This is a genomic window from Niveispirillum fermenti (assembly GCF_048066175.1).
GTDB lineage: Bacteria > Pseudomonadota > Alphaproteobacteria > Azospirillales > Azospirillaceae > Niveispirillum > Niveispirillum fermenti.
The window spans coordinates 56,571-112,439 of record NZ_JBLTXA010000013.1 but is presented as its reverse complement, the minus strand read 5'-3'; the positions used below and the strand labels follow the sequence as shown (position 1 = coordinate 112,439).

50 protein-coding genes, 1 tRNA gene and 1 pseudogene (2 of these 52 running past the window's edge) are annotated in these 55,869 nt (G+C 66.8%); 20 read left to right on the top strand and 32 right to left on the bottom strand.

All coding sequences use genetic code 11. From position 1 onward, the window contains the following. The 3 genes from ACM9LZ_RS14830 to ACM9LZ_RS14820 form a co-directional block, all read left to right on the top strand. A protein-coding gene (locus tag ACM9LZ_RS14830; RefSeq protein ID WP_416620264.1) for an RNA polymerase sigma factor crosses the window boundary here: on the top strand, positions 1–102 show its final stretch. It extends 1,182 nt beyond the left edge of the window; only the last 102 of its 1,284 coding nucleotides appear in the window; the start codon falls outside the window, past its left edge; the stop codon is at positions 100–102. Between the two features lie 106 nt (positions 103–208). Next, on the top strand, positions 209–643 hold the full coding sequence (locus ACM9LZ_RS14825; RefSeq protein WP_416620263.1) for a CBS domain-containing protein: 435 nt from the start codon (positions 209–211) through the stop codon (positions 641–643). Positions 644–715: 72 nt separating this feature from the next. Continuing rightward, positions 716–1,279, top strand: a complete 564-nt coding sequence (locus ACM9LZ_RS14820) for a universal stress protein (RefSeq protein ID WP_416620262.1) — start codon at positions 716–718, stop codon at positions 1,277–1,279. A gap of 21 nt (positions 1,280–1,300) precedes the next feature. Here ACM9LZ_RS14820 and ACM9LZ_RS14815 read toward each other — a convergent pair whose 3' ends face one another. Continuing rightward, the gene (locus tag ACM9LZ_RS14815; RefSeq protein ID WP_416620261.1) at positions 1,301–2,011 is read right to left on the bottom strand and encodes a fused DSP-PTPase phosphatase/NAD kinase-like protein; all 711 of its coding nucleotides are present in this window, start codon (positions 2,009–2,011) and stop codon (positions 1,301–1,303) included. A 212-nt stretch (positions 2,012–2,223) separates the two neighbouring features. Here ACM9LZ_RS14815 and ACM9LZ_RS14810 point away from each other — a divergent pair, with 212 nt between their 5' ends. The 4 genes from ACM9LZ_RS14810 (at position 2,224) to ACM9LZ_RS14795 (ending at position 6,930) form a co-directional block, all read left to right on the top strand. Further along, a complete protein-coding gene (locus ACM9LZ_RS14810; protein ID WP_416620260.1) occupies positions 2,224–3,414 on the top strand; it encodes a trans-sulfuration enzyme family protein in 1,191 nt (396 codons plus the stop codon). 134 nt (positions 3,415–3,548) lie between these two features. Next, positions 3,549–4,895: a hypothetical protein gene (locus tag ACM9LZ_RS14805; RefSeq protein ID WP_416620259.1), complete on the top strand. Its 1,347-nt coding sequence runs from the start codon at positions 3,549–3,551 to the stop codon at positions 4,893–4,895. A gap of 249 nt (positions 4,896–5,144) precedes the next feature. Further along, positions 5,145–6,158, top strand: coding sequence for a retroviral-like aspartic protease family protein (locus ACM9LZ_RS14800; protein ID WP_416620258.1), 1,014 nt, complete (start codon positions 5,145–5,147; stop codon positions 6,156–6,158). 139 nt (positions 6,159–6,297) lie between these two features. After that, positions 6,298–6,930: an outer membrane protein gene (locus ACM9LZ_RS14795; protein WP_416620257.1), complete on the top strand. Its 633-nt coding sequence runs from the start codon at positions 6,298–6,300 to the stop codon at positions 6,928–6,930. 109 nt (positions 6,931–7,039) lie between these two features. Here ACM9LZ_RS14795 and ACM9LZ_RS14790 read toward each other — a convergent pair whose 3' ends face one another. After that, positions 7,040–8,374 carry a DNA polymerase IV gene (locus tag ACM9LZ_RS14790; RefSeq protein WP_416620256.1) on the bottom strand — a complete coding sequence of 445 codons (1,335 nt, stop codon included), beginning with the start codon at positions 8,372–8,374 and terminating at the stop codon, positions 7,040–7,042. 170 nt (positions 8,375–8,544) lie between these two features. Between ACM9LZ_RS14790 and ACM9LZ_RS14785 the strand changes: the two genes are divergently transcribed. Further along, positions 8,545–8,913: a response regulator gene (locus ACM9LZ_RS14785; protein WP_416620255.1), complete on the top strand. Its 369-nt coding sequence runs from the start codon at positions 8,545–8,547 to the stop codon at positions 8,911–8,913. A 34-nt stretch (positions 8,914–8,947) separates the two neighbouring features. Next, complete coding sequence (locus ACM9LZ_RS14780) at positions 8,948–10,348, top strand: PleD family two-component system response regulator (protein WP_416620254.1); 1,401 nt, start codon at positions 8,948–8,950, stop codon at positions 10,346–10,348. Positions 10,349–10,442: 94 nt separating this feature from the next. On the opposite strand, the gene ACM9LZ_RS14775 is transcribed toward ACM9LZ_RS14780, so the two are convergent. The 3 genes from ACM9LZ_RS14775 to ACM9LZ_RS14765 form a co-directional block, all read right to left on the bottom strand. Beyond that, positions 10,443–12,134, bottom strand: a complete 1,692-nt coding sequence (locus ACM9LZ_RS14775) for a thiamine pyrophosphate-binding protein (RefSeq protein WP_416620253.1) — start codon at positions 12,132–12,134, stop codon at positions 10,443–10,445. A 175-nt stretch (positions 12,135–12,309) separates the two neighbouring features. Then, the gene (locus ACM9LZ_RS14770) at positions 12,310–12,837 is read right to left on the bottom strand and encodes a protease complex subunit PrcB family protein (protein WP_416620252.1); all 528 of its coding nucleotides are present in this window, start codon (positions 12,835–12,837) and stop codon (positions 12,310–12,312) included. A 2-nt stretch (positions 12,838–12,839) separates the two neighbouring features. Beyond that, positions 12,840–14,021, bottom strand: coding sequence for a M20 aminoacylase family protein (locus tag ACM9LZ_RS14765; RefSeq protein ID WP_416620251.1), 1,182 nt, complete (start codon positions 14,019–14,021; stop codon positions 12,840–12,842). A 292-nt stretch (positions 14,022–14,313) separates the two neighbouring features. On the opposite strand from ACM9LZ_RS14765, the gene ACM9LZ_RS14760 reads away from it, so the two are divergent. Then, complete coding sequence (locus ACM9LZ_RS14760) at positions 14,314–15,144, top strand: MipA/OmpV family protein (RefSeq protein ID WP_416620250.1); 831 nt, start codon at positions 14,314–14,316, stop codon at positions 15,142–15,144. 93 nt (positions 15,145–15,237) lie between these two features. Here ACM9LZ_RS14760 and ACM9LZ_RS14755 read toward each other — a convergent pair whose 3' ends face one another. Continuing rightward, the gene (locus ACM9LZ_RS14755; protein ID WP_416620249.1) at positions 15,238–16,563 is read right to left on the bottom strand and encodes an ATP-binding protein; all 1,326 of its coding nucleotides are present in this window, start codon (positions 16,561–16,563) and stop codon (positions 15,238–15,240) included. Then, positions 16,560–17,279: a response regulator gene (locus ACM9LZ_RS14750; RefSeq protein ID WP_416620248.1), complete on the bottom strand. Its 720-nt coding sequence runs from the start codon at positions 17,277–17,279 to the stop codon at positions 16,560–16,562. Before ACM9LZ_RS14750 ends, ACM9LZ_RS14755 begins: the two co-directional genes overlap by 4 nt. Positions 17,280–17,473: 194 nt before the next feature. Between ACM9LZ_RS14750 and ACM9LZ_RS14745 the strand changes: the two genes are divergently transcribed. Together ACM9LZ_RS14745 and pdxR are read left to right on the top strand one after the other, a co-directional pair. Further along, the gene (locus tag ACM9LZ_RS14745; protein ID WP_416620247.1) at positions 17,474–17,776 is read left to right on the top strand and encodes a hypothetical protein; all 303 of its coding nucleotides are present in this window, start codon (positions 17,474–17,476) and stop codon (positions 17,774–17,776) included. A 216-nt stretch (positions 17,777–17,992) separates the two neighbouring features. Continuing rightward, positions 17,993–19,510, top strand: coding sequence for a MocR-like pyridoxine biosynthesis transcription factor PdxR (pdxR, locus tag ACM9LZ_RS14740; RefSeq protein WP_416620246.1), 1,518 nt, complete (start codon positions 17,993–17,995; stop codon positions 19,508–19,510). 87 nt (positions 19,511–19,597) lie between these two features. Here pdxR and ACM9LZ_RS14735 read toward each other — a convergent pair whose 3' ends face one another. Beyond that, positions 19,598–22,687, bottom strand: coding sequence for an efflux RND transporter permease subunit (locus tag ACM9LZ_RS14735; protein ID WP_416620245.1), 3,090 nt, complete (start codon positions 22,685–22,687; stop codon positions 19,598–19,600). Next, on the bottom strand, positions 22,684–23,793 hold the full coding sequence (locus tag ACM9LZ_RS14730; RefSeq protein WP_416620244.1) for an efflux RND transporter periplasmic adaptor subunit: 1,110 nt from the start codon (positions 23,791–23,793) through the stop codon (positions 22,684–22,686). Before ACM9LZ_RS14730 ends, ACM9LZ_RS14735 begins: the two co-directional genes overlap by 4 nt. A 150-nt stretch (positions 23,794–23,943) precedes the next feature. On the opposite strand from ACM9LZ_RS14730, the gene ACM9LZ_RS14725 reads away from it, so the two are divergent. Continuing rightward, complete coding sequence (locus ACM9LZ_RS14725; RefSeq protein WP_416620243.1) at positions 23,944–24,582, top strand: TetR/AcrR family transcriptional regulator; 639 nt, start codon at positions 23,944–23,946, stop codon at positions 24,580–24,582. Here the strand turns inward: ACM9LZ_RS14725 and ACM9LZ_RS14720 are convergent. Continuing rightward, complete coding sequence (locus ACM9LZ_RS14720; protein WP_416620242.1) at positions 24,577–24,786, bottom strand: hypothetical protein; 210 nt, start codon at positions 24,784–24,786, stop codon at positions 24,577–24,579. The genes ACM9LZ_RS14725 and ACM9LZ_RS14720 overlap by 6 nt on opposite strands. A 361-nt stretch (positions 24,787–25,147) precedes the next feature. Between ACM9LZ_RS14720 and pyk the strand changes: the two genes are divergently transcribed. Then, the gene (gene pyk / locus ACM9LZ_RS14715) at positions 25,148–26,560 is read left to right on the top strand and encodes a pyruvate kinase (RefSeq protein ID WP_416620241.1); all 1,413 of its coding nucleotides are present in this window, start codon (positions 25,148–25,150) and stop codon (positions 26,558–26,560) included. A 64-nt stretch (positions 26,561–26,624) separates the two neighbouring features. On the opposite strand, the gene ACM9LZ_RS14710 is transcribed toward pyk, so the two are convergent. Next, complete coding sequence (locus ACM9LZ_RS14710; protein WP_416620240.1) at positions 26,625–27,029, bottom strand: hypothetical protein; 405 nt, start codon at positions 27,027–27,029, stop codon at positions 26,625–26,627. Between the two features lie 420 nt (positions 27,030–27,449). On the opposite strand from ACM9LZ_RS14710, the gene ACM9LZ_RS14705 reads away from it, so the two are divergent. Then, positions 27,450–28,583 carry a methyl-accepting chemotaxis protein gene (locus tag ACM9LZ_RS14705; protein ID WP_416620239.1) on the top strand — a complete coding sequence of 378 codons (1,134 nt, stop codon included), beginning with the start codon at positions 27,450–27,452 and terminating at the stop codon, positions 28,581–28,583. 43 nt (positions 28,584–28,626) lie between these two features. Here ACM9LZ_RS14705 and ACM9LZ_RS14700 read toward each other — a convergent pair whose 3' ends face one another. The 4 genes from ACM9LZ_RS14700 to ACM9LZ_RS14685 are packed head-to-tail and all read right to left on the bottom strand — an operon-like array spanning position 28,627 to position 33,345. Next, positions 28,627–29,598, bottom strand: a complete 972-nt coding sequence (locus ACM9LZ_RS14700; protein WP_416620238.1) for an ABC transporter permease — start codon at positions 29,596–29,598, stop codon at positions 28,627–28,629. Positions 29,599–29,602: 4 nt separating this feature from the next. Continuing rightward, complete coding sequence (locus ACM9LZ_RS14695; RefSeq protein ID WP_416620237.1) at positions 29,603–30,730, bottom strand: ABC transporter permease; 1,128 nt, start codon at positions 30,728–30,730, stop codon at positions 29,603–29,605. Then, entirely contained in the window at positions 30,727–32,298 is a 1,572-nt protein-coding gene (locus ACM9LZ_RS14690; protein ID WP_416620236.1) for an ABC transporter ATP-binding protein, read from the bottom strand. Before ACM9LZ_RS14690 ends, ACM9LZ_RS14695 begins: the two co-directional genes overlap by 4 nt. A gap of 39 nt (positions 32,299–32,337) precedes the next feature. Further along, the gene (locus ACM9LZ_RS14685; RefSeq protein ID WP_416620235.1) at positions 32,338–33,345 is read right to left on the bottom strand and encodes a BMP family lipoprotein; all 1,008 of its coding nucleotides are present in this window, start codon (positions 33,343–33,345) and stop codon (positions 32,338–32,340) included. Positions 33,346–33,672: 327 nt separating this feature from the next. Here ACM9LZ_RS14685 and ACM9LZ_RS14680 point away from each other — a divergent pair, with 327 nt between their 5' ends. Further along, positions 33,673–35,724: a PhoX family protein gene (locus tag ACM9LZ_RS14680; protein ID WP_416620234.1), complete on the top strand. Its 2,052-nt coding sequence runs from the start codon at positions 33,673–33,675 to the stop codon at positions 35,722–35,724. 213 nt (positions 35,725–35,937) lie between these two features. After that, positions 35,938–37,542 (top strand): alkaline phosphatase D family protein, encoded by a 1,605-nt coding sequence (locus ACM9LZ_RS14675; protein WP_416620233.1) that lies wholly within the window; start codon positions 35,938–35,940, stop codon positions 37,540–37,542. 129 nt (positions 37,543–37,671) lie between these two features. On the opposite strand, the gene ACM9LZ_RS14670 is transcribed toward ACM9LZ_RS14675, so the two are convergent. The 12 genes and pseudogenes from ACM9LZ_RS14670 to ACM9LZ_RS14615 form a co-directional block, all read right to left on the bottom strand. Further along, positions 37,672–38,334: a response regulator gene (locus tag ACM9LZ_RS14670; protein ID WP_416620232.1), complete on the bottom strand. Its 663-nt coding sequence runs from the start codon at positions 38,332–38,334 to the stop codon at positions 37,672–37,674. 180 nt (positions 38,335–38,514) lie between these two features. Further along, positions 38,515–40,236, bottom strand: a complete 1,722-nt coding sequence (locus ACM9LZ_RS14665; protein ID WP_416620231.1) for an MFS transporter — start codon at positions 40,234–40,236, stop codon at positions 38,515–38,517. 217 nt (positions 40,237–40,453) lie between these two features. Further along, on the bottom strand, positions 40,454–40,963 hold the full coding sequence (locus tag ACM9LZ_RS14660; RefSeq protein WP_416620230.1) for a GAF domain-containing protein: 510 nt from the start codon (positions 40,961–40,963) through the stop codon (positions 40,454–40,456). A 120-nt stretch (positions 40,964–41,083) separates the two neighbouring features. Continuing rightward, positions 41,084–41,893: a ParB/RepB/Spo0J family partition protein gene (locus ACM9LZ_RS14655; protein WP_416620229.1), complete on the bottom strand. Its 810-nt coding sequence runs from the start codon at positions 41,891–41,893 to the stop codon at positions 41,084–41,086. A gap of 95 nt (positions 41,894–41,988) precedes the next feature. Next, a complete protein-coding gene (locus ACM9LZ_RS14650; protein WP_416620228.1) occupies positions 41,989–42,585 on the bottom strand; it encodes a helix-turn-helix domain-containing protein in 597 nt (198 codons plus the stop codon). Positions 42,586–42,817: 232 nt separating this feature from the next. Next, positions 42,818–43,015, bottom strand: a complete 198-nt coding sequence (locus ACM9LZ_RS14645) for a hypothetical protein (RefSeq protein ID WP_416620227.1) — start codon at positions 43,013–43,015, stop codon at positions 42,818–42,820. Then, a complete protein-coding gene (ccoS, locus tag ACM9LZ_RS14640) occupies positions 43,008–43,202 on the bottom strand; it encodes a cbb3-type cytochrome oxidase assembly protein CcoS (protein WP_416620226.1) in 195 nt (64 codons plus the stop codon). The genes ACM9LZ_RS14645 and ccoS overlap by 8 nt, the downstream gene beginning before the upstream one ends. Then, the gene (locus tag ACM9LZ_RS14635) at positions 43,199–45,577 is read right to left on the bottom strand and encodes a heavy metal translocating P-type ATPase (RefSeq protein ID WP_416620225.1); all 2,379 of its coding nucleotides are present in this window, start codon (positions 45,575–45,577) and stop codon (positions 43,199–43,201) included. Before ACM9LZ_RS14635 ends, ccoS begins: the two co-directional genes overlap by 4 nt. After that, positions 45,574–46,050, bottom strand: coding sequence for a FixH family protein (locus ACM9LZ_RS14630; RefSeq protein WP_416620224.1), 477 nt, complete (start codon positions 46,048–46,050; stop codon positions 45,574–45,576). Before ACM9LZ_RS14630 ends, ACM9LZ_RS14635 begins: the two co-directional genes overlap by 4 nt. A gap of 10 nt (positions 46,051–46,060) precedes the next feature. After that, the gene (gene ccoG / locus ACM9LZ_RS14625; protein ID WP_416620223.1) at positions 46,061–47,668 is read right to left on the bottom strand and encodes a cytochrome c oxidase accessory protein CcoG; all 1,608 of its coding nucleotides are present in this window, start codon (positions 47,666–47,668) and stop codon (positions 46,061–46,063) included. Between the two features lie 60 nt (positions 47,669–47,728). Continuing rightward, positions 47,729–48,265 (bottom strand): annotated as a pseudogene (locus ACM9LZ_RS14620) (IS66 family transposase). Next, a tRNA-Ser gene (locus tag ACM9LZ_RS14615) sits at positions 48,265–48,356 on the bottom strand. Before ACM9LZ_RS14615 ends, ACM9LZ_RS14620 begins: the two are co-directional and overlap by 1 nt. A gap of 264 nt (positions 48,357–48,620) precedes the next feature. On the opposite strand from ACM9LZ_RS14615, the gene ACM9LZ_RS14610 reads away from it, so the two are divergent. Next, the gene (locus ACM9LZ_RS14610; RefSeq protein WP_416620222.1) at positions 48,621–49,286 is read left to right on the top strand and encodes a DUF3313 family protein; all 666 of its coding nucleotides are present in this window, start codon (positions 48,621–48,623) and stop codon (positions 49,284–49,286) included. A gap of 278 nt (positions 49,287–49,564) precedes the next feature. Here ACM9LZ_RS14610 and gatB read toward each other — a convergent pair whose 3' ends face one another. The 4 genes from gatB to ACM9LZ_RS14590 all read right to left on the bottom strand — a co-directional run bounded on the left by gatB (position 49,565) and on the right by ACM9LZ_RS14590 (position 53,286). Further along, positions 49,565–51,019, bottom strand: coding sequence for an Asp-tRNA(Asn)/Glu-tRNA(Gln) amidotransferase subunit GatB (gene gatB, locus ACM9LZ_RS14605; RefSeq protein ID WP_416620221.1), 1,455 nt, complete (start codon positions 51,017–51,019; stop codon positions 49,565–49,567). A 226-nt stretch (positions 51,020–51,245) separates the two neighbouring features. Then, positions 51,246–52,217, bottom strand: coding sequence for a hypothetical protein (locus ACM9LZ_RS14600; RefSeq protein ID WP_416620220.1), 972 nt, complete (start codon positions 52,215–52,217; stop codon positions 51,246–51,248). 255 nt (positions 52,218–52,472) lie between these two features. Further along, a complete protein-coding gene (locus tag ACM9LZ_RS14595) occupies positions 52,473–52,928 on the bottom strand; it encodes a hypothetical protein (protein ID WP_416620219.1) in 456 nt (151 codons plus the stop codon). Between the two features lie 4 nt (positions 52,929–52,932). Then, positions 52,933–53,286 (bottom strand): ElaB/YgaM/YqjD family protein, encoded by a 354-nt coding sequence (locus tag ACM9LZ_RS14590; RefSeq protein ID WP_416620218.1) that lies wholly within the window; start codon positions 53,284–53,286, stop codon positions 52,933–52,935. Positions 53,287–54,371: 1,085 nt separating this feature from the next. On the opposite strand from ACM9LZ_RS14590, the gene ACM9LZ_RS14585 reads away from it, so the two are divergent. Next, positions 54,372–54,551, top strand: a complete 180-nt coding sequence (locus ACM9LZ_RS14585; protein WP_416620217.1) for a hypothetical protein — start codon at positions 54,372–54,374, stop codon at positions 54,549–54,551. 35 nt (positions 54,552–54,586) lie between these two features. Here the strand turns inward: ACM9LZ_RS14585 and ACM9LZ_RS14580 are convergent, their stop codons facing one another. Then, positions 54,587–55,276 carry a tRNA-uridine aminocarboxypropyltransferase gene (locus ACM9LZ_RS14580; protein ID WP_416620216.1) on the bottom strand — a complete coding sequence of 230 codons (690 nt, stop codon included), beginning with the start codon at positions 55,274–55,276 and terminating at the stop codon, positions 54,587–54,589. Positions 55,277–55,489: 213 nt separating this feature from the next. Between ACM9LZ_RS14580 and map the strand changes: the two genes are divergently transcribed. Next, positions 55,490–55,869, top strand: the 5' end (the start) of a protein-coding gene (map, locus tag ACM9LZ_RS14575; protein WP_416620215.1) for a type I methionyl aminopeptidase. The gene runs 442 nt beyond the window's last position; the window shows 380 of its 822 coding nt (coding positions 1–380); it begins with the start codon at positions 55,490–55,492; its stop codon lies off the right edge, out of view.

Below are 55,869 nucleotides of genomic sequence, written 5' to 3'. Positions count from 1 at the left end.
GTGATGGCATTGCGCCAAGCCTTGACCCTGGCCGAACGGATAGGGCTGAACCACCCCGAAAGGCGATTACTGCGAGCCCGGCTGGACAGATTGTCGGAATAGGCTTGCGCGTGCGGCGCAACATCGCGTTCCCTTAACCATATCTTAAATACGCTGGCAGCCGCTTGCATGGCCGCCCGCCGCCTGGATAGGAAGGGGAGGACCGCCCATGCATGTGTCAGCCATCCTCAAGAACAAGGGCAGCACGATCATCAGCACGCGGCCGGACGAGAATGTCGCCGCCGTCGCCCATGTGCTGCATGCCAATCGTATCGGTGCCATCCTGGTCCTGAACGAGGCGGGCGGAATTGCCGGCATCCTGTCGGAACGCGACATCGTGCGGGGGCTGGCGCTGCATGGCGCCAGTGTCATGGACAAGCCGGTATCGGCGCTGATGACGGCGCGCGTCGTATCCTGCGCACCAACGGATTCGGTGGCCTCCGTCATGTCGCGCATGACGGAGGGGCGGTTTCGCCATATGCCGGTGATGGAGGAAGGACGGGTGGCCGGCGTCGTCTCCATCGGCGATATCGTGAAATACCGGCTGGCCGAGTACACGCACGAGGTGGAAAGCCTGCGGGATTACGTGGCCGGCCGGGTCTGAACCCGGCCCGCCTTCCCCACGCGACACCCCGGACGCGCATCCCCTGCCCTTGCCAAGACAGGAGATCGACCGATGTTCACATCCATATCCGGCACATCCTGGTCCCCCCGTGGCGAAGTGCCTGCGGTGATGCCATTGTCAGCGGCGGGGCTCGTCCCCGTGGCAGAGCCTTGCGAGCGGTTCAAGTTTCTGGTCTGTGTCGATGACAGTCCGCAATCCCGCGCGGCCTTACGCTTCGCGGCATTGCGGGCCCGCAACACGGACAGTTTGCTGGCCCTGCTGCATGTCTGCGAACCCATCGATTGCCATGAATGGATGAGCATCGCCGCCGCGGCAGAGGCCGAGCAGCGGGAAGAGGCAGAGATTTTGTTGAACGGCCTGGCCGGCGAGGTCCAGATGCTCACGGGCATCCGGCCGGAGCTGTTGCTGCGCACGGGCAGTATCGGCGCGGAAATCCTGGCCGCTGTGCAGGAAGACGGGGATATCCATGCCCTGGTGGTGGGTGCCGCCCCGCCGACACAGCGCAAGGGACAGCTCATCTCCTGGCTGGCGGGCGAACTGGCAGGTGCGCTTGAAATCCCGCTGCTGATCGTGCCAGGCAACCTGTCGCCGGAGCGCATAGACAGGCTGGCTTGAGCCGACCTGAGACGGGCCGGCCTATTCGCGGACCAGCATGCGGTCGGTGACCAGATTGGCCCAGGACCGCGACCTGTACGCCGCCTTCATGCCCACGGGGTCGTAATCATGTTCGACCCATTGATAGAAATCTGTGACGCTGGTCCCGCCGCTGGCCAGAAAGCTTTCGAAGAAATGATCCAGGATGCCAGTCTTCGACTGGCGCAGATGGCCATAGCGCCAGGAAAGCTGCCCCAGCGCCTGTGGCAGCGGCAGACCCAGACCCGTGAACTGGTACAGCACGCTCATCAGCCCGACACGATCGGCGCCGGCCTTGCAATGCATGACCGTCGGGCCCTCCAGCCGCCGCCAGAGATCCTGGACGGCGAACAGATCCTCCTTGCGGGGAACATCGCGCGAGCGCACCGGGAAATCGATCAGGTCGATGCCGAGGCGGGCACAGGCCCGCACCTCGAAGAAATAGGAGCCGCAGGTGGGGCGGCGACCACGCAGATTGATGATGGTGCGCACGCCCATATCGGCCAGCAGGCGCATCTGCCCCGGCGTCGGCTGGCTGGACCGGTACATATCCGGCCCGATGGGATGGAAATTCCGATAAGCCATGCGGATGAAGGCATGGTCATTGACCATCAGGTCGGCGAACCGGCGGGTCAATGCCCACCAGCAATCCGAACGGGCCCAGTCCGGCAGGACGATGCCCGAGTGAGGTAAACGCGGCTCTTCATAACGCATGGCCGTTCCTTCGCCCCCCGCCGGATATGGACCGCCCCCCGGTACCACCCGACGTTGGAATTGATACGACAGGGGCCCGAAGGGGGCGAGCCCAAATTTGTGCGAAATCGGTTATGTTTCGTTGACGTCGCCGCCGTGCCGGCACCGCATGTCGCCATGCCGGATTTTCTGCGCTATGGCTTGTCCATCGCGATGCATGGGGAACAAGGGCCATGGAAGACGAACAGGGACTGTCGGCAGAGACCTGGCTGGCCCGGGCACTGGGGCGGCATGACGGGGCCACGGGCGGCGTGGTGCCCGCCATCCATCCCGCGACCACCTTTCTGCGGGCCGGCGATCTCTCCTATCCCGGCGGGCTGGTCTATGCCCGGCCCGACAATCCCGGATTCGCGGCGGCGGAAGCGCTGCTGTCCCGGTTGGAGGGGGCGGCGGAAAGCCTGTTGTTCGCATCGGGCATGGCGGCGGCCACCGCCCTGTTCCAGGCATTGTCGCCGGGCGACCATGTGGTGGCGCCCAAGGTCATGTACTGGGCCTTGCGCGGCTGGCTGAAGCGGTTCGCGGCACAATGGGCCCTCGAAATCGACCTGGTCGACATGACGGACACCGCAGCCCTGGCCGCGGCGCTGCGCCCCGGCCGGACAAAGCTGGTCTGGGTGGAAACGCCGTGCAACCCGACCTGGGACCTGACCGATATATCGGCCGTGGCCGGGCTGACCCATGGGGCGGGGGCCTTGCTGGCCGTGGACGGCACGGCGGCCACGCCGATCCTGACCCGGCCGCTGGAGCTGGGGGCGGATATCGTCATGCATTCGGCCACCAAGTACCTGAACGGTCATTCCGACGTGCTGTGCGGCACGCTGTCCTGTGCCCGAAAGGATGCGTTCTGGGAGCGCGTGGCAGGGGTTCGCCGTGACCAGGGCGGCATTCCCGGCCCGTTCGAGGCGTGGCTGCTGCTGCGCGGCATGCGCACGCTGGCCCTGCGGGTGGAACGCGCCTCGGCCAATGCCATGGCCGTGGCCCGCCATTTCTCCGCTCACCCGCGTGTGGCGGCCGCCCTCTATCCGGGGCTGGAGAGCCACCCGCAGCACGCGCTGGCCCGGCGGCAGATGCAGGGCGGCTTCGGGGGCATGCTGTCGCTGCGGGTGGCTGGCGGCGAACGTGCCGCCATCGCCACGGCAGCAGCGCTGAAGCTGTGGACGCGCGCCACCTCGCTGGGCGGGGTGGAAAGCCTGGTGGAGCATCGGGCATCGGTGGAAGGACCGGACAGCCCCTGCCCTCCCGACCTGCTGCGCCTTTCCTGTGGGATCGAGGCGGCATCCGACCTGATCGCCGACCTGGAACAGGCCCTGGAAAGGGCCGGGGCCGGGGTGGGCGCCGGGGTGGGGGCCGGGGTGGGGAAGTGAGCGCCGTTCAATCAGCGGATGCGCGGCGCATTTCCTCGCCCATTTGCGCGTTCTTCGGCACTCACATGCCCCCTTGCCTTGCGCCTTCAACAAGCCTAGGGTCCCCTCGCCAATGTGCAGAGGGGTTGATTTCCGTGGTCCCGAGCCTGTCCCGTACCGTTTCGCGCAGCCTTTCGCATCTGTTGCTGGCCGGCGCTGCTTTTCTGTGCCTGACCGGCGTTGCCGCCGCGCAGTCGGGCGGTGACAACCAGCCGCCCCCCGCGGGCGGTGGCCTGATCCTGCCCGGCACCGTGCAGACCGCGCCGCAGGGCGGCAGCCCCGCGGCGGGAACCATCGGCGGCCCTGCGGCCGGGACGATCGGCGGCCCGGCCGCAGGCACCATCGGACAGCCGCAGCCGCAGGCCCCGGCGGCCGGCACCGTCGGTGCGGCGGCCCAGGGCCAGGCCGGCGCCGCCGCGCCCGCACGCCCGGCTACCCCGCCCAAGCCCGGCGTGCCCCGCGGCGAATGGCGGGTCGAACCGCAGGTCTTCACCGATGGCAGCTTCAAGATGTGCGCCGCCGCGGTGGAGTTCGACAACAATCTGCATCTGCTGCTGCTGCGCAATCCGGCCAAGCGGGTGCAGATGGTGCTGGGCATTCCCGGTGCCCAGATGCCGCCGGGCCAGCGCACGGCCGTGCGCCTGTCCATCGACGGGAAGATCAACCGCGAGCTGGGCGCCATCGTCAACCAGCCCAATGCCCTGGCCATCGGCCTGGGCGACGATGCAGAAATTCTGAAGGGTCTGGGTTCGGGCAATGTCATGACGCTGGAGGTGCCGGGCGACGTCGCGGCCTTCCAGTTGAAGGGCACGACCAAGGCCATGAACGAACTGACGACCTGCGTCGATCAGGGCGTGGCTGGCACCCTGAAGCTGCCGCCGCCGTCGGAGCCGGTCATCGCGCCCACCCTGGCACAGTTGCTGGTCGATGCCGGGCTGTCGTCCGCCCGCGCCATTCCCATCGACAAGATCCCACCGCAGCAGCGGCCGGGCGATTACGCCTGGCAGATCGGCGACAAGGTGCTGGGCGCCGTGCGCAGCTTCCCCATGGGCGAGGCGGCCGGTGACTTCAACAAGGTCGCCGACACCTATCTGACCCAGTTGAAGCAAAGCTGCGAGGGCACCTTCAACCAGTCGATGAAGGCGGCCGAGAAGCTGCCGGCCTACCATCTTCGTTCCGGGTCCGTAACGTGCGATGCAAGCGGGTCGAAGATCCATGTCGCCATTGTCATGCAGCTCATTGAGCTTCCGAAACAACAGGGCCAGACCGAGGCGATCCGCGTCCTGAACATCTTCTCCCACGAGGCGGCGGACGCCGACAAGGCACAGGCCGACAATGCCGCCGCCAGCATCCTGAAGGTGTTGAAGGAAAAGGGGCAGCAGCCGCTGACCATGCCGACCGCCGGTGCGGCTCCCGCAGCGGGCGGCGGGCGCGGTCAGTAGCCGCCCCCCCGCCTTCCCCACCCCGCCTTCCCCATCCCGGCTTCCCAAGGGATGCCGCTTCACAAAGGGCCGGACAGTCGATGTCCGGCCCTTTTCCATGCCGCCCGTTGGTCCGCAGCCCCGGCGGGAAAGCGGACCTTTCCCCTGCAAGCCATGAATTCATGATGGGTCGGTTACCCCGGTATTCCAGGTTACACTGTCATCAGTCACGGCAGTCACGAAGAAACGCCGGTCGCAGGGGAGATGGCCATGAAGCGCCTTTTGATGACCCAGGTGATGGCGGCATTGCTGGGTGCCGTACCCGCCCTGGCGGAAATGCCGGCCCCGGTGGCGCCGGAACCGATCTATGCCATTCCCACCCGTCCGGACCGTGCGGGCCGCGTGCTGGCCCCGGTCGTGGTCGACGGATACGGGCCCGTCCGCTTCCTGGTCGATACGGGGTGCAGCGGCACGATGGTGGGGTTGCACATCGCCCGCGCGCTGGGCTTCAACCCGCCCCCCGCTCCCGATGGCACCGCCCTGCCAGCCGATGTCACGGTGAACAACAATCTCATGCGGGTGCATGATGTGCTGGGGCCCGTCATCATGCCCACCATGCGGGTGGGACGCATCGACATGGGACGTTTTGCGGCAACCGACATGGTGGCACCCGTGCTGTCCCTGGGCGATCAATCCGGGGCCGGCGGCGTGCTGGGCACCAACAGCCTGATGGACCGGCGGCTGTCGGTGAATTTCCGCCGCGACGAGATCAGGATCGAGAATTCGCGCCGCACCGCCCCCCTGGGTCACGATACCGTTCGCGGCAGCGTGCATGAGGCGGGGCTGGTCATCGTGCCCATCGAAATCGGCGGCGTCCGGGCCAAGGCCCTAGTCGATACGGGGGCGGAACGATCCATGTTCAACCCCAGCCTGCTGGACAAGCTGACGGCGCGCGGCCGGCAGACGGAACTGATGGGCCGGATCGAGATCGTCAACCTGGCCGGTGAGCGCCGGCTGGCGGAAGTGCATATGCTGCCGGGCATCCGCCTCGGCCCGATCACGGTCTCCAACCTTTATGCCACCCTGATCGACGCCCACGCCTTCACGGCCCTGGGGCTGGAGGATGAGCCGGCCTTCATCCTGGGCATGGACCTGCTGGGGATGAGCGACGGATTCGCGCTCGATTTCGGCACGGGCGACCTGCATCTGCGTGTCCGGACCCGGACCCCCGCACGCTGGTCGGCCGGATCGCGCGTGCAGAATGTGGATGCCCGGCCCGGCTGAGCCCGCCACCGGGAATAAAATTCCGTGTCAACCCTGACACACATGGCAGCCTATCCGCAGCCGGAACGGCCGTCATCCGACTGGGTGCATGACTCTGTTGTTCTTTTGGACTATGTAAAGAACATTCGGAGCAGAGGTCATGAAGACGCTGAAGATCGCCCTGTCCCTTCTTTGTTTCGGTTCCGCCGCCCTTTGCGCCTCGGCGCAGGATGCGGCCGTTACCGATTCAGAGCTGCCGGGCGCCTATCTTCAGGGTTTGTCGGGCCGCTATCTCGGGGCCGGTGCCGGTAACAGCGCTACATATGGCCTTGGCGCGGGCACTGCGGCGCTGCAGCCCGGGTCCGACTGGCATCCGATGGAAAGCTTCCGCCTGGAACTGGAATATGCCTATAAGGAGCGGGAGCCGGCATTGCTGACCTCCCCCGCCGCGGAGGCGTCCGGCGCCCCTCGTGGCGGCATCGCCAATGCCCGCGTGAATATGCGGGTCAATGACTGGCTTACCCCCTATGTCGGGCTTGGCGTAGGCTGGACCCGGACAGAGGCGGAGCGGCTGGCCATGGGCTATCCCGACCTTCGTGGCACCGACAGTTTCGCCTACCAGGGCATCGTCGGCCTGACCGTGCCGTTCAGCGACGGGCTTTCCTTCTTCGCCGACGGACGCTATCTGCGCGGCGGGGAAGCGGCCTTCACCGCCACGGATGATTTCGCCACGCACGGCACGGCCCAGACCTGGAGTGCGCTGGCCGGCGTGCGCTTCACATTCGGCAAGTGATGTCATGGCGCGGTTATCGTAGCCGGCCCCCGTTCTCCAGCGCCGGCGCCCCCAGGCGGTTGCCTGGCGACGATGAGCATGCGGCGGCGCGCCACTCTATTACGCCACCCTATCGCTCCACCGGATCACGTCCGGGCTTGCCGCCCGCCGCCAGCAATCCACGCCCCTTGGCAATGGCCTGCCCGCCCAGCTTGGCCCGCACGGCATCGATGGCCCGTTCGACGCGGGCCCGTTGTTGCTGCGCGGGATCGGCCAGATCGGGCGGGTCCGCATCGCGCGGGTCCACCAGATCGTGGCAACCGATGCCCAGCAGGCGGAACCGGCGGCCGTCGCATTCCGCGCGCAACAGGTCCCGCCCCGTTCGGAAGATACGGTCGGCCAGTTGCGTGGGCGAGGAGAGCCGCTGGTTGCGGGTGATCAGCTTGAAATCCGGTGTCTTCAGCTTCAGCGTCACGGTCAGCCCGGCATGGCCGCCGGCCTTCATGCGCCGCGAGACGGTCTCGGCCAGCGGCCACAATTCACGTTCCAGATCGACCAGGGCCGACAGGTCGCTGTTGAAGGTGGTTTCCGCCGACACACTCTTTGTGGGGCTGTGGGGGGAGACACGGCGGTCATCCTGGCCACGGCTGAAATGGTAGAGCCGCATGCCCATGGCGCCATAGCGCTGGGCGAGCACCTTCATTTCCACTTCCCGCAACTGACCGATGGTGCGCAGCCCGTCGGCCTCCAGCCTGGCGCGCAGCGCCTTGCCGACGCCCCAGATCATGCCCACGGGCCGGGGCGCCAGGAAGGGCAGCGTCTCCGCCCGGCCGATGATGGCGAAGCCGCGTGGCTTGTCCAGGTCGCTGGCCACTTTTGCCAGGAACTTGTTGTGCGACAGGCCGATGGAGGCTGTGACCCCGATCTCCGTCTCGATGCGCCGCACCAGCCGGACCAGGGTGCGGGCCGGGCTGCCGCCATGCAGCAGTTCGGTGCCCGTCAGGTCCAGAAAGGCCTCGTCGATGGAAATCGGCTCCACCAGCGGGGTCACCGCCTCCATCAGGGCGCGAATCTGCCGCCCCACGGTGGCATATTTGCGCATGTCGGGCTTGATGACCACGGCGCCGGGGCAAAGCTGCTGCGCCTTGAACATCGGCATGGCCGAGCGCACGCCATAGAGCCGCGCGATATAGCAGCAGGCAGAGACCACACCGCGATGACCGCCGCCCACGATGACGGGCTGATCGGCCAGTTCCGGCCGGTCGCGCTTCTCCACGCTGGCATAGAAGGCGTCACAGTCGATATGGGCGATGGACAGGCTGTGCAACTCAGCATGGGACACCATCCGTGCCGACCCGCACGGCACGCACCGGCGCGCCGCCCCCTGCGCCTGGCCGCAATCACGGCACAGCGCCTCGGCATGCCCCTGACCGGGGGGTGGGGAAACGGGCGGATGCTGCTGCATGATGGGTGCTGAGGTAACGAATGGTTAAGGTTTGAAGCCGTCTAATATGGTAAGGTTCCGGGGCAGGTTGCAGGCGGGGGCCGCCCCCTGCCCCACGGGACGGCAATACGACGAGAATGGCGGAGTGGCACGTAATGGTTCCCGATAGCGCACAGGATGCCGACACGTCCATGCCGAAGCCCCGCCGCGTGCTGATCGTGGAGGATAATGAGCTGAACATGAAGCTCTTCCACGATCTGCTGGAGGCGCACGGCTATGCGACACTGCAGACCCGCGACGGGATGGAGGCGCTGCGCTTGGCACGGGAGCATCGGCCCGACCTTATCCTTATGGATATCCAGCTCCCGGAGGTATCAGGGCTTGAGGTTACCAAGTGGTTGAAGGAAGATGATGATCTGCGGACGATACCCGTGGTCGCCGTGACGGCTTTCGCGATGAAGGGGGATGAGGAAAAGATTCGCGAAGGTGGTTGCGAGGACTACATCGCCAAGCCGATTTCGGTGGCGAAGTTTCTGCAGACGGTGCAACGTTTCCTCTGAAGGCCCGGATTGCCGGGTCGGTGGGTAGAGAACAATGTCGGCTCGGGTCCTTGTCGTCGATGACGTATTGCCCAATGTGAAACTGCTCGCGGCCAAGTTGACGCGGGAATATTTCGATGTCGTAACCGCCAATTCCGGGCCGGAGGCCTTGGAACGGATCAAAGCGCAGCACCCCGATATCGTTCTTCTGGACGTGATGATGCCCGGCATGGACGGGTTCGAGGTCTGCGAGAAGATCCGCGCCGATCCGGCCACCATGCACATACCGGTCGTCATGGTCACCGCCCTGTCCGATGCGTCGGACCGCGTGCGCGGGCTGGAGGCCGGGGCCGACGATTTCCTGACCAAGCCGGTCAATGACGTGGCCCTGTTCGCCCGTGTGCGGTCCCTGGTCCGCCTGAAGATGATGACGGACGAATGGCGGCTGCGCGAAAGCACCTCGGGCCAGCTCGGCATGCTGGTTTCCACCGACTCGGTCCATACCCAGACGGCGGAAGGTGCCCGTGTCCTGGTGGTGGAGGACAGCGCCATCGATCTGGACAAGATCACCGAGACGCTGGCCCGCGACCGGGACGAGGTGACGGACACCGACAGTTGCGCCGGCGGCCTGGAACTGGCGCTGGCGGAGGAGTTCGAGCTGATCGTCATCTCGCTGACGCTGATGCGGGAGGATGGGCTGCGCCTGTGCTCCCAATTGCGCAGCCATGAGAAGACCCGCCAGATCCCCGTCCTGCTGCTGGCCGACGAGACGGACATGGACCGTGTCGCCAAGGGGCTGGAGCTGGGTGCCAACGACTATCTGATCAAGCCGATCGACCGGAATGAACTGCTGGCCCGCACCCGCACGCAGGTCCGCCGCAAGCGTTACCAGGACAAGCTGCGCGCCAATTACGAGGCCAGCCTGTCCATGGCGCTGACCGACAGCCTGACGGGCCTGTTCAACCGCCGCTATCTGTCGGCCCATCTTCCCCGGCTGCTGGACCGCTCGGGCGGCAACAACAAGCCCGTGTCCGCCCTGCTGTTCGATATCGACCATTTCAAGGTGGTCAACGACACATGGGGCCATGGTGTCGGGGATGAGGTGCTGAAGGAGGTGGCGCAGCGCGCCAGCCGCAACCTGCGCAATTTCGACCTCGTGGCCCGGCTGGGCGGGGAGGAATTCGTCGTCATCATGCCCGATACGGACGGGGTCCAGGCCATGGCCGTTGCGGAACGGCTGCGCCGCCGCATTGCGGAGGAGCCGTTCGCCGTGACCGCCCCGGTGGGCCGGATCGATGTGACGATCAGCATCGGTGTGGCCCTGGCCGATGGCGCATTGGATGCCGATGGTAATCCTGAATCGGGCGATGCCCTGCTGCGCCGGGCAGACACGGCGCTTTACCAGGCCAAGCGCAGCGGCCGTAACCGCGTGGTGGCCGACGGGGCGGGTGAGTAGGGCCGACCCCGTCTGGTTCCCTTGTTCCCGTCCGGCTGCGGCCGGTCCCCATCCGGAAGCGACTGGCCGGCCGGCGAAGGCGGGAGCCGATCCCTCAGGACGATGCGGATTTCCCGCGCTCCAGGGCCGCGGCCCGCATGGCGCTCAGCGTCGTGCGGGTCGTAATCATTTCCGGGTCCATGCGCAATTCGATCACGGCGGCCGTGCCGCTGTCGATGGCCGCCTGGAAGGCGGGCACGAAATCCTCCGTCCGTTCCACGACGGCGCCAAAGGCGCCATAGGCACGGGCCAGCGCGGCGAAATCCGGGTTGGTCAGGCTGGTGGCGCTGACCCGGCCGGGGAATCGCTGTTCCTGGTGCATGCGGATGGTGCCGTACATGCCATTGTTGAAGACCAAGGCGATGGGCGCGGCGCCGCACTGGATGGCGGAGGCCAGTTCCTGACCCGTCATCAGAAACCCGCCATCACCGGACATGGACAGGCACAGCCGCTGCGGGCTGGCCAGCTTGGCCGACAGGGCCGCCGGAAAGGCATAGCCCATGGCCCCGTTGGCCGGCGCCAACTGCCGCCCCGGCCGGCCATAGCGCAGGAACCGGTGGCCCCAGCCGGAGAAATTGCCGGCATCATTGGTGATGATGGCATCATCGGGCAGGTTGTCGCGCAGCCATAGCATGATGGCGCCCAGGTCCAGCGTGCCATTGCAGGGGGCCGGCACCTGCCATGCCTCGTAATCCGCCCGCCCGCCGGCTGTCCAGTCGGCCCACCGGCAATCACCGGGCGCCCTCAGATCGGCCAGGGTGCGGGTGGCGGCGGCCGGCGTGGCCTGCACCCCCAGGTCCGGCTGATAGACCCGGCCCAGCTCGCCCGCATCCGCATGGATGTGGATCAGCGGCACGGACAGGCGCGGCGGCGTCAGCAGCGTGTAACCCTGGGTCATCGTCTCACCCAGCCGGGTGCCGATGGCCAGGATCATGTCCGCCTGCTTCACCCGTTCGACCAGCGTCGGTGCCGCGCCGGTGCCCAGGTCGCCGATATAGCAGGGGCTGTCATTCTCCATGATGTCCTGCCGGCGAAAGGCGCAGACCACGGGCAGGTTCCACCCCTCCACGAAGCGTTTCAGGTCGGCACTGGCATCATCGCTCCAATGGCCGCCACCGACCATGACCAGCGGCCGCCGGGCGGTGCGCAGCATGACGGCCACCTTGTCGGCCGTGTCGGCGTCCGGTGCGGCATCAGCGAAATCGCATGCCGTGGCGGGATCGGCCACTGCCGCCTTGTCGCGCAGCACATCCTCCGGCAGGGCCAGGACGACGGGACCCGGCCGGCCAGCCGTGGCGACGCGGAACGCCCGGGCCATATATTCGGGAATACGCTCCACCCGGTCGATCTGTCCGACCCATTTGGCCACCGGGCCGAACATCTGGCGATAGTCGATCTCCTGGAACGCTTCCCGGTCCAGGTGGCCGCGGGCCACATGGCCGATCAGCACCACCATGGGGCTGCTGTCCTGGAAGGCCGTGTGGATGCCGATGGCGGCATTGCAGGCACCTGGACCGCGCGTCACCATGCAGACACCCGGCCGGCCCGTCAGCTTGCCCCAGGCTTCCGCCATGAAGGCCGCCCCGCCTTCCTGGCGGCAGGTGATCAGGCGCAGTTCCGGCCGATCGGTCGCGGCGTCCAGCACCTCCAGATAGCTTTCGCCGGCCACGCAGAAGGCAGTATCGGCGCCCAGCGCCACCAGCGAATCGACCAGGATGCGGCCACCGGTACGGGTCGGGTTCGTCATGTCCGGATGCTCCCCCTGTTATTGTTAACACCAGTGCCCGGTGATCGATGCGATCACCGGGACACGGTATCAGGCCTGTTTTATAACACCCCAGGCAGGAAAAGGTCCTTCGCGCCCATCGCTTTCCGGCTGGGACGGCCGGCATCCCCGACCCGGGGCCCCAGCGGAAGGCGGTTCAGGGCATACGGTTGTAGCGCACGATGGCTTCGCTGCGATCGACCAGGATGATGGCATAGGGGCTGGTCAGGATCTGTGCCGTCATCATGCCGTCCGGCGGTGATATCTCCCGATATTCCACGACCAGCCGGTCGCGCTGACCCGTCCGCCGTTCAGGCCGCAGGCGAATGATGTCGACCGAATAGCCGGTTGTCGTGCGCGTGCCCAGGAAGACGCCCAGCGCCATCTGGTCCCCCGGCAGCCCCCCTGGCGCCGACCGGCCGGCCAGATCCCAAAGGGCCAGCCATTCCGCGTCGTTACGGGCTACCAGAAAGGATTGCGACTGGGCACGACCATTATCGGCCCGCCACATGGCGCGGGCAGCCAGGGGCGGCGGCACGTCGCCGGACATCCCGGCCATGCCGCCACCGGCCTCCCCGGCCAGCCAGGCGCTGGCACCGCCCCCGCATCCCGGCACGAAGGCCAGCGCCGCCAGGAACAGGCCACCAAGGGCGACCCGTCCCGCCCTGTTGCTCCATCCCGGCATGGTCAGGCCGCCGCGGGCATCGCCGTTTCGACGAGGCGCGCCCAGTAGCTGGATCCCATGGTCAGGATATCATCGTTGAAATCATAGCGCGGATTGTGCAGCAGGCAGCCCAGCGCCGCACCGCCCTGCCCCATCCAGACATAGCAGCCGGGCCGCTCCTGCAGCATGAAGGCGAAATCCTCCGCCCCCATGCTGGGCCCGACATCGTTATGGACCTTGTCGTCTCCCACCAGATCGGCCGCGACGCGGGTGGCCAGATTGGTCGGCGCCCCGGCATGGTTGACCGTGGGCGGATATCCCCGGCGATAGGCCAGGGTGGCGCTGGACCCGAAGGCAGCCGGCAATGTCTCCACGATGCGGCGCAGCCCGGTTTCCAGCTGGTCGCGTACCTCGTGGGACAGGGCACGCACGGTGCCGCGCATGGTGACTTCCTGCGGGATCACGTTATAGGCGCTGCCGGCATGGATCTGCGTGATGGAGATGACGCCGCTCTCGATGGGGCTGACATTCCGGCTGACGATGGTCTGCGTGGCCGTGACGATATGGGCGGCGATCACCACCGGATCGATGGCATGATGCGGCAGGGCCGCATGGCCGCCCTTGCCCGCCACCTTGATCTCGAACTGGTCGGCGCCGGCCATGATGGGACCGGCCTTCACCACCATCTCGCCGGGCGGCAGGTCGGGCCAGTTGTGCATGCCGAACACCATGTCGCAAGGGAAGCGGTCGAACAGCCCTTCTTCCACCATGCGCCGCCCGCCGCCGGCCCCTTCCTCGGCCGGCTGGAAGATGAAATTCACGGTGCCGCTGAAGTTCCGGGTCTCCGCCAGATAGCGGGCGGCTCCCAGCAGCATGGTCGTGTGGCCGTCATGGCCGCAGCCATGCATCTTGCCCGGAACCTTGCTGGCATGGGCGAAACTATTGTCCTCCTGCATGTTCAGGGCATCCATGTCCGCGCGCAGGCCGATGGCGGTCCCGGTCGGCCCGCCCTTGCCATGCAGCACACCCACCAGGCCGGTGCCGGCGATGCCCCGATGCACCTCGATGCCGAATTCCGTCAGTTTCCCCGCCACGAAGTCGGACGTCTGGAACTCCTCGAAGGCGGTTTCGGGATTCTCATGGATGTGGTGGCGCCAGGCGGTCAGGTCGGCGTGGAAGTCGGCGATACGATTGATGATGGGCATGGTCACTGAAACTCCGGCAGGCGCTTGCCCCTTGTCGCCGGGGCATGGTTCACCCTTGGTCATACGGGAGGGATTCTGGTCGCAAGCGACGCTGGGCGACACTCTATCGGCTAAAGCGATGCCGGGGAAAGGGAGAAACCGTACCGCACGCGGTGAACATATTCGGATGATCAGTGTTCATGAGAATGGCACCGGTCGTTCCGCCTCCCGCGCGAGCCGCCGGGCCAAGCATGGAGGGGCCCTGTTTGACGCTGCTTTGCCCGTTCGATACCCAGACGGAGAGACTGAGACCATGACCACCCGTTCCCCCAGCGGGCGCTTGCACATGGCCGCGGCCATCGCCGCCCTTTTAGCCGTGACCACGATAAGCCCCGCCGTCGCCGGACCGGCCGACCCCGACGACCGCTGGTCCATCCGGCTGGGCGCCGTCGGGTTCGTGATGCCCGAATACCAGGGTTCGGACAGCTACAAGCTGCGCCCGCTGCCAGACATCGATATCTCGTATGATGACCGCTACTTCCTGTCCCGCATGGGGTTGGGGGCCAACGTGCTGAACGGGGGACCGCTGACCGTGGGCGCCGCCATCGGCTTCGATGGCGGACGCAGCAGCGGCAAGCATCCGGCCCTGCGCGGCTATCGCGGCGTCGGTGATACCGCCGTCGGGCGGGTCTTCATCGAATATGATGTCGGCCCGCTGGGCCTGTCGGCCGACATCACGACCGATGTGCTGGGCCGCGGCCACAAGGGCACGACGGTCACCCTGGGCGCGGGCTACATCTTCAAGTTCGCGACGGGAACCGGGCTGCTGATCAGCCCCTCCCTGACCTGGGCCAGCGGCGATTACATGCACCGGTTCTTCAGCACCACGACTGACCGGCTGCGGCCCGTCGATCCGGCCGATCCCGTGACACCGGGCTCGGCGGTCGGCTACAAGGCCGGATCGGGCTTCAAGGATGCGGGCCTGATGGCCATCCTCATTCAACCCCTGGACAAGAACTGGTCCGTCACGGGCTTTGTCGGCTATGCCCGCATGCTGGGCGATGCCGCCGACAGCCCGTTCGTGAAGGACAATGGCAGCCGCAACCAGTTCACCGGCGGGATGGGCCTAGCCTACACCTTCTGACACCCGCCGCATCACCCACCCCTTGGCGCGCGCAAGGCAGGGCGGGTGAATGCCGGGAAATGATGCGGGGACCGTCGTCGCGACGGTTACCCGCTATGCGGCGGCAGTGGCCGGGTCCATCGGCAGGACCACGGTCACCTGCAGCCCGCCTTCCGGGCGGTTCGCCAGGCGGATTTCCCCGCCATGGGCCCGCACCACGTCGTTGGCGACCGACAGGCCCAACCCCGTGCCACCCGTATCACGCGACCGCGACGCCTCCAGCCGGAAGAAGGGGCGGAACACGTTCTCGAACTCGCTCTCCGGGATGCCGGGCCCCTTGTCATCGATGGTAATGGTGACATTCTCGCCCGTGATGGCCACGGCCACCTGTGCCGACTGGCCGTATTTGACGGCATTCTCCATCAGGTTGCCCAAGGCGCGGCGCAGCGCCATGCGCCGGCCGACGATGGGAACGGGGAACGGGGACGGGGTAACGCCCACGGGCTTGCCCGCCTCCCGCATGTCCTCGCCGAGCCGGGCCAGGATGGCGTTCAGTTCCAGCGGCTCGATGGTCTCGTGCTTGGCCTCGTCGCGGGCGAAGGCCAGGGTGGAGCCGATCATCGCCTCCATCTCCGACAGATCGTCCAGCATCTTGTCACGCACCACATCATCATCGATGAATTCGGCACGCAGGCGCATGCGCGTCAGTGGCGTGCGCAGGTCGTGGCTGACGGCCGCCAGCATGCGGGTCCGGTCCTCCACGAAGGCGCGCAGCCGCCGCTGCATCTTGTTGAAGGCGGCAGCGGCCAGCCGGACCTCCCGCGGGCCCGCCTCCTCCAGCGAGGGGGCGTTCATGTCGATGCCCAGCCGGTTGGCGGCGGCGGCGAACCGGCGCAAGGGCCGCGTCGTGAAGCCCAGCACCCAGGCCGACAGCAGGATGGCCACCGCGGCCGACCCGCCCAGCGAGGCCAGGAAGCCCGGCTCGCGCAGGGCATCGGTGGCCGTGACCGGCGCATGGAACCGCATCCATGTGCCATCCTTCAATTGCCGCGACACTTCGATGACGCTGGGCTGCGGCGGCGGCGGCACCGGCATGCCGAAGGGCGGGATGGAAACGGCCGGGGACATTTCCGGCTTTCCCGCCACCCTGGGCTGCTTTTCATAGACATCGAGCTGCACGTCATGGCCGGCGCTGGTACGCACGGTCAGTTCGCGCTCTTTCAGGGAGCGCAGAACCGCCAGCCGCACGTCGGTCGGCTGTTCCTCGATGGCCTGCGCGAAGCCGGCCAGGCAATTGGCAAGCTGCCCCCCCTCCGCATCGGCCACCGCCTCCGCCCGGTCGGAGCGGTACAGGCCCAGTGCGATGGCCTGGGACAGGAGAATGCCACCGACCAGCACCGCGAAGATCGAATAGGACATGCGGTCGGTGAGGGCCTTCATGGCGACTGGACCTCCGGCGAGAAGATATAGCCGCCGGACCGCACCGTCTTGATGATGGCGGGATCGGCGGGATCGACCTCGATCTTGCGGCGCAGGCGGCTGATCTGCACGTCGATGGACCGGTCGAAGGGCCCGGCCGACCGGCCGCGCGTGATCTCCAGCAGGTCGTCGCGCGACAGCACGCGGCGCGGGCGCGTGGCCAGCGCCACCAGCAATTCATATTCGCCGGCCGTCAGCGTCACCTCCTCCCCCTTCGCGTCGGTCAGGCGGCGCTGCGCCTGGTCCAGCACGAAACCGGAAAACTGGATGGCGCCGGCCGTGACCGTCGCCCCGTTGCCGGGGCCTGCGGCCCGGCGCAGCACGGCCTTGATCCGCGCCACCAGTTCGCGGGGGTTGAAGGGCTTGGGCAGGTAATCGTCGGCGCCGATCTCCAGCCCCAGGATACGGTCCGCATCCTCTCCCATGGCCGACAGCATGACGACCGGGGGGCCGCCATCGGCGCGCACCGCGCGGCACAGCGACAGGCCATCCTCGCCCGGCATCATCAGATCCAGCACGATCAGGTCGATATTGCGGTCGGCCAGGTAACGGCGCATCTCCTGCCCGTCCTTGGCCGCCGTCACACGGTAGCCATGGCGCGTCAGGTAGCGCGTCAACAGGTCGCGGATTTCACGGTCGTCATCGACGACAAGGAGATGGGTGCTGCTCTCGGTCATGGCTCGATCATAATCGAATAGCGGGCGGGGTGCCGACGACCATGTTGTTACCACAATGTAACGTTCCCGGGGGCCGGAAACGAAGTGTTTCACAACAGCCCCCTTCCCGTCATGCAACGGAAAAACGGCGATGGTCAGATGGGCCTGTCGCCGGGAACGACCGGTGACCGGATCAGAGATGAGAGGAACCACCCATGCGTACCCTGATCGCCCTTGCCTTCGCCGCCACCCTTGGCATTTCCGCTGCGCACGCCGCTGATACCGCCCAGGTCGCCGCCAAGGAACCGGCCGCCACGGTCACGCGCACCGAACCGGTGAGCAACTCCGAGGCCCGAGACATCGCCAAGGCCTGGATGAAGGAAAACGACATCCGCTTCGGCCGGGTCGGCAATATCCGCAAGCAGAAGGGCATGCTGATGATCGAGCTGCAATCGGCCGACGGCATCCGCTTCAAGACCCTGCAGGTCGACCCCGCCACGGGTGAAATCGTGGGCTGATGCCCCCCTGACCGGACCATCGCCGGCTACCGCCCCGTGGGCGGCGATGGTGGAGCGGCCTTCCCCGGTTGTCCGGCCGCTCCACAGGTCGGTCCGGCGGGCGGCGGGTGACCCCATCACGTCCGCTGTCCGCCGGCGCCACCGGCCCGGCGCCAGATCGGTGCCATGCCGGCACCCGCCGATGCCATTGGGGCTCTTCGCCGGAGGTACGGTCGCATGAAACTCAGCCAAGGCCCCCTGCTGTCGCTGTTCGACGGCACCGACGGCACGCCCCTGCAGCAGCGCCTGTTCGACCGTCTGCGGGGTGCCATCGTCAATGGCGCCATCCGGCCGGGTGACCGTCTGCCCTCCACCCGGACGCTGGCCACCGATCTCGGCGTCTCACGCAATACCGTGGTGGCGGCCGTGGACCGGCTGACGGCGGAAGGCTATCTGGAAGCCCGCATCGGATCGGGAACCTTCGTCTGCCGGACGCTGCCCGACGATGCCATGGCGCCGGCCGTGCGCCTGGCCGCACCGGCCCCGTTGCGCCCCCCGCCCCGCCCCGCCATGCCCGTGCCGGCGGCCGGTGCCGAGCTGCTGCCCTTCCAGCCGGGCGCCCCCGCCTATGAACAGTTCGACATCGACACCTGGCGCCGGCTGCTGGCCAAGCGCTGGCGCGATGCCGGCGGCCTGCTTCTGGGCCATGACACGGCCGGCGGCTGGACGGCGCTGCGCCGCGTGCTGGCGGGCCATCTGCAGACCAGCCGCGGCATCGCCTGCGATCCCGAACAGATCCTGATCCTGCCCGACCGCCGCGCGGGTCTGGAATTCGTCGCCACGCTGCTGCTGGCAGCCGGCGACAGCATCTGGCTGGAGGACCCGGGTTGCCCTGTACAATCCCTGACCTTCGGCCAGCGCGGCATCAACGCCGTTCCCGTGCCCGTGGACGAGGAAGGGCTGGACCCCGAGCGTGGCGCCCGGTTGGCGCCCGACGCCCGGCTGGCCGTCGTCACGCCGGGCTGGCAGTTCCCCCAGGGCGGCACCATGCCCCTGCGCCGCCGCATGGCTGTCCTGGCCTGGGCCCGCCGCAACGGCGCCTGGCTGCTGGAGGATGACCGCGACGGCGGCTACCGCTATACCGGCCGGCCTCTGCCCGCTTTGCAGGGGCTGGACGAGAATGAGCGGGTGCTGCATCTGGGGGCGCTGGACAACATGCTGGTGCCGGCCCTGCGGCTGGCCTGGCTGGTCGTGCCCGGTCCGCTGGTCGCGGCGGCCCAGTCGCTGCGCGCGCGGATGGACCTGCATGTGCCGCTGCCCGAGCAGATGGCCGTGCATGATTTCATCGCCGAGGGCCATTTCGCCAGCCATCTGCGCCGCACCCGCCGGCTTTATGCCGAACGCCAGCAGGCGCTGCTGTTCGCGGCCGACCGCCACTGGGCCGGCGCCATCCAGGTGGAAGCGGCCGGCAGCGGGCTTCACCTGCTGGGCAGGCTGGCCCCCCAACTGGGCACCGACGATGCCGGCCTGTCGGCCCTGGCGGCGCAGGCCCGGCTTGTCCTGCCCGCCCTGTCGGCCCATCGCCGCAGCACGGCCCCGGCCGGCGATCCCGGCGCCGTGCTGCTGGGCTATGCCGCCTTCACGCCGGAAAGGCTGGCCCGCGCGGCAGAACGGCTGGGCGGCATCCTGGACCGCGCCCGTCAGGCACCACCACCCCGCGCCACCCTGTCGCGCCGTCTGGTACCGGCCGAGTAGGCCGGCCACTTGGTGGCACCAGCCGGGGAAATGCGCTCTGGCTTTTTCAGTTCCACGAAGCGCCGGTGCCGCATGCGCGACTTGGCTTCAGGCGGCCCAGCCGCCCGGCGTCGTGGGGCCGGTCTCCTCCTCCCGCACGCGAAACCAGGCGGCATACATGGCCGGCAGGCTGTAGATCGTCAGCGCCGTGGCCACGATCAGTCCCCCCATGATGGACAGCGCCATGGGCCCCCAGAAAGTGCTGCGCGACAGCGGGATCATGGCCAGCACGGCCGCGGCGGCCGTCAGCGCGATGGGACGGGCCCGGCGCACGGTGGCATCGACCACGGCATCGAACCGGCCATGGCCCGCGGCGATGTCCTGTTCGATCTGGTCCACCAGGATCACCGAATTGCGCATGATCATGCCGGCCAGCGCGATGACGCCCAGTTGCGCCACGAACCCGAAGGGCTGCTGGAAGATCAGCAAGGCCAGGGTGACGCCGATCAGGCCCAGCGGCGCCGTCAGGAAGACCAGCAGGACACGCTGGAAGCTTTGCAACTGCACCATCAGCACGGCCATCATGATCAGGATCATGGCGGGCACCACGGCCATGATGGATTGCTGGCCCTTGGCGCTTTCCTCCACGGCACCCCCGATCTCGATCCGGTAGCCGGCGGGCAGCCGGGCGCGCAGCGGCGCCAGGGCCTGTTCGATCTGGGCCGTCACGGTGGGGGCCTGGACATGCGCGCCGGCAAGGTCGGCCCGGACCGTGAGTGTCAGGTCGCGCGACCGGGTCCAGAGGATCCCCTCCTCCAGCCCGTACTCGATCCGCGCGATCTGCGACAGCGGCAGCGGACCGGCCGCACCGCGCAGGCGGATGTCGCCCAGCCGGTCCGCGGCCGTGCGCTCGTCCTGCCCGGCGCGCAGCACCACGTCGATCAGTTCGTTGCCCTCGCGATACTGCGTGGCCGTATATCCGGTCATGACCGTCTGCATGGCCAGCGCCAGATCCTGGCTGGTCACGCCCAGGGCCCTGGCCCGGTCCTGGTCCACGACCAGCCGCACCGAGCGGACCTTCTCCGTCCAGTCCAGGTTGGCATCCACCGTGTTGGGATTGGCGCGGATCAGGTCGCGCAGTTCCCCCGCGATGGTGCGCAGCGTTTCCGGATCGCGCCCCATGACGCGGAACTGGATCGGGTAGCCCACGGGCGGCCCGTTCTCCAGCCGGGCGACGCGGATACGCAGGTCGGGGAACCGCGTCTCCAGCAGCCGGGGCAGGCTGTGCGACAGCACCACCGTGTCGTCCAGGCTGTGCGTCATCAAGATGAATTGTGCGAAATTGGGCCGGTTCAGTTCCTGGTTCAGCGGCATGTAGAAACGCGGCGCACCGCCGCCGATGAAGGCGCTGTGGCTTTCCACACCTTTTTCGGCGGCGAAGATCGCCTCCATCTCCGCCACCCGCTGCCGCGTGACGGCGATGGAGGTGCCTTCGGGCAGTTCCAGGTCGACCACCAGTTCCAGGCGTGCCGAAGAGGGGAAGAACTGCTGCTGGACGAAGCCGAAGCCCACAACCGACAGGCCGAAGGCGGCCAGCGTCAGGCCGATCACCAGGAACCGGTGCCGCACGGTCCAGACCAGGCTGGCCCGCAGGCGGCGGTAGAGCGGCTTGTCATAGGCGGCATTGTGGTCTTCCGCCGGCTTGCCCTCATGCGCGGCGGGCAGCATCTTGTAGCCCATGTACGGGGTGAAGATGACGGCCACCAGCCAGGACACCAGCAGGGCCGTGGCCACCACCCAGAAGATGGTGCCCGTATATTCGCCGGCCGCGGAATGGGCGAACCCCACGGGCACGAAGCCCGCCGCCGTCACCAGCGTGCCCGACAGCATGGGAAAGGCCGTGGAGGTCCAGGCGAAGGCGGCCGCCCGTGCCCGGTCCCAGCCCTGTTCCAGTTTCACCATCATCATTTCCACGGCGATGATGGCGTCATCGACCAGAAGCCCCAGCGCGATGATCAGTGCCCCGATGGATATCTTGTGCAGGTCGATGCCCATGGCCAGCATCATCGCGAAGGTGACGGCCAGCACCAGGGGCACCGACAGGGCCACGACGATGCCCGTGCGCAGGCCCAGGCTGATGAAGGTGACCAGCAGCACGATGCCCAGCGCCTCCGCCAGGGCGGCCGCGAACTCGTCGATGGACGCGCGGACCACGGTCGGCTGGTCGGCCACGGGCGCGATTTCGATCCCGTGGGGCAGATCAGCCTGGATCAGGGCCATTTCCCGCTTCACGGCGTCGCCCAGGTCCAGGATGTTGCCGCCCGTGGCCATGGAGATGGCCAGACCCGTCACCTGTTCGCCATTGTGGCGCATCAGACGGTCGGGCGGGTCCATGGCGGCCCGGCGGATGACGGCGATGTCGCCCAGGCGCAGCAGCCGGCCGTTGGCCTGAACCGGCACGCCGGCCACCTGATCCTCCGTCGTCAGCGCGCCCGTGACACGGACGCGGATCCGGTCCGCGCCCGTGTCGATCAGGCCCGTGGGCGTTACCGCGTTCTGGGCGGCCAGCGCATTGCCGATCTGCTGGATGGTGACACCCATTTCGGCCAGCCGGCCGGTATCGAACTCGACATAGATCTTCTCGTCCTGCACGCCCAGCAGATCGACCTTGCCGATCGACGGCAGCCGCAGCAGCCGCTGGCGGGCGGCCAGCAGCACCTGCCGCATTTCCGCATCCCGGAACCCGTCGCCCGTGAAGGCATAGATGATGCCGTAGGTGTCGCCGAACTCGTCGTTGAACTGGGGGCCGATGACGCCGGCCGGCAGCGTATGGGCGATGTCCGCCACGCGCTTGCGCACCTGATACCAGATGTCGGGTACGACATTGGACCGGGTATAGTCGTGCAGGTTGACGAAGATCAGCGTTTCGCCAGGCCGGGCATAGGACCGGGTGAAATGAAAGTTCGGCACCTGCTGCAGGGTCTGCTCGATACGGTCGGTAACCTGCTCTTGCATCTCCTGCGCCGTGGCGCCCGGCCATTGCGCCGTGACCACCATGGTCCGGATCGTGAAATTCGGGTCTTCGGCCCGGCCCAGCGTCACGAAGGCATAGGCGCCCACGGCCACCGACATGATGATCATGAACAGGACGAGCGCCTGGTGGCGGATGGCCCATGCCGACAGGTTGAATCCGTTCACGGCAGGCTCCCGTCCCAGACGCGCACAGGCAGGCCCGCATCCAGCCGGTGGGCGCCGGCCGTGACGACCAGTTCACCGGCCTGAAGGCCCGCCTTCACCAACACCCCGTCATGGCGGTAGCCCGCCACCTCCACGGGGCGCAACTGTACCCGGTCGCGGGTCGCAGCCAGCACCCAGACCGCCGGCCGGTCGCCATCCTGGAACAAGGCGGAGGATGGCAGCAGCGCCAGGGCCGGCGCGCCGGCATCGGGGAAGCGGACCTGGGCCGTCATGCCCAGACGCACGGCATTGTCGCCGGCTGCGCCGCCGGGCAGGGACAGGCGCAGGCGAAAGGTTCGGCTGGCCGCGTCGGCCGCGGGGGTGATCTCCCGGATCGTGCCCGTCATGGCGACATGCCGGTCGGCCCAGAATTCCACCTGGGCGGCATCGCCGACCTTCAGACGGGCAACATCGGCCTCCGACACGTCGATGGCCACTTCCCGCCCCAGGTCGGTGGCGATGCGCAGCACGGTCTGGCCGGCAGCCACCACCTGCCCGGCATCGGCCAGCACATCGGTGACAATCCCGCCCTGGTCCAGAGTCAGGGCGCCATAGGCGCGCTGGTTGCGGGCCATATCCAGGCCGGACGCCGCCTCCCGCCGCTGGGCCGCAGCGGCATCCGCGGCGGCCTTCACCCGGTCATACTGCGCCTGGGCGATCGTGCCGGAGGCCAGAAGCGGGGTATAGCGCTTCAGGTCGGCCGCCGCCTGGACATCCTGTGCCGCCGCCTGGGCCAGGCGCGCTTCCGCCGCCTTCAGGGACAGGTCCAGGTCAACCGGGTCCAGCCGGGCCAGCACCTGGCCGGGTTCCACGCGGTCGCCCACCTGCACCAGCCGCGCGGCGATGCGGCCGGCCACGCGGAAGCCGGCCTGCACCTCCGTCCGGGGAACGATGTAGCCGGTATGGTGGCGGTCACCCGCTGCTGTGTCAAAGGCGACCTGTGCCACCCGCACCGGCCGCACCTCTACCGGCCTTTCCAGCGGCTCGCCGCAGCCCGCCAGCAGCAAAGGCACCATCACGGCCAAGGCCGGCCACGCGATGGCACCGGCACGGGTCCCCCTTGCCATGATACACTGTCCCCCGAAGATCGCTTGTGATGACGTTCGGATAATGTAACCTACATTACACAAGAGCAAGTGACGGCCATCACCCTCGTGGTGCGACCGATCGCCCCCCGATCCATTCGCACCTGGAACCGTTGCCCGGAATTGTTGCCGATGAAGCCTGCGCCCCCTCCCCCCGCCGACCTGTCGCCCCGCATGGAGGCACGGCGGCAGGCCATGATCGACTCGGCGGCTGCCATTTTCTTCGAACAGGGGTTCGAGCGGGCCAGCCTCAGCGCCATCGTGCGCCGGTCCGGCGGTTCGCTGACGACGCTCTACCAGTTGTTCGGCAACAAGGAGGGGCTGTTCGAGGCCATGGTGACGCAGCGCTGCGGCGACGTGCTGGAGCCGCTGGCCGTGCCCGAGATGGAGGCGCGCTGCCCGCGGGAAACGCTGACGCGGCTGGCCCGCGCCCTGGCCGGCGTGCTGATGGATGGCGAGGCTCAGGGGTTGTGGCGCATGGTGATGGGGGAAGGGATCAAGTTCCCGCGTCTGCCGGAGATTTATTTCCGCTGCGGCCCCGACCCGTTCCTGGCGAAGCTGTCAGCCTATCTGGCCGGCCTGCACGAGAAGGGCGTCGTTCACTGCCCGGACAGCCGCTGGGCCGCGCAGGCCTTCGCGGTGCTGGTGGAAGGGGAATTGTTCTTCCGGACCGTGACGGGCATGCGGCCGCTGCCCGATGCGGCGGAAATGGATGCCCATGTCGAGGCCACGGTCGCCGGCTTCATGCGCATGGTGGCACCATCCTCATGACCGGTCACGATCGCGCCGCCGGCTTTGCCTTTGCAGCCACACGAACAGGCCGAACAGCAGCCCAGCCCCGATGAAGGCGGCGGCGATGGCGCCGCGCCCCGCCAGCGGCAACGGCGCCAGCGTTTCCGTCGCCCGGAAGGTCGCGAAGGCCAGCATGCCAAGCCCAAGGGCGGCGGCGATGAACAGCAGCATGACGGCACGCATGGCGGGCCAGTCCTTTCCGGGTCGGGTGATCGGTAGCGGGCATGATACCCAAAACAGATGGTCCCGCCCGTGGCATAATACCAACTTGCGATGAGTTCTACTCATCGCAAGTTGGTATAAGCAGTGGTGCCGCAGGCGGGGGGGTGTCACCCGCACATCCACGCGCAGGCGACAGGGTTCTTGCCCACAAAGGATGCCGGCAATCGCGCCACTTCGGTGAAATGTAATCAAATTACCGATCTTATGGGGGTTTCCTGTAACACGGGCATCGAATTTTCCGGGAACCGTGATACAAGGAAGATCAAGGACGGGCGGCAAGCGCCCGCAACCGATCGTCGGACCACCAGAGTTTGAGGCCCCCATGCGTCGCCATCGCCACGCCAAGATCGTCGCCACCGTCGGCCCGGCCAGCAACACGCCGGAAAGGCTGCGGGAACTGTTCCTGGCCGGGGCCGATGTGTTCCGCCTGAATTTCAGCCATGGCACGCACGAGGACCATGCCAAGGTCCATGCCGCCATCCGCGCGCTGGAACAGGAGGTGGGGCGGCCCATCGGCATCCTGCAGGACCTGCAGGGTCCAAAGATCCGCATCGGCACGCTGACCGCTGGCCGGGAGGACCTGATCACGGGCGAGCGCGTGATCTTCCGGCTGGGGCGGGAGCCGGGGGACAAGCAGTCCATCCCCCTGCCGCATCCGGAAATCTTCAAGGCCATCATGCCGGGCCAGGATCTGCTGATCGATGACGGGCGCGTCCGGGTGCGGGTGCGCGGCGTCACCGACGAGGTGATCACGGCCGAGGTGATCGTGGGCGGCGCCATTTCCAACCGCAAGGGCGTCAACCTGCCGGGCACGGCGCTGGACCTGTCACCGCTGACCGAGAAGGACCGGGCGGACCTGGCGTTCGGCCTGTCCCTGGGCATGGACTGGGTGGCCCTGTCCTTCGTGCAGCGCCCGTCCGACGTGATCGAGGCCAAGGGCCTGATCGGCGACCGCGCCGGTCTGGTCTCCAAGATCGAGAAGCCGCAGGCGCTGGAGAAGATCGACGACATCATCCGCCTGTCCGACGCCATCATGGTGGCGCGCGGCGACCTGGGCGTTGAAATCCCGCATGAGGATGTGCCCGGCCGGCAGAAGGAACTGGTGCGTGCCGCCCGGCTGGCCGCCAAGCCCGTCATCGTGGCGACGCAGATGCTGGACAGCATGGTGGCCAGCCCTACCCCCACCCGGGCGGAGGCGTCCGACGTGGCCACGGCCGTGTTCGACGGGGCCGATGCCGTGATGCTGTCGGCGGAAAGCGCGTCCGGCCAATATCCGGTGGAGGCGGTGTCGATGATGAACCGCATCATCGCCAGCACCGAGAAACATTCCGCTTATCGTCCCATCGTCACGGCGCTGGAACCGGAGGTGGATCATACCCCCTCCCATGCCGTGGCCGCAGCAGCGGGCGATCTGGCCGGCACCATCGGGGCCGCCGCCATCTTCGCCTTCACGGCCAGCGGCAATACCGTGGCCCGCATCGCGCGCAAGCGGCCGGACGTGCCGGTGCTGGCCGCCACGCCCAATGGCGACGTCGCCCGGCGTCTGGCCCTGGTCTGGGGCGCGCATGCCATCCGGTCGGGCGATGTCGGCAATTACGAGGAGATGGTGGAGCGCGCCAAGGAACTGGCCGTCACCGCCGATTTCGCCCAATCGGGCCAGCGCATCGTCATCGTGGCCGGCATTCCCTTCGGCCAGGCCGGCAGCACGAACAATCTGCGCGTCGCGAAGATCTGAACAGGGTGGCGTTCTTGCGGGGCACCGCCGCCGGCACTGCCCCGCAATACACAGGCCCAAGCACCTATCGCAGGGCGTTGCTCAACAGATAGGCCGCATAGTCGGCGGGCTTCAACCGGATGGGCGTGCGCTCGCTGTCTCCCGCCATGGCGCGGGCCAGGACGATATGGCGCTGCACATCGGCATCAACCACTTTGAACAGGGCCGTCTCGCCCTTGATCCGGGGATAGTATGTGGGATCGACGCGCTTCTGGCGCTTGGCCAGGCGCTCTACCGCCTGTTCCTGCGTGATGTCGACATCGGGCTGCTGCTTGACCAGGGTCCAGTCGCTCTCCCCGGCCCAGCCTTCCGCCACCAGGGTCGCCGGATCGCCATCGGTCACCCCGACCTTGAACAGGTTCTTGCCCAGCCCGACATCGGAGCCCCATTGGCTGATAGCGGCGCTGCGCGCGATGAATATGGTGGCCATCGGCATTCCCTTCACTTGGGTTTTCAACGGGGTTGAAACACCGGACCGCATCCCCGTCGACCCGACGCAGGTCTAGTGCAGGACGGAATTGGACAGAAGGGGGTTTGCGGGCCCTGGCACGGACTGGCATGGCTCATCACCGCCCCCGTGCCGTGCCCGGCACAATCGTCTAAATAATGGGCACAGATGGCCAATATTTAACCAGCCGATTCCGGCCGGCGGTTTTACAAGCGGTTACATCCATTAATCTCACGTAAATATGATTAGATTTTAATCAATATTTTAACTTGGATATATTTTGAGCATTTGTTAATATTTATGCAACAAGAAGCTCCTTCCGTGATGCGCCACAGTAACGCTCAGGAACAGGGACCGATCACGCCCAAGCAAATCGCAATCCAAGAGCCGAATACGGGTAGCATGCCGAAAGACCTGCTGGCGGATCATTCCGCCCATCCGAAGGTCGGGGCCGAAACGGACGCCTCGCCGGAAACCATCATCGAACTTGCACGCGAAGTTGCCGAGGTTTCCGCGCAGCGCACCAGCGCCATCGGCGACATCACCCGGCGCACGAAGATCCTGGCGCTGAACGCCAAGATCGAAGCGGCGCGGGCCGGGGTGCATGGGGCGGGGTTCGGCGTCGTCGCGGCGGAGGTGCAGTCCATCTCCGCCGAAATCGACGCGACGGCGGCCCGGATGCGTGATGAGATCGTGGGCAGCGCCAACCGCCTGCACCAGTTGGGGCAGGACCTTGTCGGTTCCATGCGCGGGCAACGGCTGGCCGATCTCGCGCTCAACATGATCGACATCATCGATCGCAACCTGTACGAGAGATCGTGCGATGTCCGCTGGTGGGCCACGGACAATGCCGTGGTTGCAGCCCTGGAGGAGCCGTCGGCCCTGACGGCCGACCATGCCGCCCATCGGGCCGGCGTGATCCTGAAATCCTACACGGTCTATCTCGATATCTGGATTGCCGACGCCGGTGGCCGGGTTGTCGCCAACGGCCGGCCCGACCGCTATGCCGTGCGCGGCCGGTCGGTGGCCGGTGAAAGCTGGTTCCGCGACGCCATGGCCACGCGCGACGGCACCGAATTCGCGGTGGCCGACGTGGCGCCGCATGAATGGCTGAACAATCAGCCGGTCGCCATCTATTCCACTGCCATCCGGGCCGGCGGTTCTGAAACCGGCCGGCCGCTGGGTGTGCTGGGCATCTTCTTCGATTGGGCACCGCAGGCCGGCGCGGTGGTGAAATCAGTCCGCCTGACGGAGGAGGAACGGCTGGAAGGTCGCACGAAATGCCTGATCGTCGACAGCAGCCACCGCGTCCTGGCCGCCAGCGATCAGCGCTACCTGCTGATCGGCCATTATCCGCTTCATACCGACGGCAAGGACATGGGCTATTATCAGGCGGAGGATGGCACCATCGTCGCCTTCGCCCTGACACCGGGCTATGAGACCTACAAAGGACTGGGCTGGTACGGGCTGCTCCTGCAGCGCACACCGGAGGTGGAGGCCGCCTGGAACAGCCGCAACGGCCTGACGGTGAACTGATCCGGGCGGCCACCGGCCATGGCCCGGTCAGCGTTCCCTCACATCACCGATCTTTCACATAGGGCCTGCCGCTGGCCTTGGGCGGAATGGCCTTGCCCACGAAACCGGCCAGCAGCAACACGGTCAGCAGATAGGGCAGCGCCTCGATCAATTGCACCGGCACCTCACCGATGCCCGGCAGGCGCACCCCCTGCAGGCGGGTCTGCAGGGCGTCGGCGAAGGCGAACAGCAGGCAGGCGAACAGGGTGGGCACCGGCTTCCACTTTCCCAGGATCAGCGCGGCCAGCGCCAGGAACCCCTTGCCCGCCGTCATGTTGGTCTGGAACCCCGCCCCTTGCGCCGTCGAAAGATAGGCGCCGGCGATACCGCACAACAGCCCCGCGATCAGCACCGCCTGATAGCGCAGCGCCGTGACGGAGATGCCGGCCGTGTCCACGGCAGCCGGATTCTCGCCCACGGCCCGCAGGCGCAGGCCGAACCGGGTGCGGTAGGCGACCCAGAAGGTCAGGGGAACAGCGGCCAGCGCCAGATAGACAAGGATATTGTGACCGCTGACCAGCTCGTAATAGAGCGGACCCAGCAGCGGCACGCCCCGTAGCCCCTCGGCCAGCGGCAGGGTGATCTCCCCGAACCGGGCACCGGCCGGCAGGTTGGGTGTGCGGCCACCCATCTGGAACCAGGCATTGCCCAGCACGGCCGTCAGGCCCAGCGCCACGATGTTGAGCGCCACGCCGGAGACGACCTGATTGCCCCGGTGCGTGATGCAGGCGAAACCGTGCAGCAATGCCAGCAGCAGGGAAGCCAGGATGCCGGCCCCCAGCCCCGCCCAGGCCGAACCTGTCATGGCCGCCGCGGCCGCCGCGGCGAAGGCCGCCACCAGCATCTTGCCTTCCAGGCCGATATCGACCACGCCGGCCCGTTCCGAATAGAAGCCGGCCAGGGCCGCCAGCAGCAGCGGGGTCGCCAGACGCAGGGTGCTATCCAGCAGCGACAGGAGGGAGAGAAGGAAATCCATGGCCTCAGGCCCCCGCCGGCTTGGCCGCCACGGACGGGCGGCGGGCGAACAGGCGCACCAGCGCCGGGCGGAACATATGTTCCAGCGCCCCGGCGAACAGGATCACCACGCCCTGGATCACAACGACCAGTTCACGGCTGATGGTGGGGTAATCGAAGATCAGCTCGGTCCCGCCCTGATACAGCGCCCCGAACAGGATGGCGGCCGGAATGATGCCGGCGGGGTGGTTGCGGCCCATCAGCGCCACCGCGATGCCCGTGAAGCCCAGCCCGGCCGGGAAATTCAGCATCAGGCGGTGCTGCACGCCATGCAGCTCGTTGACGCCCAGCAGCCCGGCCAGCGCCCCCGACAGCGCCATGGTCACGACGATCACCTTCCGGGGGTCGATGCCGGCATAAAGGGCCGCATTCTCGTTGGCACCCGTGGCGCGCAGCGCATAGCCCCAGCGCGTGTGCCAGATGAAGAACCAGACCCCGACGCAGGCGGCCAGCGCCAGAAAGACCGAGAAATTCAGCGGCGAGCTTTCCATTGCGATCCCGACAGATGCCGCCATGTCGGCCATCATGGGCAGGAAGGTGCTGGGATCGAACGCCTCGCTCTCCGGCGACATCTGGCCCGGCTTGATCAGCACATTGACCAGCAGATAGACCATCAGGGAAGAGGCAATGAAATTGAACATGATCGTCGTGATGACGATATGGCTGCCGCGATAGGCCTGGAGCCAGCCCGGAATGGCCGCCCACACCCCCCCGAACACCGCACCGCCCATCACCGACAGCGGCAGCACCATCCACCAGGGCCAGCCGCCGAGCGACAGGCAGACCAGGCCCACGCCCAGCCCGCCGATATAGGCCTGCCCCTCCCCGCCGATATTGAACAGCCCGCCATGAAAGGCCATGGCCACGGCCAGCGCCGTGAAGGTCAGGCTGGTGGCATAATAGAAAGTGTAGCCGATGCCCTCGCCCGTGCCGAAGGCGCCCCGCAGCATGCTGCCCAGGGCACCCACCGGGTCTTCCCCGATGGCCAGGATGACCAGCGCCGACACCAGCAGCGCCAGCGCCACATTGACCACGGGCAACAGCAGGCCCGTGGCCCACCAGGGAAGATTGTCCGGACCGCCGCCTGCGCTCATGGTGCAACCCTTTCGGCGGCGGGGGCTTCCTTGATGCCCGCCATCATCGTTCCGATCCGGCTTTCGGTCGCTTCCGCCGCCGGCAGCTCGCCCACGATCTCCCCGTCGCACATCACCAGGACGCGGTCCGACAGGGCCAGGATCTCGTCCAGTTCGGCGGAGACCAGCAGGATGGCCTTGCCCCGGTCACGCAGGGACACAAGCTGGCGATGGATGAAGGCGATGGCGCCGATATCGACGCCGCGTGTCGGCTGCCCCACCAGAAGGATGTCCGGTTCGCGGTCCATCTCCCGCGCCATCACCAGCTTCTGCTGATTGCCGCCGGAGAACAGGGAGGTGCGCAGATTGGGGTTCAGCGGGCGCACATCGAACCGTTCCATAAGCGAAATGGTCTTCAGCGCGACGCGCTTCCAGTCCAGCCGCAGGCCACGCGACAGGTCCTTGTCCTCGTGATAGCCCAGGATGGCGCTTTCATGGGCCGGAAATTCCTTGATCACCGCCAGCTTCAGCCGGTCTTCCGGCACATGGGCCAGGCCGCGCCGGCGGGCGCCGGCCGCATCATAGGCTGTGTGGGGGCCGATCTCCTCCCCCTTCAGCGTTACCGTTCCGCTTTCAAAACGACGCATGCCGGACAGGACCTCCAGCAATTCCGACTGACCGTTGCCGGCCACGCCGGCCACGCCCACGATCTCACCGGCCCGCACCGTCAGGCTGGCATCCTTCAGCGTCGCCACGCCGCGCCCGTCCACGACATTGACCTGTCGCGCCGACAGCAGCACATCCCCCGGCACAGCCGGGGCCTTTTCCACGAAAAGGGAGGTTTTGCGGCCGACCATGGCATCGGCCAGGGCCTGCCGGTCGGTTTCGGCGGTCGTGAATTCGGCCACGACCTCCCCCCGGCGCAGCACCGACACGCGGTCGGTGACGGCCATGATCTCCTTCAGCTTGTGGGTGATCAGCAGCACGCTGCGCCCCTGCTGGCGCAGCCGCTCCAGGATGCGGAAAAGCTGCTCGACCTCCGGCGGCGACAGCACGGCCGTCGGCTCGTCCAGGATCAGCACCTCCGCCCCGCGATACAGCGCCTTCAGGATTTCCACGCGCTGCTGCACGCCCACGGGCAGGTCGGAAACGATGGCGTCCAGGGGTACTTCCAGGCCGAACTGATCCTCCAGCGCCTGCACCTCCGCCCGGGCGCGGGCCATGGCGGGGCCCAGCACGGGGCCGCCCTCATGCCCCAGCAACAGGTTCTCCAGTACAGTGAAGGTCTCCACCAGCATGAAATGCTGGTGGACCATGCCGATGCCCAGCCGGATGGCATCCTGCGGCGTGCGGATGTCGACCGGCTGGCCGCGGACCAGGATGGTCCCTTCATCGGCCTCGTAGAAGCCGTAGAGGATGCTCATCAGCGTGGATTTGCCCGCCCCGTTCTCCCCCACCAGCCCATGAATGCTGGCGGGTGCGAAACGCAGGGTCACGTTGCGGTTGGCATGGACAGGGCCGAATCGCTTGTCGATGCCGACAAGTTCGACCGCCCAGGAGGGGGAAACGTTTGATGGGGCGGCCGACATGGCGTCACTTGCGTCCGGAAGTCATGCGAGCGGGCGGGATCAGTACTTGCAGCCCTTGGCATCGTCGTAATTGGCGACGATGCGCGTGCCGGCCTTGATTTCCGCCGTGGCCTTGTCGACGGCGGCGCGCATCTCCGGCGTGATCAAGGCCTTGTTGTGCGCATCGTCGGCCCAGCCGACGCCGTCCTCCTTCAGACCCAGGCGCTGGTGCCCGGCCTTCCATGTGCCGTCGCGGGCCGTCTTGAACGCCTCATAGGCGGCCACGTCGACGCGCTTGACCATGCTGGTCAGCACCTTGCCCGGAAACAGATAGTTCTGGTTGCTGTCGACCCCGATCGACAGCTTGCCCGCATCCGCCGCCGCCTGCAGAACCCCCATGCCCGTCTGGCCGGCCGCCGCGAAGATCACATCGGCCCCGCGATCGAACTGGCTCTTGGCCAGTTCCGACCCGCGCGTGGGATCGGCCCAGGCCGCCGGCGTGCTGCCGGCCATGTTCGCCAGGATGGCGGTGGCCGGCTTCGTCGCCTTGACGCCCTGTTCATAGCCGCAGGCGAAGCGACGGATCAGCGGAATGTCCATGCCGCCGACGAACCCGACCGTCCCTGTCTTGCTGGCCAGCGCCGCCAGTACGCCGACCAGATAGGACCCCTCATGCTCGGCGAACTCCACCGACTGCACATTGGGCAGATCGACATGGCCGTCGATCAGGGTGAAGCGAACATTGGGAAACTCCTTGGCCACCTTCTCCACCGACGGGGCCATGGAAAAGCCGACGGAGACGATGACATCGGCCTTGCGGCTGGCCAGCCGGCGCAGGAACTGCTCGCGCTGCGCCTCGTTCGTCACCTCAAACCAGCGGAAATTGACGCCGGTATCGGCCTTGAACCGTTCTGCGCCGTTATTCGCCCCCTCGTTGAAGGACTTGTCGAAACGACCGCCCATGTCGAACACGATGGCGGGTTCGAAGGCAAGGGCGGGGGCGACCGTGGCGGCGGTGGACATGAAAAGGGCAAGGGCCGCACAGGCGGCACGACGGGTAAACGTCATCGGCTCCGTTCCGAAAGGGCGATGGACCTCAGCGGCTGGACCGCGGCCACCGGCAAAGGCTCATCGCAATATTACCAGTCGGACAAGCTATCCAGTTCATCGGCGGCGGGCAAGGTGCCTCGCGGCCCAAGGCGGCTGTGCGGGTGCGGAATCTTAACGCTGCCACCTCTGCCAGCCCCATATCGGCCGGCGGGGCGGCGCCGATGGCGCGCGTTGCGCGACGCGACGGGTTCTGGTCATCGTCAAATAACTGTAGCATCAAGGGCCTATAAATTCGTCCCGACCCCACGGGACCCCGCAGTCCGCACCAGAAGGCCCCCGCCCGCCATGACCGACCCCCGCCTGCTCACCTATGCCGAATTCGAAGCCGTCCAGGATCGCGCCGCCTCCCCGGCGGATGCGCCCACCTTCGGGGACGTGGTGCAGCAGCGCCTGGGCCGCCGCGACATCCTGCGCGGCATGCTGGGCACCAGCGCCATTGCCGCCTTTGCCCCTGCCATCCCGGCGGTGCTGGCCCCGGCCGATGCCCGGGCCCAGGCGCCTGCCGGGGCCGGCGACGGTTTCGGCTTCGCCTTCAAGGAATTGAAGCGCGGGGTGGACCGCACCCACCATGTGGCCGACGGATATGACGCCGATGTGCTGATCCGCTGGGGCGACCCGCTGTTCGATGACAGCCCCGATTTCGACCCCTACAAGCAGACGGCCGACAGTCAGTTGAAGCAGTTCGGCTATAATTGCGATTATACGGCCTTCTTCCCCCTGCCGCAGGGATCGGACAAGGCCGATCACGGGCTGCTCTGGGTCAACCACGAATATACGCAGGCCGAGATGATGTTCCCCGGCCTGGTACCCGAAGGCCAGGACCGTTACGACCATGCCCACATCACCCGCGAGATGGCGGAAGTGGAGATGGCGGCCCATAGCGGCAGCATCGTGGAGGTGAAGCGCGGAACCGATGGCAAATGGACCTATGTCAAGGGCGGCCGTTTCAATCGCCGTATCAACGCGCTGAACACCCGGATGACCCTGACCGGCCCCGCCGCCGGCCATCGCCGCGTGAAGACCAGTGACGACCCGGACGGCCGGACCGTGATCGGCATGCTGAACAACTGCGCCGGCGGCTTCACGCCCTGGGGCACCGTGCTGTCGGGAGAGGAGAATATCGATGGCTATTTCATGGGAACCATCGATCAGAACCATCCCGAACAGCGCAATCACGACCGTATGACGGTTCCGTCTGCCTGGACGGCATGGGGCCGGCATTTCGACCGGTTCGATGTGAACAAGGAACCGATGGAGGCGAATCGCTATGGCTGGATCGTCGAGATCGATCCCTACGACCCGTCCAGCACGCCGCGCAAGCTGACGGCATTGGGCCGGTTCAAGCATGAGGGGGCCGGCGTGACCGTCAACAAGGATGGCCGCGTCGTCGTCTATATGGGCGATGACCAGCGATTCGAGCATGTGTACCGGTTCGTCTCGAAGGGGCGCTATAATCCCGACGACCGCAAGGCCAACATGACGCTGCTGGACGAGGGGACCCTGTCGGTGGCCCGCTATGACGCCGACGGCACCCTGACCTGGCTGCCCCTGATCCATGGTCAGGGGCCGCTGACGGCGGCCAACGGTTTCAACGACCAGGGGGATGTCGTCATCTGTGCCCGCATCGCGGCGACCCTGCTGGGGGCGACCCGCATGGACCGGCCGGAGGATGTGGAGGTCAATCCCGTGACGGGCATTGTCTATGTCATGCTGACCAACAATGACGACCGGCTGCCTGATCTGCCGCACCATTCCCCCCTGTCCACGGTGAATGCCGCCAATCCCCGGCCCGCCAACAGTTGGGGCCATATCGTGGAGATGCTGCCGCCCGATGGCGACCACACGGCCGACAGCTTCAAATGGGAAATCCTGGTGAAGGCCGGCAACCCGGCCGACCCGGCGACGGGCGCCACCTTCAACAAGGCAACGACGGAGGATGGCTGGTTCTCCTGCCCCGACAATTGCGCCTTCGACCATAGGGGCCGGCTGTGGATCGGCACCGACCAGGGCACAAAATGGCAGCGGACCAGCGGCTATGCCGATGGCGTCTGGGCCCTGGAGACGCAGGGGTCGCTGCGCGGCACGGCGCGGCTTTTCTTCCGTGTGCCCGTGGGCGCCGAACTGACGGGCCCGACCTTCACGCCGGACGACCAGACCCTATTCGTCGCGGTGCAGCATCCCGGCTCCGATGGGGTGGGCGACTATACGAAATCCGGTGCGCGCGGCGGCAGCTTCGCCGATCCCGGCACACGCTGGCCCGACTTCAAGGAAGACATGCCGCCCCGTCCCTCCGTCGTGGCCATCACCCGCAAGGGCGGCGGTGTGCTGGGCGTGTGACCCTTTGCACACGGTGTCCGCCGCATCGGCCCGGGGCGGGGTGGCAGGGGCTTGTTGCAGTGCATCAGGGACTTGCCAACGCGCCCCGTCCGGTGTCAAAAGCGAGGCAGCGAAACCGCATGGCCGGTTTCACCATCCGTTGCATATTCCGCCCCCACGGCACCGCCTTTGGTGGTGCCGGACGGGGCTGGCGTTACCAGTGGGTCGCCCTTGATGAAATCCGTGTTGCCCTCTGCCCTTGCCCTGTCACGCCGCACCCTGCTGCGCGGGGCCGGTGCCCTGGCGGTGTCGGCGCTGGCCGTTCCCATGGCGCCGACGCGCCTGGCCTTCGGCAATCCAAGCTTCATCGATTTTCCCTTCCAGCTCGGTGTGGCATCGGGGGAACCCTGGCCCGACGGGTTCGTCATCTGGACACGTCTGGCCCCGCGTCCGCTGGACGTGGGCTATGGCATGGCGCCGGAAGCCATCCCGGTCGACTGGGAGGTGGCGGAGGATTCGTCCTTCCGCGCCATCGCGGCCAAGGGCACGGCGCTGGCCCATCCCGAACTCGCCCATGCCGTGCATGTGGAACTGACCGGCCTGCTGCCATCCCGCCCCTACTGGTACCGGTTCCGCTGCGGGGATCACCGGTCCATGCAGGGCCGTGCCATGACGGCCCCGGCGGCCGGCGCGCCGGTGCAGAAGCTGCGCTTCGCCGTGGCCGGCTGCCAGAATTACGAACAGGGGCTCTATACCGCCTATGACCACCTGTCCCGCGAGGAGGTGGATTTCGTCTTCCATTATGGCGACTACATCTATGAAGGGCTGAGCAAGCCCTTCTATTTCAGCCGCCATTTCGATGATGTCGTGCCCTGTCCGCGGCGTGCCGACCTGCCCGACACCTTTTCGGTGCATGACTACCGGCTGCGCTATGCCAAGTACAAGATGGACACCGACCTGCAGAAGGCCCATGCCGCCGCCCCCTGGATCGCGGTCTGGGACGATCACGAGATCGTGGACAACTGGGTCGGCGACCATGACAAGGCATTGACCCCGCCGGAGATTTTCCGCCTGCGCCGTGCCGCGGCCGCCCAGGCCTATTACGAGCATCTGCCCTTCCGCCGCTCCTCCCTGCCGGCCGGCGCCCAGATGCAGCTTTTCCGCAAATTCTCCTTCGGCGGGCTGGTCGACATGCATGTGCTGGACACGCGCCAGTACCGCAGCGACCAGCCCTGCAAGGACGGGTTCCGCCCGGCCTGTCCGGAGGTGGACGACCCGTCCCTGACGGTATTGGGCGCGGCGCAGGAGGAATGGCTGCTGGGCAATCTGGCCAACCGGGAGGCCGGCTGGCACCTGCTGGCCCAGCAGGTGATGATGATGCCCTGCGACCGGGAACCGGGGGCGGACAATATCCGCAACCTGGACAGCTGGGACCCCTATCGCGTCGCGCGCGCCCGGTTGCTGAACCATCTGAAGGACAATGACATCCGCAACACGGTGGTGCTGACCGGCGACGAACACCAGCATATCGTCGGCAATGTCATCCTGGACGACAAGGACAAGGACAGCCCGACGGTTGCCAGCGAATTCGTCATCACCTCCATCTCTTCCGGCGGGGACGGGGGGGATGCGCGCAAGGCCACGGCCGGCATGCTGGCGGAAAACCCGCATATCAAGCTGATCAACGACCAGCGCGGCTATGGCGTTTGCGAGGTCACGCCCAAGCGGCTGCTGATGGAAATGCGGGTGATGGATCAGGTATCCCGCCCGGGCGGGCACATCTCCACCCGCGCGAAATTCGCCGTCGATCCGCGGCGGCCAGGCGTGCAGAGGGCCTGACGCCACACCCACACCGCATCACCCGCACCGTATCGCGGGATGCGGGCGCGCTCCCGCCGCTTGGATACCAAGCCAGCATCCTCTCCGGTCGGACCTCCCCCGTCGCAGGGGAGCCCCGCTGGCCGCCGTTCAACTGGCTTCTGCCTGCGGTTCGGCGGGGGTCAGTGCCAGCTTGCTGGCCACGATGGCCGCCTGGGTCCGGCTGACCACGCCCAGACGGCGCAGGATGACGGTGACATGCGCCTTCACCGTGGTTTCCACCACGCCCATCTCATAGGCGATCTGCTTGTTCAGCTTGCCTTCAGCGATGCCGGCCAGCACGCGCAGTTGCTGCGGTGTCAGGCCGGCGACGCGCGCCGCCATGTCGGCATCGGCGACGGGGGCGGCCGATGGGGTGCCGCTGCCCGTGGGCAGCCATACCGCCCCGTCCAGCACGGCGCCGATCGCCTCCCCGATATGGGTGATGGGGGCCGATTTCGGCACGAAGCCGGAGGCGCCATATTCCATGGCGCGGTGGATGGTGGCCGCATCCTCCGACGCGGAAACCACGATGACGGGAATGGCCGGATGTTCATTGCGCAACAGGGCCAGCCCGATCAGCCCGTTCATGCCCGGCATGTGCAGGTCCAGCAGAATGGCGTCGATGGCACCCTCCCGCTTCAGCACCGCTTCCACCTCATCGAAACTGGATGCCTCCACCGTGGAAAGGTCGGGCAGCGTTCCCGCGACCGACTGGCACAGGGCCGCCCGCATCAACGGATGATCGTCAGCCACCAGAATGCGGATCGCCATACGCAGGGCCCCTCCCGGACGGTTCGCTTGCCAGCGGCTGTCCCGCCGCCTTTTTCAACTAGGGAATCATGCGCAATCAGGACAAGGACGCAAGCAGTCATTTCCAAAAAAAAGAATAGGGCGGGTAGCGTTATGCCACCCGCCCAATAGTTCAGAGGGGAAACCGCCAGGATCGGATGATCAATCGTCCTTGTAGATATCCACGTCCTTCGTTTCCCGCACGAACAGCAGGCCGATGACCAGCGTGGCGGCGGCGACGATGATGGGATACCAGAGGCCGGAATAGATGTCGCCCGTGGCTGCCACGATGGCCAGGCTGGTGGCCGGCAGGAACCCGCCGAACCAGCCATTGCCGATGTGATAGGGCAGCGACATCGAGGTGTACCGGATGCGGGTCGGGAACATTTCCACCAGCATGGCGGCGATGGGGCCATACACAAGGGTCACGTAGATGACCAGGATGGACAGCAGCACCACGACCATGGGCTTGTTAATCTTGTCCGGATTGGCCTTGGCCGGGTAACCCGCTTCGTTCAGGGCCGTGCTGAGCGCACGGTCGAAGGCGGCGGCGGTGGAAGCCGGGTCGGCCGGGGCGGCACTGCTGTGGGCCGGGCCATGCAGTGACACTTCCGTCTTGGTGGCGGCACCGGAGCCGTCATAGCTGTCGATGACGACGCTGCCGACCCGGATCTGGGTCAGGGCGCCGGCCGGGGCCGCCTCGTTGCTGTAGGGCACGCCCTTCTTCACCAGCGCCGATTTGGCGATGTCGCAGGAACTGGTGAATTTGGAGGTGCCGACCGGGTTGAACTGGAAGGAACACTGGTTCGGGTCGGCGAACACGACGACCGGCGACGTGGCGACGGCCTGTTCCAGTTCGGGATTGGCGAAATGGGTGATGCCCTTGAAGATCGGGAAGTAGGTGACGATGGCCAGCGCCAGGCCCGCCATGATGATCGGCTTGCGGCCGATGCGGTCCGACAGGCTGCCGAAGATCACGAAGAAGGGCGTGCCGATCAGCAGGGCCGTGGCGATCAGCAGGTTCGCCGTATAGGCATCCACCTTCAATGTCGATGTGAGGAAGAACAGCGCGTAGAACTGGCCCGTGTACCAGACCACCGCCTGACCGGCGACCAGACCGACCAGGGCCAGGATCACGACCTTCAGGTTCTTCCAGTTGCCGAACGCTTCCGTCAGCGGCGCCTTGGAATGCTTGCCCTCCTCCTTCATCTTCTTGAAGGCGGGGCTTTCATTCAGCATCAGGCGGATCCAGACGGAAATGCCCAGCAGCGCGATGGACAGCAGGAACGGAATACGCCAGCCCCAATCGTCGAACGCTTCCGGCGACATGGAGATGCGGCAGGTCAGGATCACCAGCAGCGACAGGAACAGGCCCAGCGTCGCCGTGGTCTGGATCCAGGAGGTGTAGTTGCCGCGGCGGCCATGCGGGGCATGTTCGGCGACATAGGTGGCGGCACCGCCATATTCACCACCCAGCGCCAGCCCCTGCAACATGCGCAGGATGATCAGGATGATCGGGGCGGCGATGCCGATGGTGGCATAATTGGGCAGGATACCGACGATAAAGGTCGATGCGCCCATGATCAGGATGGTGACGAGGAAGGTGTATTTACGCCCGATCATGTCGCCCAGGCGGCCGAACACCAGCGCGCCGAACGGACGCACGAAGAAGCCGGCGGCAAAGGCCAGCAGCGCGAAGATCATCGCCGCCGTATCGTTCACGCCGGAGAAGAACTGCTTGGCGATGACGGCCGCCAGCGAGCCGTAAAGGTAGAAATCATACCATTCGAACACCGTGCCAAGCGAAGAGGCGAAAATCACCTTCTTCTCTTCCTTGGTCATCGGCGGCGGGGCTGCCTTGCCGCCCACTGCAACCTCTGCCATGTGCCCTCCCTCGATCGCTCATGTGCTGTTGACGCAACCGGCCCGGCGATCTTATGCGCCGCCCCACGGGTCGACCTGTTCTTGGCCCCGGATCGGTTAGAGGCTGCAACGATGTGGCAGGATGAAGGTTAACGCAGCCCCGACCTTGGTCGTTGCGACCAAGGTCCAGAGGCTTGAAACCATTGGCATATTTGTGCAGCGCAACAAAAGGGGCGCGTTAACCCGCCCGGCGGCGCTGCTGGGCAAGAAGGTCGACGGCGACCCCCAGCGTGATGGCCATCTGCTGGAGATAGGCGGCATCATCATCCGACCAGTGACGCGGGCGCGCGGCCTGTTCACAGCACAGGACGGCCACGGGACGGCCATCGGCGCAGACCACGTGGTCCAGCAACGAATGCACATCACGATGCAGCAGATAGACCCCCAGCCCCCGCGTGGACGGATGGGTGCGCGCATCGTCGGCCACAACGCGGTGATCGCGTTTCAAGGCATTGAAATAAGGGGCGCAATCGGCCTCGCGCAGGTATGTCCCCTGCAGCAGCCGGGCATCGCGCGCATCAAACAGCGCCACGCATTCGATGGTCCGCCCCTCATCATCGAAGAACCAGACGCTGCCGCTGCTGACGGCCAGATTCTCCACGATATCCCGGCAGGCGGCCGCGAAAATGCGCGACAGATCCTCTGCCTGCCCCTGGAATACCGCCAGGGCCGACCGAACATGCCGCATGGGCCCCCTCCCGTTGCACAATCCCGTCTTGTCGGCCGACAGGATGCGGATGACGGACAGGCGCGGCAATGCAAATTCATCGCCGCGCATCCGAATTGGAAGATTTGTTGCGCCGCAACATCAATCGATCAGCGCGTTGATGCGCCGGGACAGCGCCAGCAGGTGGGCGCGCTGGCCGTCGGTCAGGTTCGCCGGGGCGGGCCGCAGTTGCTCCAGCATGGTCACGGTGCGGTCCACCTGCCGCAGGGCCACGGTCAGCCGGTCAGCCGGCGCCTCGTCTCCCGCCGGATTCGCCGGGCGGGCGACGGCCTTCTCCGCCCGGATGGCGCGGACCGTCAGGGTTCCGTCGCAAGCCCGCTGCCACAGGGCCACCTGCCGTTCCGGCTCGTCAATGGTGGCCAGTTCCACCAGCATGGAGCGTGAAACCTGCCGTTCCTGCTCCGGGTAGGCCCGCAGGATGTCCGGGTGAAGGGTCAGAAGGCGCAGGGTGGAACTGATCTGTCCCTGGCTGCGCCCCACGGCCTGGCCCAGCGCCTCCTGCGTGTAATGGTGCTTGTCCATCAGGCGCTGCAGGGCGGCGGCTTCCTCCAGCGCGTTCAGATCCTGGCGCTGAAGATTCTCGATCAGGCTGATCTCGTCGACATCGCCACGGGTCAGCAGGGCGGGTATCTCCACCCAGCCCAGACGGCGGGCGGCACGCCAGCGCCGTTCGCCCGAAACGATCTCGAACAGGCCGCCGTCGCGCGTCTCCCGCACCAGCAGCGGGTGCAGCAGCCCGACCCGCGCCAAGCTGGCCGACAACTCATCCATGGCATCCATATTGAAATGGCGGCGCGGCTGGTCGGGTCGCGGACGGACCGTCTCCAGCGGCAGCAGCAGAAGCCGCGGGGCCACCGGCTCAGCCCCTGGATGCCCGCTGTCCGTCATCATCCGTCTCCCGCTTTACCGCCGTCCGGCACCATCCCCGCTCTAGCCAATCGGCGGGGGGGCGTCAATCGGGGCGGGAGGCGCGGCGGATGTAACGATCAGCCGACAAGCGCGTCCAGTGGCGTGAAGATGGGCGTGGCCGGCAGCGCCATGAAGGCAGACGGTGTGACGGTGCGGCGCTCATAAAGGCAGACGGGTGTGCCGTCCGGCAGCCGCATGGGAACCCAGCGGGTCAGCGCATGGCGCACCGTCATGCCGCCCGGCACATATTGCAGCCAGATGGCCCGCACCGTTGCCATGACCATTTCACCGCCATAGAAGCGGCCCTGGCTGTTCAGCAAATCGTCCAATTCGGCCGTAAGGTCGGCCTGCTGGGCCGTGCGCGGGGCAAAGAACACCTCGCGGCCATAGGGCTGATCGGTGACCAGCGTCTCGCTGACCTCCAGGATACGGCTGGGCTTGCCGGCCTGCGGAGGGCGGTCGGTACGGAACAGGTAGCGATGGGCGTTGCCCCCGCGCACCATGTCGGCCAGCCGCACATCCTCCACCGCCAGGCCGATCAGGTCGCGTACCAGACGCTGCGAGCCGGGGTCCGGAACATCGCTGCCATCCTCCCACGCCCGCAGGCGGGCCAGGGGCACCTTCAACTGGGCCGCCAGTTGCGCGCAAGTCCAGAAGCGGGTCCCGCGCAGCATGCGCAATACCCGCGGCCAGCAGACCTCTTCCTCGACCTGTTGTATCCCCATCCGACACCCGGTCCGGCGCTGCGTTGTTCGCAGTCGATCCACAATCAATCTATATCGAAATTAGGAAGACTTCGAATGTATTTTCCGTCAAGTGCCCAAAAGGACAGTAGGCATCCATCATAGGACCTCCGGGGCATCGGACGGCGCTGCCGTTCAGATGCCCCGGCGGGCGCCCCTCTCGTCAAGACGCGCCGGTATGTTCCGACATGCCGCCATGCGATGGATAATCCTGGGCGATCAGCCAGAAATTCAGGGCGACGCCGAACAGGGTGAACAGCATGCCACCCAGGAACATGCCGGAATCGACGGCCCCGGCCGCCATGAACAGTCCCAGAAAGCCCAGCCCGGCACCCAGCAGGCGCAGAACGATGTTATGCATTTGACCTCTCCTTCGGTTGAACGGGGGTTTGGGCGGGCGGCAGGGGCTGCCCGTCATCGAACAGGACGCGGGCGCCGGCCCCGTCCAGATCCTCGAACTGACCGCTGCGTACCGACCACAGGAAGGCCGCCAGACCGGCCAGCCCCATGCCCAGCGCGATGGGGATCAGGAACAGCAGACTGTTCATGGCGTCACTCCCTTGCGGCGGCGGCGCGACAGGCGCAGCGAATTGCCCAGCACCACCAGCGACGAACTGGACATGGCCAGCGCCGCGATCAGCGGTGTGGCGTGCCCCAGCATGGCGATAGGCACGGCGCACAAATTGTAAAGAAGCGAGAAACCGAGATTCTGGACCACCAGCCGGTCGGCGCCGCGGGCCACAGCCAGCAATTCCGCGACGGGGGCCAGCCGGTCACCCTGGAACACCGCATCGGCGGCCGTCTGCGCCACGTCCACGGCGGAACCGGGGGAGGCGGAGACATCGGCAGCCGACAGCGCCGCCGCATCGTTCAGCCCGTCGCCCACCATCAGCACCTGTCGCCCTTGCGCCTTCATGGCAGCCAGGGCGGCGGCCTTGCCGGCCGGATCCACGCCCGCCTGCCATTCCACGATGCCCAGACGCCGGGCCATGGAAGCCACCACGGGTTCCCGGTCACCGGAGAGCAGGGCCAGCCGGTAGCCGCGGCGTCGCAATCCCTCCACCACAGTGATGGCATCGGGGCGCAGCGCATCGGCGAAGGTGAAGCGCTGCGGCGGCCGGCCCGGCCGGGCCAGCCACAGTTCAGGACCTTCGACCAGGCCCCCCGGCAGGGGGACCGGCCCCACGAAGCCGCGCCGGCCCAGCCGTACGACGCCGTCCGGTCCCCGCCATTCCAGGCCGGCGCCGGGCACTTCCCGCACGCCTTCCGCCACAGACCCCTGTCCCGCCGCCCGCGCGATGGCGCGGGACAGGGGGTGCCGGCTGCCGCGCGCCAGCGTGGCGGCCAGTTCCAGGTCGGCCGGATCACGCCCCGGATCGGGCAGCAGGTCGGGACGGCCCAGGGTCAGCGTGCCCGTCTTGTCGAAGACGATGGTATCGATGCGCGCCAGCCGTTCCAGGGCGGTCGCGGATTTCAGCAGGATGCCGCTGCGCATCAGCCGGCCCGTTGCCACCACCTGCACGGCCGGCACGGCCAGCGCCAGGGCACAGGGACAGGTGATGATCAGGACGGCCACGGCGATGAACAGGGCCTGCTGCCAGGCGATGCCGACCCAGATGACCCACACCAGGAATGTGGCCAGCGCGGCTGTATGGACCACGGGGGTATAGGAACGCGCCACCCGGTCGGCCAGGGCGACGAACCGCGCCCGGCCCTGTTCCGCCGCCTCCATCAGCCGCACGATCTCGGCCAGCAGCGTGCCCTCGCCCCGGGCCGTCACGGTCAGGCGCAGCGGGGCCGTCAGGTTGACCATCCCGGCAAACAAACGGTCGCCGGGCCGGGCCGGCTGTGGCTGGCTTTCACCGGTGACCACGGCGCTATCGATGTCCGAAACCCCGTCGGCCACCGTCCCGTCGATGCCGATGCGCTCTCCCGCCGCCACCAGCACCGTGGCGCCGACGGGCACCTGGGCCGGTGCCATGGGCACGGCCGCCCCTTCCCCGTTCAGCACCATGACGGGTGCCCGGCCCAGCGCCAGCAGATGCTCGGCCGCCGAGCGTGCCCGTCCCCGTGCGCGCGCATCCAGGAAACGCCCGACCAGCAGGAAGAACAGCAGCATGACGGCGCCATCGAAATAGGCATGTTCCCCATGCCGTGCCGTCTCCCACAGGCTGACCGTGACGGCCAGTGTCACGCCCAGCGAGATGGGAACGTCCATGTTGGAACGCCCGGCCCGCAGCGCGGTCAGGGCCGAGCGGAAGAACGGCCGCGCGGCATAGCCCACAACGGGCAGGGCGATCAGCGCCGACAGCCAGTGCATCAGGGTGCGGGTCGCCTCGCCCATGCTGCCGGCATGTCCCGACCAGACGGAAACGGACAGCAGCATGATGTTCATCATGCCGAACCCCGCCACGGCCATGGCGCGCACCAGTTCGCGTTCGGACCGTTTCTGCGGGTCATCGCCCGTATCGCTTCCGGCCACGGCGGGGCGATAGCCCAGGCGGCGGACGATGGCGGCCAGTTGCTCCGCCCTGTCGGGTCCGCCCTGCCATGTCACGGTCAGCCGCCGTGTGGTCAGGTTGACACGGGCCGCCGCCACCCCGTCTTCCCGGCGCAGGGCGCTTTCGATCAACCAGACGCAGGCCCCGCAGGTCACACCATCCACGACCAGGCGCAGGCAAAGGCCGCCATCGGGCATCGTCTCCACGGCCGATGACAGGTCCAGCGGTGCCGCCGCCTCCCCCGCCGGGGCGGGTGCGGCCACATCGCGCCGGGCGTAATAGGCATCAAGGCCCAGATCATGGATCAGCGCATGGGCCCCCGCGCATCCGGCACAGCAGAAGCGCGATCCGTCAACGACCGGCTGCCCGCAATGGATGCAGGCGGTCTGCGGTCCGGCGGAAAGGGCCGCGGCAAATGTCATTTCGTCACCACGATCCGATGTACCAGCAGATACTGGTCGTCGCCATGGCGCAGCGCGGCCTTCACGTCCCACTGCCCCGGATGCGGCAAATCACCCAGCGGCGCCTCGAACACCCCGCCCCCCTGGTGGGTGAAGGCCAGGGGCAGGGGCGCGTCCGTCCCGACGGGGCGTTCCAGCCGGGCGGTGACGCCCGTGCGTTCCAGCGGGTTGCCGTCGCGGTCGGCCAGACGCAGGATCAGCCGTCCCGGCTCCACCGTCACGGATACACGCCAGCCCAGGGCATCCTGCCCGCGCTGAACGGCCAGCACCTCGTTGTAGCGCACGCCCCGCTCATAGGGCTTTTCCACGGCGAGACCCGAATAGGATTTAAGGGCATAGGTCACCATCACCGCATTGACGATGATGACCACCATCATCGCCCCGACGAAGACCCAGGGAATCCAGGCGCTCTTGCGCGGTTGTTCGGCGGTCATGGTCATATCCTCAGTTCCTTGGCCGGCCGGCCGTATGGGGACTGACGAACACCGCGTCATAGGCGTCGCCCTCCCCACGTACCGGGTTGGTCAGCACGAATTCGATCTCCCGGCGCTCGTCCCGCGCCCCGTCCGGCGCGGCCGTGACGAAGACGCGGAAGCTGGCCACCTTGTCGGGCTTGGCATGCAGGATGACGGACTGGCCGTCATCGGCCACGCCGACATCCTGCACCAGCAGCTGCGCGCCCGGCAGGCCCTTCAGCGCCAGAAGGAAATCCACAGCCTCCCGCCGCTTGTTCAGCACCTTCAGCGTATAGCCGTTGCGGATGCCGCCATCCGACAGCATGACGAACAGCGGCGCGCGGTCGCGCTGCACATTCACCTCCACCGTGGTGCGCGTCATCAGCGCCGCCAGCATCACGGCGCCCACCAGGGCCAGCAGCACGGCATAGATCACGATGCGCGGCCGCAGCAGCCGCCACTTCGCCTCTCCGCCGCGCGCGCGGGCCTGCTGGCGCGCCTCGGTGTCGAAGGTGATCAGGTCGCGGGGGCGGCCCACCTTGGCCATGATCTCGTTGCAGGCATCGATGCACAGGCCGCAGCCGATGCATTCAAGCTGCAGCCCGTCGCGGATATCGATGCCCGTGGGACAGACGGCCACGCATTGACCGCAATCGATGCAGTCGCCCCGGCCTTCCCAGCCTGTCCCCGCCTTGTGCGGGCCGCGCTTCTCCCCGCGCCAGCGCTCATAGGTGACGACCATGGACTGGTCGTCCAGCATGGCCGCCTGGAAGCGGGGCCAGGGGCACATATAGGTGCAGACCTGCTCGCGTGCCCAGCCGGCCAGCACATAGGTCGTCGCCGTGAACAGGCCGACAAAGAAATACTGGATCAGCGTGGCCCGGCCCGTGAAGAAATCCACCACGAAGGTCGGCGCATCATTGAAATAGAGCGCCCAGGCACCACCCGTCGCCAGCGCGATCAGCAGCCAGAGCGCATGCTTGGTCCCGCGCTTTACGGCCTTGTTCAGGCTCATCGGCGCCTTGTCCAGGCGGATGCGGGCGCCCCGGTCTCCCTCCACCCAGCGCTCGACCAGCATGAACAGGTCGGTCCAGACCGTCTGCGGACAGGCATAGCCGCACCAGAGCCGGCCGAACAGCGAGGTGACAAGGAACAGGCCCAGCGCGCCCAGCACCAGCAGGCCCGTGATGAAATAGACCTCCTGCGGCCAGATCTCGATCCCGAACAGGTAGGCACGGGGGGCCGTCATGTCGATCAGCAGCGCCTGACCCGGCGCATCCGGCCCACGGTCCCAGCGGATCCACGGCGCCAGATAATAGATGGCCAGACAGAAGGCCAGGACCGACCATTTGATGGTCCGATATTTACCGGTGACCGACCGGGGCTGGACCTTGACGCGGGAGGCATAGAGTGACGGCGGCGGTACCGCCGCCGCCTTGGGCACAGGCGCGCCTCTGCGCGCCGCCCCTGCCTCGGCCGCGGCCGCGGCCTGCACCGACCTCTTTTCAAATGCGGCCTGCGCCGACCCCTTTTCAAAGGCGGCCTGCGCCGCATCGGCAGCCGCCGCCTTCTCCAGCAATGTCTCCGGCCCGGCCATCGGGGCACCCCTTGGAAACGGTCTTGAACAGTTCGGTGGCCAACCCACCGTGACCGTACCCTAGGCCTGCGCCATGCGGCGCGCGTTGCGATAAATCAAATGACGCAGGAAACTAGGTGTCCTGCACGAAAAGTCGCAGGGGTACGGCGGAATGCCGACACGACGGGCACCTGCCAGGGATGATCGAAGATCGCACGGCAGTTCAGCGCAAGCGTCAGCTGTTCCCCACGTGTTTTCTGTTCTTAGGCAGCAGCGCTTCTGCGGTTTGCGATGTGGCTGAAGGCGTATTGCATAGGGCCGCTCATCCACCAGATAGGTCCAGAGCCGACCTGTCCGGGTGCGCCCCTGTCCCGGGACCAGCACCGCCACGGGTGTGCCGTCGGTATGGGTGCCCGGGGCACCCCGCAAATGGGCTCCGGCCCGTTCGGCCAGCGGCGTCACCCATCAGGCCGCGTACCCCACCCAGTCGGCCAGGGTGGCGCGCTCGATCTCGATGCCCTCACGGGCCAGCATCGCCGATTGCCGATAGAGCGCGGCAGACCATCCAGATATTTGCCCGCCACCACCCGGGGGATCAGCCCGGACCCGGCCGCACATGGCGGAGGGGATGGGATTCGAACCCACGATACCAGTTTCCCGGTATGACGGTTTAGCAAACCGTTGCCTTCAGCCGCTCGGCCACCCCTCCGCACCGTGTCGCGATGGCCGGCAGGGCCGGGATCGCTTCGGTGAGACGGGTGTTTAGTGACATGAAGCGGGCTTGTCAACGGGGCTGCGACGTCCCATTCTAAAAAGGTGATCGCGGCCTGTCGCCGTGGCACGACCGGAACGGGGGCGGTCCGGCCAATCGCCGCAGATCTGCGGCTTTGCGCGGGGGATGGACCCTCGCGCACCTTATGGAGTTCGACTCATGTTCGGACATGAAAAGCCCTGCAACACCACAGAAACAACCATGATTCGTGCCAAAACCAACCGGTTGCTCTCCGGGGCGGTCGCCGGCCTGCTGGGCCTGACGCTGCTGACCGGAACCGCGTCCGCGCAGAATGCCTGGAGTTCGCTGCCTTCGCAGAAGGCACCGCCCCTGCCGACCGAGGGGCTGACCGAGCAGGACCATTCCACGCTGGACAAGGTCTTCGTGCGGCCCGGTGTCAACCTGGCCTCTTATGGCAAGGTGATCCTGGCACCCATCGACGCAGCCGTGGAGCGCCGCTCCGATGAAGTGCTGCTGTCCGTGCGCGACCGTGACCATGCCGTGGAATACATGGCGGAACGGCTGAAGGAGGAACTGGGCGCCGCGCTGGTGACCGAGCCGGGGCCGGGGGTGCTGAAGATGGCCATCACCTTTACCGATTATGTGCCGAACCGGTCTTTCCATGCGGAGAAGGCGCGGGGCGGGGGTTACATCGACCGCGTCTATTCCGTGGGCCGGGCCGCCTTCCAGGCCGTGCTGAGCGACAGCCAGTCGGGCCAGATCGTCGCTGTGATTGCGGATGCCGATATGGGCCTGCCCTTCCCCGACAACGTCAACACCTACACGATCTATGGCGATGCGGACCGGTTCACCCGCCGCTGGGCAAAGCAGATCACGAAACTGGTGACCAGCGGCGCCAATAGCTGAGCCAAGGGGCATGAATTTTTGACTGACGCCGCGCCGCTCGTGCGGCGCAGCCAAGCCCACGAATGTTGGCGCCGGCGCACGCCCACGAATGTGGGCGCCGGCGGTTGGGCCGTGATCAGAACCTATAGGTTCTGATCACGGCAAAATAGTATCATATAGGCTGGCAACTGCCGGCCCGGCGCCCGTGCGCCGCAAGCCGGAGGGCGCCGACATGAAAAAGGCCCCGGCGGCTGGCAACAACCCCGGGGCCTTTCCTCATGTCGCCTGGAAAGGGCGGATCAGCCCTTCAACTTGGCCGCCAGTATCTCGTTTACCAGGGCAGGATTGGCCTTGCCCTGTGTGGCGCGCATCACCTGCCCTACGAAGAAGCCGAACAGCTTGTCCTTACCACTGCGATATTCGGCCACCTTGTCCGGGTTGGCGTCCATCACCGCCGCGATGGCGGCATCGATGGCGCCGGTGTCCGTCACCTGGCGCAGCCCCTTCTCGTCCACGATCACGGCGGCCGGCTTGCCCGTCTCCAGCATGATGGCGAACACGTCCTTGGCCAGACGGCCCGAGATCGTGTTGTCGGCGATCAGGTCGATCAGGCCGCCAAGATCGGTAGCGCTGACCGGAGACTCGGTGATGTCCTTCCCGGTCTTGTTCAGGGCGCCCAGCAGATCACCGATGACGAAATTGGCGGCGACCTTCGGGTCCCGACCCTTGGCAACGGCTTCGTAGAAATCGCCGCGGGCCTTCTCGGCCACCAGCACGCCAGCATCATAGACGGGCAGCTTGTACTGCTCCATGAACCGGGCCTTCTTGTCATCGGGCAGTTCCGGCAGGGTTGTCTTGATCTGGTCGACCAGTTCCTGTTCCAGGACCAGCGGCAGCAGGTCGGGATCGGGGAAGTAGCGATAATCGTGCGCCTCTTCCTTGGAGCGCATGGAACGGGTGATGTTCCGGCCCGGGTCCCACAGGCGGGTTTCCTGGACGACCGCGCCCCCTTCCTCGATCAGCTCGATCTGCCGCTGCGCCTCATACTCGATCGCCTGCTGCACATAGCGGATGGAATTGACGTTCTTGGTTTCCGTGCGCGTGCCCAGTGGGCCGCCCGGCTTGCGCACCGATACGTTGATGTCGCAGCGCATGGAGCCTTCCTCCATGTTGCCGTCGCAGGTTTCCAGATAGCGCAGGATGGTCCGCAGCTTGCGCAGATAGGCTGCCGCTTCCTCCGGGCTGCGCATGTCCGGCTTCGACACGATTTCCATCAGCGCCACGCCGGCCCGGTTCAGGTCGACATAGGTCTTGGACGGATGCTGGTCATGCATCGACTTGCCGGCATCCATTTCCAGATGCAGCCGCTCAATCCCGACCTCGCGCGTGGCGCCATCGGCCAGATCCAGGATGATCGTGCCCTCGCCGACGATGGGCTGCTTGAACTGGCTGATCTGATAGCCCGATGGCAGGTCGGCGTAGAAATAGTTCTTGCGGTCGAAAACGCTGCGCAGATTGATCTGCGCCTTCAGGCCAAGACCGGTCTTCACGGCCTGTTCGACACAGAACTGATTGATCACGGGCAGCATGCCGGGAAAGCCGGCATCGACATAGCTCACCTGGCTGTTGGGGGCGGCGCCGAAGGCCGTGGCGGCCCCGCTGAACAGTTTGGCATTGGAAATGACCTGGGCATGAACCTCCAGCCCGATCACGACCTCCCACTCACCCGTCTCGCCCTGAATGCGGTAAGCCATCGTCTCTGCACTCGTTGATATCGGAAAAAGACAAGGGCTTTCATGGCCGGATTCGGGCCAAAGGGCAAGGAGAATGGACAAAGGGATACCCAACGCCCGCCCCCATCCTGCCACCGGCAGGGTTGTGCGGACGGCGCGCCCAAGGCACGCGGTCGGGTCACGCGGTCAGGTCGTGTAAAGGCAGCCCGGATACGGCATGCAAAGCGCAGGGACGGGCTCCCGGCCATCAGACCCTTATGTCAAGGGGGACCGGCGTACCGGGCGACGGCACAGCCCAGGGCGTGGCGCCAGCGCCGCCGAAAGCCTGATCGACCAGATGATCGGCATCCGCCATGTCACGGGCTGCCGATTGCATCTGCGCTTTCATCCCCGCCGATCCGTCCTTTTCGGCGAGCCCCTTCATCTGACGGTGGACCGCGCGCAAGCCGTCCATGATGCGGCGGATTTCGGCCTGGAACTCCGCCTGCGCCTTGCGGTCCGCGCCATCGCGCAAAATGGCGTCGCGCCGTTCGGCCAGACCCTCGGGCAAATTGCCATCGCGGCCGGCCTGCTCCCGCTCTGTTCCAGAGAGGCCCGCACGCCCCGCGTCGGCACCGGACAGGCCGGGGAGCCCGGCATCGCTGGGCGGCGGGGCCGCCGATGCCTCCCCTTCGCCGACACCATCACCGGAAGAATCGTCGCCACGGGCCGGAACAGACGAAACCCTCCGTTCAGGTCCCGCCGGGGTTTCGGAAGGCACCTGTGCCGGTGCTGCCTCAGATGCACCCCCAGGCGCTGCCGGCGCAAGGTTGGTGGCGCCGGGGAGCGCATTCCCGACCCCATCCGGGGCCGTGTCGGCGATGGCTCCGCCGGACGTCGATGCACTGGCCTGGGAAGCATTGGCCTGGGCACCGGCCTGGACGCTGCCCGCACCGCCGCCGCCCGCACCGCCCTTGACGGCCTGTCCCAGCTCCTTGGCCACCTGCGCCGCCTCCTTGGCGATGCGGGCGGCCGCCTTCCTGTCACCGGCAGCGGCGGCAAGCTGGGCCTGCATCTTCAGCATTTCCAGCTTGCGCTTGGCTTCCTCCGCCTTACGGGCCGCAGCCTCCTTGGCGTTCTCGCCACCGCTTTCCAGTTTCTGGATCAGGGACTGGGTATTGCTGTGCTGCGCATCCAGCTTCTTGCGGGTTTCGGGATCGACGAAGTCCTGCAAGGTCATCGTCCCTAAGGACATCGCCCCTAAGGACATCGTCCCGGCCCCCGCAATACTGCCGGTCCCGCTCCCGGTGCCGGCCTGGCCGGGTCGGACCTGGAAGCCGGCGGCGAACAGGCTTGTGGCGCGTGCAGCCCAGGCACCCACACCACCAGCCGGAACCGAAACCATGATCCGCCCCCCCTTCGACCCGACATGCCTCAAGCGACATGCCACCCGCGACAGGGCGGCACACCACCTCACGGGCGAAATGCTACCACGTCAGTCGCGGGGCGGACACGCGGATTCATCGCCGTCATCGTCACCGCCGAACGGCATGAAACCGGCCACCGCCACCGCCACCAGGATGGCGACGGCCAGCGGCGAGCGCAGCAGCAGCGGTGCCAGGGCGGCCAGGGCCGGCCCCAGATTGTCCAGCAGCGGAAAGCCCTCCTCATCCTCCCTGCGCGCGTTGCGGCGCTGAATGATCTGGCGCACCAGCAGCGCGGTCAGCCCGGCCAGCAGGTTGATGCCGGCCAGCGCCAGCAGACCCACTGCCGACCCGTGCCGCTCTGCCAGCCATTGATAGCCGCCAACCATGCCCAGGACATAGGCCACGAAGACGAAGAAGCCGATCGCGACCCACCAGACCACGTCATGAGCGAGGCGGCGCGCGGTGCCGCCCACCACCTCGCGCAGCAGCAAGGGCGCCAGCACGCCGGCAATGCGGCCGATCATCGCGTCAGCGCCGGGCGGCGATCAGGGCCAGGGCGAAGCCGACGGCAGCCGCAATGCCCAACGACCGCACGGGCCGTTCGCGCACCTGCTGCTCCATCTTCTTTTCCAGATGAACCAGTTCGTCACCGAAATGCTTCACGGCGTCCTGCGAGGCACCAAAGGCATCGCTGGCCATTTCACGCACCCGGGCCTTGTAGTTGGAGGCCTGGGTCGCCCCCTTCGCCGCAACCGTGGAAGCCAGCGCCGACAGGTCGGCCCGCAGCTTCTCCAGTTGCGCCTCGATATCCTGCGCCGCAGCGGCCGCAGCAGCACCATTGCCGGTCTTCAGCGTATCACCATTTTCCTTGACGGAAGCCATTTCGATCTCCTTCCACTACAGGTCGTCACACCCATTCCAACGCGCAGGATGACGGAAGGTTCCGCAGCCGCGCCAAAGACCCCGCCTTTGAACAGAATGTTTGAACAGAACGGATGATGGCCCCCTCCCGCCGTCCCAGCGGCAGCGCGCGCAGGGGTGCGGCGGCGGCAATGAGCCAGACCGATCCCGAAGATTTGTCATTCGACGGGCAGGATGATGGTGCGGACGGCGGGGCTCGAACCCGCACTTCCTGTGGAAAGCAGATTTTCTTACCACTTCGGCTTCCGCCGCCGCCGCACCGGCCGGGGCCGGGGGTGTTCGTGGTCTGGACTATCCCTTCACCATAGCCTTCGCGAGAAAGGCCTTAGGTGCCGCCCGTCTAGTCTCTACACCTTCCCGCCGGGGCGGGCTTGGCTCGGGATTGGCCAGGGTCGAAAACCCCTCGGCGTTCCCCGAATTTGAGCGGTTCTACTCCCGGCATTTCCACCGGGGCACTCCAATCAAAGTCTGCTGCGTCTACCGGTTTCGCCACGTCCGCCTGTTCATCATCGACCGTCACATACCCCGAATCCCCGGAGGATGAAACTGTTATTAGTCACAGGCTGCATCAAACGGGGCCTTTGGAAGATGCATCTGGAAGGGTGAATATTGTCCGGCGGGGCATAGACGAAAGTTATGTCAGGTTTCTTACAATAATGCCTGCCTTCCCTTGCTGTAACCTGAAACCGCCGATAGCAGGGGATGCACGGAAGTTCCCGATCCAAGGTCCGCAATACAATGGCAGCACCAACAAAGCGGCACAGGTTGCCTGATCAACCGTGACAGGTCCCCGGAAAACAAGCTGCCGGGCGGGAGGGCGAGACGGCCACACAGGCTCGCCTTGGCGGCGGCCCGCGGCTCTTCCGACCCTGCAAACCACCAGCGCCGCATCCTTAATGTCGGGGCCGGGCAGTCGCCCCCCGATGCGGCCCCGCGGTCAAAGGCAACCCCCAGGCCGGACCGGTGTGGGCCACGTCTTGGGTGAAACCGCGACAGCGCCGCGGCGCCCCCTTGATGGCGGCGCCCTGCGACCCCATTTGCCGGGGATGAGCGAAAACCAGCTTCTGGCCCTTGTTTCCCTGATCCTCGTGCTGATCATCGTCCTGCGGGGACGGGGACGCCATATCGCACCGGGGAAGATACTGCCCTACATCGCCATCTGGCTGGCGGTGTTCGCGGCCCTGGGGCTTTTCTATTCGCTTTTCGGGCCCTTCGGAAATTTCTAGTCCGGTTGCGCCGTTCCGCCGCCTAAGGGGGCGGGCTATCGGGCAGCGGAGACCGGTCTGACCGGACGGCGGCGGCGGCGCCAGCGGTCCAGCAGCGTGTCGAACGGCTTCAGCAGCCTGTCCTGCAGCCCCGGATCGCCTTCCAGCCTGCCATAGACGAAGGCACCTGCCTCCAGCGTCGACACGCTTTCGCGGCGCGGTTCCTTGCGGACATTGCCATAGGCGGAACGGAAATCCGGATGGATGACCATGCGCCGCAGTTTCAGCAGCCAGGCATTGCGCCACCACAGGGTCTTGGCCTGGGCCCATGTGCCATCGATCAGCACGATGCCTTCCAGATCGGCCAGGATCAGGTCACTGTCGGGCAGGACATCCTTGCGGCCGAATATGGCGATGGCGCCGCGCGGCACCTTGGCCACTTCCTCCTTGGAGCCCATGAACAGCACGCCCCACCGCTTGGGGTCGACCTGCCGGCCCAGCAGCTTGGACAGCGACGGCCAGGACAGGCCGACCTTGACGATCGCCCCCTCGATCTGGCCGGCCAGCAGGCGGGCCGTGCCCAGTTCCACATCCTGTTCCTGCGGATGCTGCAGGATCAGGAGCTTCAGGCGCGTGCGCTCCGGCACCAGGCTGGCGCACAGGCACAAATCATCGGGCTTGCCGCAGGTCGCGCAGGGTTCCGGCGGGGGCGGCGGGGCGGGAAGGATCAGGTCGTCTTCTTGCATGATGCCCCCACCATAGCCGATCTGCGGGCATCTGGGCAGGGGGTGGCTGCGCAGGGCCGTCCTGTCGGGCGGGCCATGCTCCGCCCGGACGGCAGGCATCGGGGACGGCGTGTTTGCCCCGCCCCGCCCCCATCGTGTAGAGTTGGACCCTGAAAATCGATCGGGGCGCGTCAGGCCCCCGGCAGTCTTATGGTTGGAAAGTATCAGACCGCGATGACACAGGCCGAATTCGCCGAAGAAGAATATGAGGACAAGCGTTCCATCAAGCTGCACAAGCCCGAGGATTTCGAGGGCATGCGCAAGGCCGGCCGCCTAGCCGCCGCGACGCTTGATTACATCACCCCCTTCGTCGTGCCCGGCGCGGTCACGGGGGAACTGGATGACAGGATCCTGCAATTCGTCCTGGACAATGGCGGCACGTCGGCCACGGTCGGCTACAAGGGCTATACCAAGGCAAGCTGCATCTCCATCAACCATGTCGTGTGCCATGGCATTCCGGGGCCCAAGCGGCTGACCAACGGCGATATCGCCAATATCGACGTGACGGTGATCGTCGATGGCTGGTTTGGCGATACCAGCCGGATGTACATGGT

Bases quoted from the DNA above. Each gene is read 5' to 3' on its own strand.
- ACM9LZ_RS14825 (WP_416620263.1), top strand. From the start codon at position 209: ATGCATGTGTCAGCCATCCTCAAGAACAAGGGCAGCACGATCATCAGC.
- ACM9LZ_RS14820 (WP_416620262.1), top strand. From the start codon at position 716: ATGTTCACATCCATATCCGGCACATCCTGGTCCCCCCGTGGCGAAGTG.
- ACM9LZ_RS14815 (WP_416620261.1), bottom strand. From the start codon at position 2,011: ATGCGTTATGAAGAGCCGCGTTTACCTCACTCGGGCATCGTCCTGCCG.
- ACM9LZ_RS14810 (WP_416620260.1), top strand. From the start codon at position 2,224: ATGGAAGACGAACAGGGACTGTCGGCAGAGACCTGGCTGGCCCGGGCA.
- ACM9LZ_RS14800 (WP_416620258.1), top strand. From the start codon at position 5,145: ATGAAGCGCCTTTTGATGACCCAGGTGATGGCGGCATTGCTGGGTGCC.
- ACM9LZ_RS14795 (WP_416620257.1), top strand. From the start codon at position 6,298: ATGAAGACGCTGAAGATCGCCCTGTCCCTTCTTTGTTTCGGTTCCGCC.
- ACM9LZ_RS14790 (WP_416620256.1), bottom strand. From the start codon at position 8,374: ATGCAGCAGCATCCGCCCGTTTCCCCACCCCCCGGTCAGGGGCATGCC.
- ACM9LZ_RS14785 (WP_416620255.1), top strand. From the start codon at position 8,545: ATGCCGAAGCCCCGCCGCGTGCTGATCGTGGAGGATAATGAGCTGAAC.
- ACM9LZ_RS14780 (WP_416620254.1), top strand. From the start codon at position 8,948: ATGTCGGCTCGGGTCCTTGTCGTCGATGACGTATTGCCCAATGTGAAA.
- ACM9LZ_RS14775 (WP_416620253.1), bottom strand. From the start codon at position 12,134: ATGACGAACCCGACCCGTACCGGTGGCCGCATCCTGGTCGATTCGCTG.
- ACM9LZ_RS14770 (WP_416620252.1), bottom strand. From the start codon at position 12,837: ATGCCGGGATGGAGCAACAGGGCGGGACGGGTCGCCCTTGGTGGCCTG.
- ACM9LZ_RS14765 (WP_416620251.1), bottom strand. From the start codon at position 14,021: ATGCCCATCATCAATCGTATCGCCGACTTCCACGCCGACCTGACCGCC.
- ACM9LZ_RS14760 (WP_416620250.1), top strand. From the start codon at position 14,314: ATGACCACCCGTTCCCCCAGCGGGCGCTTGCACATGGCCGCGGCCATC.
- ACM9LZ_RS14755 (WP_416620249.1), bottom strand. From the start codon at position 16,563: ATGAAGGCCCTCACCGACCGCATGTCCTATTCGATCTTCGCGGTGCTG.
- ACM9LZ_RS14750 (WP_416620248.1), bottom strand. From the start codon at position 17,279: ATGACCGAGAGCAGCACCCATCTCCTTGTCGTCGATGACGACCGTGAA.
- ACM9LZ_RS14745 (WP_416620247.1), top strand. From the start codon at position 17,474: ATGCGTACCCTGATCGCCCTTGCCTTCGCCGCCACCCTTGGCATTTCC.
- pdxR (WP_416620246.1), top strand. From the start codon at position 17,993: ATGAAACTCAGCCAAGGCCCCCTGCTGTCGCTGTTCGACGGCACCGAC.
- ACM9LZ_RS14730 (WP_416620244.1), bottom strand. From the start codon at position 23,793: ATGGCAAGGGGGACCCGTGCCGGTGCCATCGCGTGGCCGGCCTTGGCC.
- ACM9LZ_RS14725 (WP_416620243.1), top strand. From the start codon at position 23,944: ATGAAGCCTGCGCCCCCTCCCCCCGCCGACCTGTCGCCCCGCATGGAG.
- ACM9LZ_RS14720 (WP_416620242.1), bottom strand. From the start codon at position 24,786: ATGCGTGCCGTCATGCTGCTGTTCATCGCCGCCGCCCTTGGGCTTGGC.
- pyk (WP_416620241.1), top strand. From the start codon at position 25,148: ATGCGTCGCCATCGCCACGCCAAGATCGTCGCCACCGTCGGCCCGGCC.
- ACM9LZ_RS14710 (WP_416620240.1), bottom strand. From the start codon at position 27,029: ATGGCCACCATATTCATCGCGCGCAGCGCCGCTATCAGCCAATGGGGC.
- ACM9LZ_RS14705 (WP_416620239.1), top strand. From the start codon at position 27,450: ATGCCGAAAGACCTGCTGGCGGATCATTCCGCCCATCCGAAGGTCGGG.
- ACM9LZ_RS14700 (WP_416620238.1), bottom strand. From the start codon at position 29,598: ATGGATTTCCTTCTCTCCCTCCTGTCGCTGCTGGATAGCACCCTGCGT.
- ACM9LZ_RS14695 (WP_416620237.1), bottom strand. From the start codon at position 30,730: ATGAGCGCAGGCGGCGGTCCGGACAATCTTCCCTGGTGGGCCACGGGC.
- ACM9LZ_RS14690 (WP_416620236.1), bottom strand. From the start codon at position 32,298: ATGTCGGCCGCCCCATCAAACGTTTCCCCCTCCTGGGCGGTCGAACTT.
- ACM9LZ_RS14685 (WP_416620235.1), bottom strand. From the start codon at position 33,345: ATGACGTTTACCCGTCGTGCCGCCTGTGCGGCCCTTGCCCTTTTCATG.
- ACM9LZ_RS14680 (WP_416620234.1), top strand. From the start codon at position 33,673: ATGACCGACCCCCGCCTGCTCACCTATGCCGAATTCGAAGCCGTCCAG.
- ACM9LZ_RS14675 (WP_416620233.1), top strand. From the start codon at position 35,938: ATGAAATCCGTGTTGCCCTCTGCCCTTGCCCTGTCACGCCGCACCCTG.
- ACM9LZ_RS14670 (WP_416620232.1), bottom strand. From the start codon at position 38,334: ATGGCGATCCGCATTCTGGTGGCTGACGATCATCCGTTGATGCGGGCG.
- ACM9LZ_RS14665 (WP_416620231.1), bottom strand. From the start codon at position 40,236: ATGGCAGAGGTTGCAGTGGGCGGCAAGGCAGCCCCGCCGCCGATGACC.
- ACM9LZ_RS14660 (WP_416620230.1), bottom strand. From the start codon at position 40,963: ATGCGGCATGTTCGGTCGGCCCTGGCGGTATTCCAGGGGCAGGCAGAG.
- ACM9LZ_RS14655 (WP_416620229.1), bottom strand. From the start codon at position 41,893: ATGATGACGGACAGCGGGCATCCAGGGGCTGAGCCGGTGGCCCCGCGG.
- ACM9LZ_RS14650 (WP_416620228.1), bottom strand. From the start codon at position 42,585: ATGCTGCGCGGGACCCGCTTCTGGACTTGCGCGCAACTGGCGGCCCAG.
- ACM9LZ_RS14645 (WP_416620227.1), bottom strand. From the start codon at position 43,015: ATGCATAACATCGTTCTGCGCCTGCTGGGTGCCGGGCTGGGCTTTCTG.
- ccoS (WP_416620226.1), bottom strand. From the start codon at position 43,202: ATGAACAGTCTGCTGTTCCTGATCCCCATCGCGCTGGGCATGGGGCTG.
- ACM9LZ_RS14635 (WP_416620225.1), bottom strand. From the start codon at position 45,577: ATGACATTTGCCGCGGCCCTTTCCGCCGGACCGCAGACCGCCTGCATC.
- ACM9LZ_RS14630 (WP_416620224.1), bottom strand. From the start codon at position 46,050: ATGACCGCCGAACAACCGCGCAAGAGCGCCTGGATTCCCTGGGTCTTC.
- ccoG (WP_416620223.1), bottom strand. From the start codon at position 47,668: ATGGCCGGGCCGGAGACATTGCTGGAGAAGGCGGCGGCTGCCGATGCG.
- ACM9LZ_RS14610 (WP_416620222.1), top strand. From the start codon at position 48,621: ATGATTCGTGCCAAAACCAACCGGTTGCTCTCCGGGGCGGTCGCCGGC.
- gatB (WP_416620221.1), bottom strand. From the start codon at position 51,019: ATGGCTTACCGCATTCAGGGCGAGACGGGTGAGTGGGAGGTCGTGATC.
- ACM9LZ_RS14600 (WP_416620220.1), bottom strand. From the start codon at position 52,217: ATGACCTTGCAGGACTTCGTCGATCCCGAAACCCGCAAGAAGCTGGAT.
- ACM9LZ_RS14595 (WP_416620219.1), bottom strand. From the start codon at position 52,928: ATGATCGGCCGCATTGCCGGCGTGCTGGCGCCCTTGCTGCTGCGCGAG.
- ACM9LZ_RS14590 (WP_416620218.1), bottom strand. From the start codon at position 53,286: ATGGCTTCCGTCAAGGAAAATGGTGATACGCTGAAGACCGGCAATGGT.
- ACM9LZ_RS14585 (WP_416620217.1), top strand. From the start codon at position 54,372: ATGAGCGAAAACCAGCTTCTGGCCCTTGTTTCCCTGATCCTCGTGCTG.
- ACM9LZ_RS14580 (WP_416620216.1), bottom strand. From the start codon at position 55,276: ATGCAAGAAGACGACCTGATCCTTCCCGCCCCGCCGCCCCCGCCGGAA.